The organism is Gammaproteobacteria bacterium (assembly GCA_029881255.1).
Lineage (GTDB): Bacteria > Pseudomonadota > Gammaproteobacteria > S012-40 > S012-40 > JAOUMY01.
Genome location: JAOUMY010000004.1, coordinates 288358 through 346028, shown reverse-complemented (window position 1 = coordinate 346028; position 57671 = coordinate 288358). Strand labels below are relative to the sequence as shown.

The 57671-nt window shown below is 46.5% G+C and carries 43 protein-coding genes (2 of these 43 only partly in view); 22 read left to right on the top strand and 21 right to left on the bottom strand.

What is annotated here, in order from left to right:
- The 4 genes in view from OEZ43_10980 to OEZ43_10965 are tightly spaced (at most 31 nt apart) and all read left to right on the top strand, a layout consistent with a single transcriptional unit that may run on beyond the window.
- On the top strand, positions 1–153 hold the final stretch of the coding sequence (locus tag OEZ43_10980; protein MDH5546110.1) for an FtsX-like permease family protein. The gene continues 1092 nt to the left of window position 1, outside the view; only the last 153 of its 1245 coding nucleotides appear in the window; its start codon lies off the left edge, out of view; its stop codon occupies positions 151–153.
- Positions 153–821 (top strand): ABC transporter ATP-binding protein, encoded by a 669-nt coding sequence (locus OEZ43_10975; GenBank protein ID MDH5546109.1) that lies wholly within the window; start codon positions 153–155, stop codon positions 819–821. Before OEZ43_10980 ends, OEZ43_10975 begins: the two co-directional genes overlap by 1 nt.
- Before the next feature lie 31 nt (positions 822–852).
- Positions 853–1758 (top strand): 30S ribosomal protein S6--L-glutamate ligase, encoded by a 906-nt coding sequence (rimK, locus tag OEZ43_10970; protein ID MDH5546108.1) that lies wholly within the window; start codon positions 853–855, stop codon positions 1756–1758.
- Positions 1759–1763: 5 nt separating this feature from the next.
- A complete protein-coding gene (locus tag OEZ43_10965) occupies positions 1764–2816 on the top strand; it encodes a succinylglutamate desuccinylase/aspartoacylase family protein (GenBank protein ID MDH5546107.1) in 1053 nt (350 codons plus the stop codon).
- A gap of 14 nt (positions 2817–2830) precedes the next feature.
- On the opposite strand, the gene OEZ43_10960 is transcribed toward OEZ43_10965, so the two are convergent.
- Together OEZ43_10960 and OEZ43_10955 are read right to left on the bottom strand one after the other, a co-directional pair.
- Positions 2831–4531 carry a bifunctional protein-serine/threonine kinase/phosphatase gene (locus tag OEZ43_10960; GenBank protein ID MDH5546106.1) on the bottom strand — a complete coding sequence of 567 codons (1701 nt, stop codon included), beginning with the start codon at positions 4529–4531 and terminating at the stop codon, positions 2831–2833.
- Between the two features lie 73 nt (positions 4532–4604).
- A complete protein-coding gene (locus OEZ43_10955) occupies positions 4605–6077 on the bottom strand; it encodes an MFS transporter (GenBank protein ID MDH5546105.1) in 1473 nt (490 codons plus the stop codon).
- Positions 6078–6519: 442 nt separating this feature from the next.
- On the opposite strand from OEZ43_10955, the gene nirB reads away from it, so the two are divergent.
- The 6 genes from nirB to OEZ43_10925 all read left to right on the top strand — a co-directional run bounded on the left by nirB (position 6520) and on the right by OEZ43_10925 (position 17155).
- Positions 6520–8958, top strand: coding sequence for a nitrite reductase large subunit NirB (gene nirB, locus OEZ43_10950; protein MDH5546104.1), 2439 nt, complete (start codon positions 6520–6522; stop codon positions 8956–8958).
- A gap of 9 nt (positions 8959–8967) precedes the next feature.
- A complete protein-coding gene (gene nirD, locus OEZ43_10945; GenBank protein ID MDH5546103.1) occupies positions 8968–9285 on the top strand; it encodes a nitrite reductase small subunit NirD in 318 nt (105 codons plus the stop codon).
- 3 nt (positions 9286–9288) lie between these two features.
- Positions 9289–11967, top strand: coding sequence for a molybdopterin-dependent oxidoreductase (locus tag OEZ43_10940; GenBank protein ID MDH5546102.1), 2679 nt, complete (start codon positions 9289–9291; stop codon positions 11965–11967).
- A gap of 226 nt (positions 11968–12193) precedes the next feature.
- Complete coding sequence (locus OEZ43_10935; protein ID MDH5546101.1) at positions 12194–12547, top strand: DMT family protein; 354 nt, start codon at positions 12194–12196, stop codon at positions 12545–12547.
- A gap of 100 nt (positions 12548–12647) precedes the next feature.
- Positions 12648–13172, top strand: a complete 525-nt coding sequence (locus tag OEZ43_10930; protein ID MDH5546100.1) for an arsenate reductase ArsC — start codon at positions 12648–12650, stop codon at positions 13170–13172.
- A 209-nt stretch (positions 13173–13381) separates the two neighbouring features.
- Entirely contained in the window at positions 13382–17155 is a 3774-nt protein-coding gene (locus tag OEZ43_10925; GenBank protein MDH5546099.1) for a response regulator, read from the top strand.
- Positions 17156–17188: 33 nt separating this feature from the next.
- Here the strand turns inward: OEZ43_10925 and OEZ43_10920 are convergent, their stop codons facing one another.
- Positions 17189–17764: a hypothetical protein gene (locus tag OEZ43_10920; protein MDH5546098.1), complete on the bottom strand. Its 576-nt coding sequence runs from the start codon at positions 17762–17764 to the stop codon at positions 17189–17191.
- Positions 17765–18182: 418 nt separating this feature from the next.
- Here OEZ43_10920 and OEZ43_10915 point away from each other — a divergent pair, with 418 nt between their 5' ends.
- Both OEZ43_10915 and OEZ43_10910 read left to right on the top strand, forming a co-directional pair.
- Entirely contained in the window at positions 18183–18950 is a 768-nt protein-coding gene (locus OEZ43_10915; protein ID MDH5546097.1) for a phosphate/phosphite/phosphonate ABC transporter substrate-binding protein, read from the top strand.
- Between the two features lie 3 nt (positions 18951–18953).
- On the top strand, positions 18954–20780 hold the full coding sequence (locus OEZ43_10910; GenBank protein ID MDH5546096.1) for an ATP-binding protein: 1827 nt from the start codon (positions 18954–18956) through the stop codon (positions 20778–20780).
- A 2-nt stretch (positions 20781–20782) separates the two neighbouring features.
- Here the strand turns inward: OEZ43_10910 and OEZ43_10905 are convergent, their stop codons facing one another.
- Positions 20783–22750: an Ig-like domain-containing protein gene (locus OEZ43_10905; GenBank protein MDH5546095.1), complete on the bottom strand. Its 1968-nt coding sequence runs from the start codon at positions 22748–22750 to the stop codon at positions 20783–20785.
- 216 nt (positions 22751–22966) lie between these two features.
- Here OEZ43_10905 and OEZ43_10900 point away from each other — a divergent pair, with 216 nt between their 5' ends.
- From OEZ43_10900 to OEZ43_10890, 3 genes are all read left to right on the top strand, one after another.
- On the top strand, positions 22967–23722 hold the full coding sequence (locus OEZ43_10900) for a hypothetical protein (protein MDH5546094.1): 756 nt from the start codon (positions 22967–22969) through the stop codon (positions 23720–23722).
- Between the two features lie 260 nt (positions 23723–23982).
- Positions 23983–25308, top strand: coding sequence for an ATP-binding protein (locus tag OEZ43_10895; protein MDH5546093.1), 1326 nt, complete (start codon positions 23983–23985; stop codon positions 25306–25308).
- Between the two features lie 381 nt (positions 25309–25689).
- Positions 25690–27621, top strand: coding sequence for an FG-GAP-like repeat-containing protein (locus OEZ43_10890; GenBank protein MDH5546092.1), 1932 nt, complete (start codon positions 25690–25692; stop codon positions 27619–27621).
- A 109-nt stretch (positions 27622–27730) separates the two neighbouring features.
- Here OEZ43_10890 and OEZ43_10885 read toward each other — a convergent pair whose 3' ends face one another.
- Positions 27731–27925 (bottom strand): hypothetical protein, encoded by a 195-nt coding sequence (locus OEZ43_10885; GenBank protein ID MDH5546091.1) that lies wholly within the window; start codon positions 27923–27925, stop codon positions 27731–27733.
- A 685-nt stretch (positions 27926–28610) separates the two neighbouring features.
- On the opposite strand from OEZ43_10885, the gene OEZ43_10880 reads away from it, so the two are divergent.
- Positions 28611–28895: a DUF4389 domain-containing protein gene (locus OEZ43_10880; protein ID MDH5546090.1), complete on the top strand. Its 285-nt coding sequence runs from the start codon at positions 28611–28613 to the stop codon at positions 28893–28895.
- Positions 28896–28981: 86 nt separating this feature from the next.
- On the opposite strand, the gene OEZ43_10875 is transcribed toward OEZ43_10880, so the two are convergent.
- From OEZ43_10875 to OEZ43_10845, 7 genes are all read right to left on the bottom strand, one after another.
- Positions 28982–30538: a hypothetical protein gene (locus OEZ43_10875; GenBank protein MDH5546089.1), complete on the bottom strand. Its 1557-nt coding sequence runs from the start codon at positions 30536–30538 to the stop codon at positions 28982–28984.
- A gap of 251 nt (positions 30539–30789) precedes the next feature.
- Entirely contained in the window at positions 30790–31128 is a 339-nt protein-coding gene (locus tag OEZ43_10870; GenBank protein MDH5546088.1) for a zinc ribbon domain-containing protein YjdM, read from the bottom strand.
- Between the two features lie 52 nt (positions 31129–31180).
- A complete protein-coding gene (locus tag OEZ43_10865; GenBank protein MDH5546087.1) occupies positions 31181–31582 on the bottom strand; it encodes a VOC family protein in 402 nt (133 codons plus the stop codon).
- 86 nt (positions 31583–31668) lie between these two features.
- Positions 31669–32148 (bottom strand): DsrE family protein, encoded by a 480-nt coding sequence (locus OEZ43_10860; GenBank protein ID MDH5546086.1) that lies wholly within the window; start codon positions 32146–32148, stop codon positions 31669–31671.
- Positions 32149–32447: 299 nt separating this feature from the next.
- Complete coding sequence (locus tag OEZ43_10855; GenBank protein ID MDH5546085.1) at positions 32448–32918, bottom strand: cupin domain-containing protein; 471 nt, start codon at positions 32916–32918, stop codon at positions 32448–32450.
- A 372-nt stretch (positions 32919–33290) separates the two neighbouring features.
- Positions 33291–33779, bottom strand: coding sequence for an MgtC/SapB family protein (locus OEZ43_10850; GenBank protein MDH5546084.1), 489 nt, complete (start codon positions 33777–33779; stop codon positions 33291–33293).
- 328 nt (positions 33780–34107) lie between these two features.
- Positions 34108–34968, bottom strand: a complete 861-nt coding sequence (locus tag OEZ43_10845; GenBank protein MDH5546083.1) for a GGDEF domain-containing protein — start codon at positions 34966–34968, stop codon at positions 34108–34110.
- A gap of 627 nt (positions 34969–35595) precedes the next feature.
- On the opposite strand from OEZ43_10845, the gene OEZ43_10840 reads away from it, so the two are divergent.
- Positions 35596–37992 (top strand): bifunctional metallophosphatase/5'-nucleotidase, encoded by a 2397-nt coding sequence (locus tag OEZ43_10840; GenBank protein ID MDH5546082.1) that lies wholly within the window; start codon positions 35596–35598, stop codon positions 37990–37992.
- Positions 37993–38046: 54 nt separating this feature from the next.
- On the opposite strand, the gene OEZ43_10835 is transcribed toward OEZ43_10840, so the two are convergent.
- From OEZ43_10835 to OEZ43_10815, 5 genes are all read right to left on the bottom strand, one after another.
- The gene (locus tag OEZ43_10835; protein ID MDH5546081.1) at positions 38047–38865 is read right to left on the bottom strand and encodes a metal ABC transporter permease; all 819 of its coding nucleotides are present in this window, start codon (positions 38863–38865) and stop codon (positions 38047–38049) included.
- Positions 38865–39770 (bottom strand): metal ABC transporter substrate-binding protein, encoded by a 906-nt coding sequence (locus tag OEZ43_10830; GenBank protein MDH5546080.1) that lies wholly within the window; start codon positions 39768–39770, stop codon positions 38865–38867. The genes OEZ43_10835 and OEZ43_10830 overlap by 1 nt, the downstream gene beginning before the upstream one ends.
- A 9-nt stretch (positions 39771–39779) precedes the next feature.
- Complete coding sequence (locus OEZ43_10825; GenBank protein MDH5546079.1) at positions 39780–41015, bottom strand: hypothetical protein; 1236 nt, start codon at positions 41013–41015, stop codon at positions 39780–39782.
- 106 nt (positions 41016–41121) lie between these two features.
- A complete protein-coding gene (locus OEZ43_10820) occupies positions 41122–41409 on the bottom strand; it encodes a hypothetical protein (protein MDH5546078.1) in 288 nt (95 codons plus the stop codon).
- Between the two features lie 213 nt (positions 41410–41622).
- Positions 41623–41985 (bottom strand): hypothetical protein, encoded by a 363-nt coding sequence (locus OEZ43_10815; GenBank protein ID MDH5546077.1) that lies wholly within the window; start codon positions 41983–41985, stop codon positions 41623–41625.
- A 511-nt stretch (positions 41986–42496) separates the two neighbouring features.
- Between OEZ43_10815 and OEZ43_10810 the strand changes: the two genes are divergently transcribed.
- A complete protein-coding gene (locus OEZ43_10810) occupies positions 42497–45640 on the top strand; it encodes a PQQ-binding-like beta-propeller repeat protein (protein MDH5546076.1) in 3144 nt (1047 codons plus the stop codon).
- Positions 45641–45868: 228 nt separating this feature from the next.
- Here OEZ43_10810 and cysG read toward each other — a convergent pair whose 3' ends face one another.
- The gene (gene cysG, locus OEZ43_10805) at positions 45869–47281 is read right to left on the bottom strand and encodes a siroheme synthase CysG (GenBank protein ID MDH5546075.1); all 1413 of its coding nucleotides are present in this window, start codon (positions 47279–47281) and stop codon (positions 45869–45871) included.
- 702 nt (positions 47282–47983) lie between these two features.
- Here cysG and OEZ43_10800 point away from each other — a divergent pair.
- From OEZ43_10800 to OEZ43_10790, 3 genes are all read left to right on the top strand, one after another.
- Positions 47984–50650 (top strand): MFS transporter, encoded by a 2667-nt coding sequence (locus OEZ43_10800; protein ID MDH5546074.1) that lies wholly within the window; start codon positions 47984–47986, stop codon positions 50648–50650.
- Positions 50643–51083, top strand: a complete 441-nt coding sequence (locus tag OEZ43_10795; GenBank protein ID MDH5546073.1) for a cyclic nucleotide-binding domain-containing protein — start codon at positions 50643–50645, stop codon at positions 51081–51083. The genes OEZ43_10800 and OEZ43_10795 overlap by 8 nt, the downstream gene beginning before the upstream one ends.
- 90 nt (positions 51084–51173) lie before the next feature.
- Positions 51174–51371 carry a hypothetical protein gene (locus tag OEZ43_10790; protein MDH5546072.1) on the top strand — a complete coding sequence of 66 codons (198 nt, stop codon included), beginning with the start codon at positions 51174–51176 and terminating at the stop codon, positions 51369–51371.
- Positions 51372–51415: 44 nt separating this feature from the next.
- Here OEZ43_10790 and clpA read toward each other — a convergent pair whose 3' ends face one another.
- Both clpA and clpS read right to left on the bottom strand, forming a co-directional pair.
- Positions 51416–53692, bottom strand: a complete 2277-nt coding sequence (clpA, locus tag OEZ43_10785; GenBank protein ID MDH5546071.1) for an ATP-dependent Clp protease ATP-binding subunit ClpA — start codon at positions 53690–53692, stop codon at positions 51416–51418.
- Between the two features lie 31 nt (positions 53693–53723).
- Entirely contained in the window at positions 53724–54044 is a 321-nt protein-coding gene (clpS, locus tag OEZ43_10780) for an ATP-dependent Clp protease adapter ClpS (protein ID MDH5546070.1), read from the bottom strand.
- Between the two features lie 451 nt (positions 54045–54495).
- On the opposite strand from clpS, the gene OEZ43_10775 reads away from it, so the two are divergent.
- Positions 54496–54750, top strand: coding sequence for a cold-shock protein (locus OEZ43_10775; protein ID MDH5546069.1), 255 nt, complete (start codon positions 54496–54498; stop codon positions 54748–54750).
- 84 nt (positions 54751–54834) lie between these two features.
- Here the strand turns inward: OEZ43_10775 and OEZ43_10770 are convergent, their stop codons facing one another.
- On the bottom strand, positions 54835–57671 hold the 3' portion of the coding sequence (locus OEZ43_10770) for an EAL domain-containing protein (protein MDH5546068.1). 34 nt of this gene lie beyond the right edge of the window; 2837 of the gene's 2871 nt are visible here — the last part of the coding sequence; its start codon lies off the right edge, out of view; its stop codon occupies positions 54835–54837.

Below are 57671 nucleotides of genomic sequence, written 5' to 3'. Positions count from 1 at the left end.
CCTATGGGAGGGCATCTCATCATCTCATATGCGCCGTCTATCTATCTCAGTGGTTTTTTACTTGCTTTCGTTTCGGCTGTGCTTGCCAGCATATTGCCGGCACATGCTGCCAGCCGTTTAACACCGCTTGAAATTATCAGGTCGGAAGTCTAATGACGATCGTTTGCGAAAATGTCATTAAGGAATTCGGCAGCCCGCCCACGCGTATCCTGCACGATATTTCTCTCAGCGTGGCAGATGGTGAATTTGTTTCGATCTCGGGCAAGTCGGGTTCCGGTAAAAGCACCTTGCTCTATATTTTAAGCACCCTGGATTTGCCGAGTCGCGGCAGGTTGTTAATCGACGGCGTTGACATGGCCAGTATTGGCGTCGAGCAATTGCATGAATTCAGAAATCAGCAGGTGGGTTTTGTATTTCAGTTTCACTATTTGCTGCCAGAACTCACGGCTATTGAAAATGTGTTATTACCGGCGAGAAAGACCAAACAACATGAGAAAAAACGCGATTACGCACTCAGCTTGTTCGAGCGTTTTGATATCGCAGGTAAGACCGACAAACTTCCTTCCCAATTGTCTGGCGGTGAACAGCAACGGGTTGCTATTATTCGCGCCCTGATTATGCGGCCACGATATTTATTTGCCGATGAGCCTACGGGCAATCTCGATTCCAAAAACGGCGAGATTGTGATGGGTATGCTGAAACAGGCGAATGAGGAAAATCACACTACCTTGATTCTGGTAACACATGAACCGGAATACGCTTCCATGGCTAATCGGGAAGTATTTTTGCACGATGGACGCTTGGAAAAAGCGTCCATCTAGGGCGCGTTAGCTTAATACAAGGAAAATTTTGATGAAAATCGCCATATTGTCTCGCAACAAGAAGCTGTACTCTACCCGTCGTTTGGTAGAAGCATGCCAACAACGAGGCCATGAAGTTATGGTGCTGGATGCCCTGCGTTGTTATATGGATGTCGTGTCGAGTAAGCCGGAAATTCATTTCAAAGGGCAGGTTTTACCAACGTTTGACGCCGTCATTCCACGTATTGGCGCGTCTATAACTTTTTACGCGACCGCCGTGTTGCGCCAGTTTGAGGTGATGGGTGCGTTTCCGCTGAATGAATCCGTAGCCGTTACCCGATCACGGGATAAACTTCGTTCGTTGCAGTTGCTGGCTCGAAAAGGGGTTGGTCTGCCCAACACAGGTTTTGCCCATGATCCCGATGATATCCAGGACCTGATTAAAATGTGCGGCGGCACGCCGCTGGTAATTAAGTTATTAGAGGGCACACAGGGGATAGGCGTGGTATTGGCGGAAACGCGAAAGGCAGCGGAGAGTGTTATCGAAGCCTTTATGGGTTTAAAGGTGAATATCATGGTGCAGGAATACATCAAAGAAGCCGGAGGAGCCGACATCCGTTGCCTGGTGGTAGGTGATAAAGTCGTCGCTGCCATGAAGCGGCAGGCACAACCCGGCGAATTTCGATCCAATCTGCATCGTGGTGGGTCAGCGTCGTTGGTAAAGATTACGCCTGCGGAACGTGCAACAGCCGTCCACGCTGCGAAGATCATGGGACTTAATGTTGCCGGTGTAGACGTATTGCGATCCGAACGTGGACCACTGGTGATGGAGGTCAATTCATCGCCTGGTTTGGAGGGAATCGAAACAGCGACAGGAAAAGATGTCGCCGGGATGATAGTCGATTTTATCGTCAAGAATGCCAAACCCCATAAAACCCGAACCCGCGGCAAAGGTTAATTCCTGTGAAAAACGGTGCAATTTCGATTCATGGCGTGGACATTCCAGCGGGAACGTCCACCACCGTTGATCTTCCTGCAGGCCGCCTATATACACACGCGCCGATGACGATTCCTGTACACGTCATCAATGGCAAACTAAGTGGGCCGCGACTATTTGTCACGGCTGCCATACACGGGGATGAAATCAATGGCGTTGAGATCATTCGTCGCCTGTTGAAACTACCTTCTTTGAAGAAGCTCAAGGGCACGCTGATCGCTGCGCCTATTGTTAATGTTCATGGGCTGATCAATCACTCTCGCTATTTGCCCGATCGACGCGATCTCAACCGCTGTTTTCCTGGGTCAGAAAAAGGCTCGCTCGCGCACCGACTGGCCTATCTGGTTATGCAGGAAATTGTTGCCAAAAGCACCCACGGAATTGATATACACACCGCCGCGATACACCGCGTCAATCTGCCACAGGTGCGCGCAGATTTAGAATTTGGCGAAATTGAAAGACTTGCTAAGGCGTTTGGCGTTCCGGTCATTATTAATTCTTCTTTGCGCGACGGTTCCCTGCGTATGGCTGCCACGGAATATGGTATCCCGATGTTGCTTTATGAAGCAGGAGAGGCCTTACGCTTTGACGAAGTTTCCATACGTGCTGGTGTAAAAGGCGTGGTCAACGTCATGCGAGTACTGGATATGTTGCCGCCGTCTAAGAGCAAGACAAGAACGATAATAGAACCGGTAGTGGCAAACTCTAGCTCATGGGTTCGCGCGCCGGATAGTGGAATTTTGCGCGCGATGATTCCCTTGGGTGCAAGAGTTAAGAAAGACACGTTGCTTGGCGTCGTCGCTGACCCCTTTGGGGAACGTGAAACGCAGATTACCGCCCCATTCGGTGGAATCGTTATTGGTCGCAGCAATCTGCCACTGGTCAACGAAGGCGACGCACTTTATCACATTGCTCGCTTTGAAGACGTCCGTGAAGCCGAAGCCACGGTCGATGAATTCAATGAAATTCTTTCTCCTGATCCGATGCCATTTCCTACGCCAGAAAGCCCGATTATTTAATGCGCTGGCTTAGTCTATTTTGCCATTAGAAAAATAATGACACACAAACAGATAAAGGTTGCTGTTTTCCAGAACAACAAGGGATTGCGCTCTAACAAGGGAAGGAGAGTTGCGTCAGTAAAGTTCGGGTTGGGCGTAGTGATATCCTGATAGAACTCTGACAGTGTGTGGTATCGATTCTGGGGTTTGATTGCGGTGACTTTTTGTAATGCCGCATCCAGCCAAAACGGAATATCATCGCGTAATTGAGTTGAGGGTATATAGCGTTGTTGATGCATATTCTTTGGCGTAAAAGCCTTCTGATAAGGCAGTGCCCCACATATCATTTCATAGGCAATGACGCCAACCGAAAAGATATCGCTGGCGTGAGTTCCTATTTCCTCTTTGATCAGCTCAGGCGCGGAGTAGTTAATCGTGCCCAATACCGGTTTACCGTGTATAGGTTTATGAATCTCCTCTATGCCTGCAACACGCGTCGAGCCGAAATCGACAATCTTTAGTGTGCCATGATTATCGATCATGATATTTTCCGGTTTGAGATCCTGGTGAACCATCTCCATCCGTTGTAGCGCTCGTACGCCTTTGATTAATTGCGCAAGTAAAGTGCGAACTTCCTGTAGTGTAGGTCTAGGATGATCGTTCATCCACTGACGCAGGGTCTGGCCCTCTATGTATTCGGTAACATAATATAGAAAATGACGAGGACGGGTGCTGTTGTGAATCTTCAAAATATGTGGACTATGGATGCGTCTGCCTGTCCATTCCTCATTGAGAAAGCTGTCGATATAGAGCGGATTGTCCTCATAGTTCACAGACGGTGTCTTGAGGATTAACTGCTCCCCAGTCTGTGTGTCTTCTGCTAAATAGACTTGAGTACGTTGACTCGCATGAATTTCGCGAATAATTTTAAAGCCATCCAATACCATTCCCGATTCGAGATCCGGTGGAAAAGGTAGTTCGGTCAGTTTATTGTAGAAAGAATGTTGATCTTCATTGGGCAACGTCGCGATACGACAGACCTGACATGTGACGTTATCGTCACTGCCGTTTTCTAGGGCAGCCTTGACTATCTCTCGACTGGCGCGCTCGGGGTTATCGAAATGTTGCTGTAACAGATCAACCATGGTTTGCGTGCGTAAAAATTGGTGCACGCCATCGGTGGTAAGTAAGAAGACGTCATCCTTTTCTATATCAATGCTACGACAGTCGATTTCGATATTGATATCTGCGCCCATCGCACGACTGAGAAAACTCTTTTCCTGGCTGCCCCAGCGTACATGATCTCGGGTTAGACGTTCAAACTGCCCGGCGCGTAATCGATAGATACGCGAGTCACCGACATGAAACAGATGTGCCGTACAGGACTTAATGATTATCGTGCTCAAGGTCGTCAACATGCCCTGTCCATAAAACTGGACTTTCTGGCTTTGACCGTAAAGCCAGCGATTGATAGCACCCAGAACCTTTTGCGCTGAGGTACGCACCGTCCAGGAATCGGGAGTACTGTAGTAGTCCACAACCAAACCTTTGACGCAGGCCTCACTGGCTTCTCGGCCTGCCGAACTACTACTGACGCCATCGGCAATCGCAACCACAATTCCTTTGTTGGTCAGTTGCGGTTCTTCAGGGACGCGAATAGCACAACTATCTTCGTTGAACTCCTTTATGCCCTTGTCACTATATTGTCCGGCTATGATCGATAAGTGTGGTTTCAAGTCAGCGTTTCCTATACGTAAAGAAACCGGTCGCGCATTTATTCGACCGGTTTCTCTATCTGGCGAATCTCGTCTATTTTACGTCTATCATTTGTATCGTTCCGTCAGGCAGAGTTTCAACCATCTGTCCTTTCGGCTCCTCAAGGAATAATACAATTAGCGTCAACACGATCGCAGCGATCAAGCCAATAAACAGAAAGAATTGATCATAGTCGACGAGTGAATTCATCGTCAAAAACAATACCGCGCCTACATTTCCAAAAGCGCCTGCCATGCCTGCAATCTGTCCAGTCATGCGACGTTGCACCAGAGGAACCATGGCATATACGGCCCCTGACCCAGCCTTGGAGAATATACCGCCAATAATAGTGATTCCAACTACCAGCCACACAGGCCATTCCTTGGTTACCATGCCGAGTGAAAGAAAACTGCCTGTGATGCCCACAAACACAATAATCAATGTTATCCGTCTTCCAATGAGATCGCTAATCCAACCACCTCCAGGGCGAGCGACCAGGTTTATGAACGGATAGATACCGGCCAGCAATGCTGCGGTTACTTTTGGCACATCGAACCAACTGACGTAAAACATCGCGAGCATAGAGACAACTGCCAACTCAGTACCGAACGTCACCAGGTAGGCCCAGTCGAGAATAGCCACTTGTTTGAACTTGTAGCGATGCATTTCAGGTACGGGTACTTTCAACACATGACTATTTACGCTCCAGATCTTCCACACCTGAGTCAGATAGATTGCGGTAAGTACTGCGTATACGACATAGCAAGTCGTTTCAGAGATCAGCCCCATTTGCGCAGGCGAAAGCTTCCAACTGAGAATACCTAGTGCAATATAGAGTGGAATGTTCATCAGAATATACAGGACGAGATCGCCACCACTGGTCACTTCCATGGCGCCTGTCTTTTTGGGCTTGAAATACGTCGAACCTTTGGGCGTGTTGCTAACTCTGGTGTAATACAACAGACCATATGCAATCGCTGCGATGCTGGCAAAGGTGAGTGCATAGCGCCAGCCCTCACTATCACCCAAACTTGTCGCAATAAATGGAAGCGTCATGGCCGCGCCAGCCGAGCCAAAATTTCCCCAGCCTCCATAAATGCCTTGGGCCAGGCCAGTTTGTCTGGCTGGAAACCATTCGGCGATCATGCGTATACCAACAACAAACCCGGCCCCAATGAAACCAGATAGAAATCGCATGATGGCGAGTTCGGTATAACTATCCGCCCAAGCAAATGCAATACTGATAAGCCCACCGAGCACCAGTATCGTTGTGTACATAATTTTCGGCCCGTATTTGTCGACTAACATACCAATTATGATACGAGCCGGTATCGTCATAGCGACATTGAGTATGAGCAACACTTTCGCCTGTTGATCTGTTAATGCCAGGGCCTCTTTTATAAATGGCATCATCGGCCCAAGCCCCAGCCAAACAACAAAAGTCATAAAGAATGCAAACCATGTGTAGTGCAAAATGCGTATGTTTGGTTCACTCAGTTTCAGGATATTCAGTTTTGTATTTGCCATTTCATTCACTCTTCTCGTTATGCAACACCGAGCGTTGAATGGCAAGCGTAATGCCAATTGGATAAGCGGCTGTTTGCATTTGTAAAAAGTGACATTACGAAATTCGTATTACATTTTATCGCTCCAGCTCGGTGCAAAAATAGTTGTAGTTAACAGAGAGAGCACAGCTTAGGCGCAAATTGCTGGGCTGAATTTCTATTTCGCTAATGTCATTCAAAAAACTGCTTGGTGAGATCGCGACCGTGGCGTTTTGAAAAATGGCTCAATATGGTGCAGGGCAGAAATCAACAAGTTCATGTCGGTGCATACGCGGCTTGTCAGGGGGGATTTTAGGACATCATAGTGCAGAATTATTCAATAAATACAAGGGTTAGAGAGGATGCTAAATAATTGGTCCACTAGTTGCTCTTAAGTAAAAAAATGGTGAGTGGAGTTCAACCCTATGAGAGAGAAACTGGTTTTAATTGGTAATGGCATGGCCGGGATGCGAACAGTAGAAGAGCTACTTAAGATCGCACCAGATATGTATGACATTACCGTTTTTGGTGCCGAACCTTACGGAAATTACAATCGCATTTTATTGTCGCCGGTGTTGGCAGGTGAAAAAACCATCGATGACATTATGCTCAATAGCGAACAGTGGTACACAGACAATGCAGTAAAGCTACACAAAGGAAAACAGGTTTCCAAAATTGATCGTCGTAACAAATATGTCTACACAGAAGACGGTATACAAGAAAAGTACGACAGACTTTTGCTCGCGACCGGTTCGAATCCGTTTATCATTCCAGTTCCAGGCGGTAACCTGTCAGGTGTGATTTCTTTTCGCGATATACATGACGTCAACGTCATGCTCGATGCGTCTAAGACGTTCAAACACGCAGTTGTCATTGGTGGCGGTCTGCTCGGTCTTGAAGCCGCGAATGGATTGATGTTGCAAGGTATGAGTGTGACCGTGGTACACCTTACCGATACGTTGATGGAGCGTCAGCTGGATCAAGTGTCGGGAAAGATGTTGCAGAAATCGCTTGAAGAAAGAGGCCTGCATTTTCTCATGGCACATCAGACAGAAGCTATTATCGGTGAAGATAAAGTAAAAGCAGTGCGTTTCAGCAACGGTCTTGAGATTGCCGCGGATCTGGTCGTGATGGCGGTTGGTATAAGGCCTAACGATACCTTGGCGAAGAGCGCCGGGATCTATTGTGAACGCGGTATTGTAGTCAATGACACCATGCAAACCTACGATCCCAGCATCTACGCTGTGGGTGAATGCGTGCAGCATCGCGGCGTCGCCTACGGGCTAGTTGCGCCCTTGTTTGAACAGGCCAAGGTAGCCGCAAACCATATCGCAAAATATGGTATTGGGCGTTACGAAGGTTCGGTAACTTCCACCAAACTGAAAGTCACCGGAATCGACTTGTTCTCCGCTGGCGATTTTCATGGTGACGACACCACTGAAGACATCGTCATGAAAGACGTGGCACGCGGTGTTTACAAAAAACTCGTGCTCAAGGAAAACAAGATACACGGTGCAGTGATGTACGGCGATACCGTCGATGGCGCCTGGTATTTTCAGTTACTGCGTGACCAGACTGATGTTTCTGATTTTCGTGAGTCATTGATGTTTGGTCAGGCCCATCTGGGTGATTCAGGTCACGGTGGACACAACGCTGCCGAGGCCATGAGCGACACGATGGAAGTGTGTGGCTGTAATGGTGTGTGTAAGGGAGATATCAAAAAGGCCATAACCACCAAGGGACTGTTTACGCTTGAGGACGTTCGCGCCCATACCAAGGCATCTGCATCGTGCGGATCGTGTACCGGTTTGGTTGAACAGATTATCGCCTCTACTTTGGGTGGAGACTATTCGGCATCGAGCAAAAAGAAATCCCTTTGCAAGTGTACCGAACACACCCACGATGACGTGATTCGCACTGTTCGTTCAGCCGGGCTCAGGTCAATTCGCGCAGTTATGGATTTCATGGAATGGAAAACGCCTGACGGTTGTCACGTCTGCCGTCCAGCCTTGAATTACTATGTCTTGTCTTCATGGCCAGAGGCGAAAAGCGATGATCCGCAGTCACGTTTTATCAACGAACGCGTGCACGCCAATATCCAGAAAGATGGAACCTATTCCGTCGTCCCTCGTATGTGGGGTGGTATCACCACGCCTGACGAATTGCGGGCGATTGCAGATGTTGCAGAGAAGTATAAAGTGCCAACGGTAAAGGTTACCGGCGGTCAACGGATCGATTTGCTCGGCGTGAAGAAAGAAGATTTGCCCAAGATGTGGGCTGATTTGAACGATGCCGGAATGGTTTCCGGTCATGCCTATGGCAAATCCTTGCGCACGGTAAAAACCTGCGTTGGCAATACGCACTGCCGCTTTGGCACACAGAACGCCATCCAGATGGGTATTGATCTGGAAAAAGACACCTGGGGTTCGTGGATGCCACACAAGTTCAAGATGGCGGTTTCCGGTTGCCCACGGAATTGCGCAGAAGCGACGATCAAGGACTTTGGCGTTGTCGCTGTAGACTCTGGTTGGGAACTCCATGTCGGAGGCAATGGCGGCATCAAGGTTCGTGCAACGGATTTGTTGTGTAAAGTCTCGAGCGAAGAAGAGGTAAAGGAATACTGCTACGCCTTCATACAGCTTTATCGTGAAGAGGCGCACTATCTCGAACGTACTGCGCCCTGGATTGAGCGCGTAGGTCTGACTTACGTCAAGCAACGTATCGTCGAAGATGGAGATAACCGCCGTCAATTAATGAGCCGCTTTGTCGACTCGCAACAATACATGCAAGACGATCCGTGGAAAGAACGCGCATCTGGCGGTGTACAAAAACTTGAATTTGTTCCAATGAAAATGATTGTGTAGCGGGGTTTTATGTCTGAGTTGATAGAAGTTGGAAGTATTGAGGAAATTCCTGTGCTCGGGTCTCGTATAGTTGTAACTACGCAAGGGAATATCGCTGTATTCAAAACCTCGGAAGGAGAAGTTTTTGCCCTGCGCGATGAATGTCCGCATAAGAAGGGGCCTTTGTCTCAAGGCATCGTACATGGAAAAAGCGTTACCTGTCCTTTGCACAATTGGGTTATCGCACTTGATACCGGTATGGCTGCCGCGCCAGATGAAGGTTGCGCGGCCCGTTTTCCCATCGAACTTAGAGATGGAACGGTATTTCTTGGACTCAAACCCGAGTAGCCAATGACGCGTAAACACACAAAGACTACTTGTCCGTATTGCGGTGTCGGCTGCGGGATTGAAGTCATCGATCAAGATGGGGCGATTACTGTCCGCGGGGACAAGAGCCATCCGGCCAACTACGGTCGTCTGTGTTCCAAAGGCGCGTCTTTGCATGAGACGCTCGATCTGGATGGGCGTTTGCTTGAGCCCAGGTTACACGGTGAACCCGTCGATTGGGGTGAGGCACTTGATTTTGTCGCAGACGGCTTTCGCCGAATTGTAGACGAGTATGGTCCAGATGCGGTGGCATTCTATGTTTCGGGACAGTTATTGACAGAAGACTACTACGTCGCAAACAAATTGATGAAAGGTTTCATCGGTTCGGCCAACATCGATACCAACTCGCGTTTGTGTATGTCTTCTTCTGTCGCTGGGCACAAACGCGCATTTGGTTCTGACACCGTTCCCTGTAGCTATGAAGATCTGGAACTGGCGGATTTGATTGTTTTAACCGGCTCGAATACCGCCTGGTGCCATCCTGTGCTTTTTCAGCGCATACGTCAGGCGAAAAAAGACAATCCTGATTTGTACATTGTCGTTATCGATCCACGCCGCACCGATACCTGTGATATTGCCGATCTGCACCTCGCAATTCGACCTGGTAGTGATGCGGTATTGTTTAACGGTCTATTGCGCTTTCTTTCTGTTCAGAAATGCGTAGACCAAAAATTTATTTCTGCGCACACATCAGGATTGGATGAGGCGTTACAGGCTGCTAGCAGCAGCACGCCCGATGTTGAAAGTGTTGCAAGAGAATGCGGTTTATCGTTAGTAGACTTGCAACAATTTTACGCGCGTTTCGCGCAAACCGAAAAAAGTATCACCGTCTATTCACAGGGCATTAATCAATCTTCTTCCGGCACGGATAAGGTAAACGCCATCATTAACTGTCACCTGTTTACCGGCCGCATTGGAAAACCAGGAATGGGACCGTTCAGTTTTACTGGACAGCCCAACGCCATGGGTGGGCGTGAAGTGGGAGGACTGTCCAACCAACTAGCGGTTCATCTGGATATCGAAAATTCCGAACACCAGCAGTTGGCTCAAACATTCTGGCAATCGCCCCGAATCGCCAGACAGTCTGGCTTGAAGGCTGTCGACATGTTTAACGTTGTTGAAAGAGGTCAGATCAAGGCGATATGGATAATGAGCACGAATCCCGTCGTTAGTATGCCTGATGCCGACCAGGTTAAGCGTGCACTGGAGAAATGTGAACTTGTCGTCGTCTCTGATTGCATGACGTCTACCGACACGACTGAATGTGCCGATGTGTTGTTGCCTGCGCTGGCATGGGGTGAAAAAGACGGAACCGTGACCAACTCAGAACGACGCATTTCGCGCCAACGTCAGTTTCTTTTCGCACCAGGGAAGGCAAAACCCGATTGGTGGGCCGTGCAGGAAGTCGCCAGGCGTTTGGGCTTCGTCGATGCTTTCAATTTTGCAAGCAGCCTTGAGATCTTTCGCGAATACGCGCGTATGACGGGGTATGAGAATCGTGGTCAACGAGATCTCGACATCTCTTTGTTCGAAGACCTGGGTCAAGAGGCATACGATGGATTACAGCCTGTGCAATGGCCAGTCAATCGCGCCTTTCCCGGTGGAAAACAGAGAATGTTCCATGATGGCCAATTCTACACGGTGGACAGGCGCGCAAAGTTTATCCCAATCATTCCGCGTTCACCTGTCAATCACGTCGGTGAAGCGTTTCCTTTGGTGCTTAACACCGGTCGCATTCGCGATCAGTGGCACACAATGACAAGGAGCGAAAAGGCGCCGCGCCTTAACGAACACACGCCGGAGCCATTTGTAATGTTGCATCCGGCAGATGCGATTCGTTTTGGTTTAGGCAAGAATGGCCTGGCAAGAATTTCCAGTAGCTGGGGGCAGGCCGTGATGCGCGTGCGTGTCGACGCGAACCAAGGTGAGGGCAGCGTGTTTATGCCGATGCACTGGAGCGGGCAATTTGCGTCGCAGGCACGCATAGGCGCCGTGGTGAATCCCGCAGTCGACCCTGTTTCCGGGCAACCGGAACTTAAACATACACCGGTCAAGGTGGAGGCTTATCAACCGCTGTGGTTTGGTTTTGTACTCAGTCGCCGCAAACTCGATATTAAGGATGTCGCTTATTGGGTCCGAGCGCGAGGTAAGGACTATTATCGTTACGAACTTGCCGGTGAACAATTACAGCAGGATTGGTCAGTATGGGCGCGCGAGATACTGTGTACCGCCGACGATGGCATAAACTGGGTGGAGTTTGCAGACAACCGAGCGAAACGTTATCGCGCGGTACGCATGGAAGACGGGAAATTGGAAAGTGTGTTATTTATTGGCCCTGATGCGCAACTCCCCGACAGAGACTGGCTGGCGAGTCTGTTCCAGTTTGGCGAACTAAATTCCGCACAGCGAGCCGTATTGCTAACAGGCCGACCACCACAAGGAGTCCAGGATACGGGACGTAAAATCTGTGCCTGTTTTGGTGTTGGAAAGATTCAGATTGTTTCGGCGATCAAAGCTGGCGCGGTGACCGTCGAGCAGTTGGGCAAACAACTACAGGCAGGTACCAATTGCGGGTCTTGCGTCCCTGAATTAAAGCAACTCATCAAGACTCAGTTAGATCAGTCGAATATTCAAACTGTCTAAGCAGTGTTGCATGACTGACTCTGTGACTACCCAGATCGAGCAGCGTGGATTCTTATGAGGTTGTAGAGACCTGCCGAAATATGTGTCCGGTCATTTGCTCCGAGGCTTGCAAATACGGGCTGAGTTGTCTCGCCGCTCTTAAATGTATTTGCCAATCCTGAAAATTGGTGTAGATTTCTACTACGGCTAATAATGCTAAAGTGTTTTCTATTATTCTTTTGGAACGATACATATAAACACCTCAATCTATCTTCCCGTTGTACTGTTGCTATTAAGCAATGTCTTCATGACTTTTGCCTGGTATGGACATTTGAAATTTCCCAACGCATCGCTTCACTGGGTCGTCCTCGCATCCTGGGGTATTGCTTTTATTGAGTATTGTCTGGCGGTGCCTGCCAATCGCATAGGCTATGGCAGTTTCAGCGCCGCGGAGTTGAAGACTATACAAGAAGTGATTACCCTGATAGTCTTCGTCGTTTTTTCGTTTTTCTATCTCGGCGAGAAAATCACACTACACCATATCGGTGGTTTTGCGTTAATCGCACTAGGGGCGTATTTTATCTTTCATGCTCCCAAATAAGCACTGCCTTCGTGGCGTCCGTTCGGCTCATCAATTTGACCTACACGCGATATTGACGCGTATGTTGCCGATAAAGATAATGCAGCCTTATATGACAGTAATGCTGGCTTTAATAAATCGGAGGTTATCATTGCGCGAAAACCCTGACTCACCACTTAGTATTCTCTTCATATGCACACATAATCGTTGTCGTAGTATTTTGAGTGAGGCGATAAGCAATCAACTTGGCGAGGGGAGGCTGGTCGCGTATAGCGCAGGCAGCCAACCTGCTGGACAGGTACATCCTCTGACCATTAAATATCTAGAGGAAAAAGGCTATTCGACTAAGGGTTTGCGTAGTCAATCCTGGGATGAATTTGAGTCTGTCAAACCGGATATTATTGTTACTGTGTGTGATAACGCGGCCAACGAGGTCTGTCCCGTCTGGTTTGATAAAGGCATCAAACTACACTGGGGTTTACCGGATCCGTCTAAATTAGAAGGCGATGAAGAGACTCAAAGATCCGCCTTTTTCTCAGTCATTAATACCATAGAAAAGCGTTGTCGACAGCTGTTGTCCCTAGAAATTAATCGATTCGACAAAGTAGAGTTAAGCAGAAAATTGGCGCAATTAGTCTCGGAATAAATATTTTCCGGTATTTCACTAGCCTACCGTTCTTTGCAAGCACGATTATAACCACTATGTATTTATCGTCATTATAGTTCTTTACAATTAGAAACATAATGCCGGTCAATCGATCTGTCTTTCCTGCCGTTAACGTATCGATATATCACCATACCTATATAGTAAGAGTAATTGAATATCCATGAATTAGTAGTGGTAATAACTTTTTAATGAAATTAGCGCACAATCTTTCACGACTGTCTCCCGTTCATCTCTATCGAGTTTTGATAGAGATAATTCATAACAAACTTGTTTATGGACTCGTCTTTTGGTTTCTTGTACTTTCATTGTCTCCTTTACTTGCCATTTCCTGGATAGGCTACCACCAAACGAAGAATAGCCTGGTGGAAAGAGCTTTGTACAGTTTGGAACAAAGTGCGAAGTATAACCTCCGATTTATCGATAACTGGTTCTTGTATCGGTTTTCAGATGTGCGTTTTATGGCTGCGCAAAACGAAACGACCGAGTTGCTGGCCAAACTAAAAGATGTGCTCCTTGAAAATAAGGGTAGCGTAGAGAATTACCTTTCCAGCGCCAAACGACACAATATAGTCAAAACATACAGAGATGAGTTAGATGGGTTCATAAAGCATTACGATTACGTCCACAATATTTATCTAGTCGATCAAAATGGGACCATATTGTTTTCCGCTGATGAGGGAGAAATTATAGGTAAAAACATTTCTGATACCCCGTTGTCTTCTTCGCGATTTTCGCACACGATTCAAAAAACGCTAGATTCTGGAGATGCGTTGTTTTCTGATATCGAGCACCGAAAAATAGGCGATGATTTAATTACCGGATTCTTAACCAGTGCTGTAAAAGAGTCCCATGCCGATATCTCAGGTGTATTAGTTATTGAGATTTTACTTGAAAATATCAACAGCGTTGTTGGTGAGATATACGGCGCTGATCAGGCCTATAACGGCTATCTTGTTGGAGAGGACGGATTCTTGCGAAGCAGTCTAAACGCGGGAAACCAGAACGTCATATTGCGGAGTAAAATTGATACAGATCAATTCAGATTCTGGTATAACGATCATATTGCCAACGACCACAGGCACGACAATAGACAGGAAAAGTCATCATTCTACCTCGGACCGCAGGGCACAGCAGTCATCGGCATCAGTCAAACAGTACATATTCCCGGCGTCTCATGGGTTCTAATAAGTGAAATTGATGAAGAGCAGGCTCTGTCGAAAGTAATTGCGATAGAATTTCTCGTGATAGTATCGGTACTCATTACGTCTGCAATTGTATTTTTTGTGGCCGCATATCTAGCAAGAAAAATCACGAGACCAGTCACCGAAATGGTTTCCGCCAGCATCGCCATTGCAGAAGGTAACCGAGACAGGAAAGTCAATACGAGTGCCATCAACGAATTTGGTGATCTAAGCGCTGCGTTTAATTACATGGTAGATACACGCAATAAATACGAAGAACAGATAGAGATAAAAGTCCAGGAATTGCAAAGAATGAGCGCTGAGCTAGCGAGTATGCAGTTTGCCCTGGATCATCATGCCATCGTGGCTATTACGGATGTCACCGGCACTATCACTTCCGTGAATACAAAGTTCACAGAAATTAGCGGCTATTCAAATAATGAGTTGATTGGAAAGAATCATAGACTACTCAATTCTGGACACCACGAAGCAAACTTCTTCCGTGAAATGTACCGTACGATTGCCCGAGGTGAGGTTTGGAATGCTGAGATATGCAATCGTGCAAAAAATGGCAAGTTGTACTGGGTAGACACGACGATTGTACCTCTGATGAATGAGAAACATAAGCCACGGGCGTATGTCGCTATACGCACAGACATCACAAAGCGAAAAACTGCAGAAGATTCTCTGTTAGAAGCGAAAGAAGTTGCCGAAAAGGCAAACCAGCATAAATCCGAGTTTCTGGCCAATATGAGCCACGAAATCAGAACGCCCATGAATGGCATTATTGGCATGACCGGTTTGTTATTGGATACCGCGCTTACGGCAAGACAACGAAATTTTGCAACAGCCACCATGAATTCTGCAGAGGCATTGCTTGGTATTATTAATGACATACTCGATTTTTCAAAAATTGAAGCCGGTAAAATGGAATTGGAAAATGTTCCATTTGATTTGCAGTTGCTGTCAGAAAAAGTTGTCGAAATACTTTCACTAAAATGTCGCGAAAAAGGAATTGAACTTTTATTGCGGTACAAACCTGGAAGCAAACGTCTCGCTATAGGAGACCCAGGCCGCGTGCGGCAAATTCTTCTAAATCTGTTAAGCAATGCGGTGAAGTTTACCGAACAGGGATTCGTCATGCTAACCGTGGAAACTGTTGACACAGAAGACAAAACAATAGTCTATGCGACAGTAACAGACACCGGAATCGGTATATCTAGTGATCGCATCGAACATATATTCAATAAATTTGATCAGGAGGATACCTCCACCACAAGAAAGTTTGGTGGCACAGGGCTAGGGCTTGCGATATGCGAACAACTTTGTAGCCTGATGGACGGTGACATATCCGTCAAAAGCACAAAAGGCGTAGGTTCCGTATTTAGCCTCAATCTCGCATTGCAACGAACGGATAGATCACAAGCGAAAATGCATGGTGAAGTCGATGCGGCCGTATTAACAGGATTGCGAGCCCTAATAGTTGATGATCTTGAAGAATCGAGAATTATACTCTCCGAACAAATCGAATATTTGTCAATTGCTACTCATACAGCATCTAATGGAAAACAGGCATTGGTAGATTTGGAAAAGGCAGAAAAATCCGGAAATCCATTTCACTTCGTGATCATAGATCTTAATATGCCTGACATGAGTGGGGTGGAACTCGTAGAAAAAATACACCGAAGTGGAACACTAAGCGAAGGCATTGCAGTTTTTGTAAGCTGTATTCCAAAACATGAAGAGTCCCACCAGCTGAAGTCTTTGGGTTTTGGTGCAGGACTCAGTAAACCCACCTATCCATCAGAACTCGCACAGATTCTGGCTCTGGCATGGAGTTCTAAAGTAAATGGACAAGATATTCCTTTAGTAACCCGCTACACATTACATGAGGCGATAAATGACGGCCGACAAAAGCCACAGTTTTCAAGCCCAACCGTATTAGTGGTGGAAGACAATCCGGTAAATCTAATGGTCGTAACGGAAATGTTGGAAGGCTATGGTTGTTTGGCTACGCCCGCCGGTAACGGCATTGAGGCAGTGGCGGCAGTCACGGCTGCACAATTTGATTTAATACTTATGGACTGCCAGATGCCAGAAATGGACGGCTTTGAGGCGACCGAGAAAATTAGAAAGTTTCAAAGAATCGACAGCGGTAATAGAAAGGAGACGCCAATAGTTGCCTTGACTGCAAACGCCATGAATCGTGACAAGGAACAGTGTTTGGCCGTAGGTATGAATGACTATTTATCAAAACCCATTTCCCAGGAAGCATTCGAACAGGTACTAATTAAGTGGCTGCCGGATCACCGTATTATTGGAGATGAGGTGAGCAAGTCGAGTACCGGAGGAACCGTCGCTCTCCGCGAAGACCTCGTTGTCCCACAGGACGTTCAGCTCGATAATGGCCAACTACAGCTTTTGCAGAAATTGATGGGAAACAAGTATGAAGCAACTCTACAGCAGTTTCTTACTACCAGCCGACACAATATTCAGGATATGTTTGATGGCATAGACAGTAATAAAGCCAAAGCGGTAGAGCTTGCGGCACATACGCTAAAGAGTGCTAGTGGTCAGATAGGCGCCAATATCGTCAGCAAACTATCTAAAGAATTGGAATTGGCCGCGAGGGAGGAAGATTTGGATGCCTGCCAGCGACTGTTGTCTGAGCTACGCGTCGAGTTTGACGAGCTGTCTCGTACACTGCAATCGCAACACGGTATTAATATGTCAGGCGATGGGGATGATGAGTCGATGAAACATCGCGCCTCTGGTACTTAATACACCTTGTTGTTTCTCGAGTACAATGCAACGTTAAATAAACATTTCCCAGTAATGTAGCGGTGCGTTTCCTTCATTCCCAATGTTTCTGCATGTATAGCTATATTGGCCAAGTTGCAGCGTTTTTCCTTCATGGTGAAATTTTCCATTAGAGTCCCAGCAATAATAAGGCATCGCGACAGAAGGCATCTGATTGGAATCCAGGTCACGGATGGTAGCTGCTACATATTCAAAGTCGAATTCCCATTTCTCTTCGAAAAACATATAGCTCGAATAGACAATTACCATCGTAAGGTCTTGCAATGATTCATTACGAGCGCGTTCCACATTGCTTTGCTCTGCGTATGTAATCGCTATCCTTTCTTCATCACTTATATTGTTGTATTTATCGTGCGCTTCCATCAGTACCGGCGCCTGTGTTTTTATTGTCGCTTGCGGATATGATGCAATCGCCGGTGCTGCGGACAAAATAGGCGATACAGCTACTTCATGCGTTGTCGTCAAAAGCTGAATAGCTTGTTGATTGTCGATTGGGTTTTCGTTTCCAGAAAATGTTAAATACGTTACTGTAAACATGCTTATTGTTATAGACGCAATTTTCTTATACATACCTATACCCACCTTTCTTTTGTGTTGTTTTTCGGACGGTGAGTTGTCTGCTTTACAAGCAGTTGTGTGAACTACTTGCGACTTTCGTCGAAATAGTTGTCCAGGTATTTATTCGTTCTAATGCTTTATGCCGTTTGGCTAATGAAGATAAATCATCGTGTTTTCGACAAATACGGATACAAACCGGAACGGGGTAATTCGTAGATAAATACTGGGTTTTTATTCAGACTGGGACCAATTCAAGCCCATTAAAATAAAGGCGATTCGAGTAAAGAGTCGATACGCCGGGCCGATAGTGTACGTTGTCAAGCAATTATTTCGGGATTCTGCGGATATGAAACGGTACTACCGCATGGCTTTCTCAGTCTTGTTGTTAGTTTTATTAAATTCAACAAGTTACGCGAATGAAAAAATCAGAATGGGGATAATCTCGCTGTCACCACCAGCGAAGGTCTACCGTGAGTGGCAACCGTTTGTCGAATATTTGTCTGAAAGATCTGGCCTGAATATAGAGATTGTGGTGCCTAAAGGATTCAACAAAATAAAAGAGGCCATAGACCAAGGCTCGATCGATATCTTTTATGTCAACTCGCATATTTATTACTTGTTGGCTTCTTCAAAAAAGGCGCAACCGATTGCACAAATGGTGAATATCAATAATTCGACGCTGAGTTATGCCGTAATTTTCGTAAACAAGAATTCTGAAGTTAAAACCATTGATCAGCTAAAAGGTGAGACGGTATCTTTCGTAGCGCCAATGGCAGCAGGTGGATATCTAGCTCCCCGCGCCAAGTTTTACAGCAGCGGGCTGCCTACTAAGACAAGTCTCAAAGAAGAATTTACCGGCAATCTGACGTCATCTATTCATAAAGTCATTTTGGGAGATTCCAAGGCCGGAGTAATGTGTGGTGCTAGCTACAAATTGATGACCGAACGTTTACGTACAGGCGATCTTTTGATTATCGGTGAAAGCGAACCCTATCCGGAAAATGTCATAGGTGCGCGTACGACGCTTGATAAAAACATAGTCAAAAACCTTAGTCAAATCATCACGCATATGGACCTCGAATTGAAAGGCGCACAGGTTCTCCAGGACATGTATAGCATGAAGATACAAAAATTCCAGGAGTACGATCCGAAAATGGAGTTAATAACCAAGGAGTTGATGAATAAAGCGTCAATGTAATCCATGCTAAGTATAAAAACACGTCTCCTAGTCAGTCTCGCGATTCTTTTTGTTATCGGTATTTTTATCGTTGGCAAAATTCTCATATCCGATGCGAACACCCGAATCGAAAAAGTGCGAGAAACCGATGCGACTCACCAGGTCTATACGCTGGCTGAGGGAAGCCTGGATGCGCTAATTTCCGAAGACTATGAGTTAATAGAGCGCTGGGTTCGATCTTCTATCCCTTCAGAAGACTACGCCTATGCCGCAATCGCTAGACCTGATGGGCAAATCATCTCTCATACCAATGGATATTATATTGGAAAATATCTGGGAGAGATAAATACCTATGATGAGACACATGCGGAAGTATTCTTTGAAAATCGCCCGGTAAATGTCGTCTCTCATCCGATAAACATAGGGAGTAAATATTTTGCTTCAGCTTATGTTGCCTACTATACCGACGTTAATCACGAGATATTAGGTTCAACCCAACAGCGTATTTCTTTGGTAATGGGCATAATGTTCATCATATTGTTCGCCGGCACCTTTATGATTGCAAATCGATTTACCAAGCCGATAGAAAGTCTGACCGAAGCGACCAATGTCGTATCTTTGGGAAAGCCGATTAACCTCGCCATGTCCTTGCTCAATCGACGAGATGAAATTGGCGCCTTGTCCGCGTCATTTCGCCGCATGTCGGAACGACTGGTACAGGCACACACAAAGCTGTTAAACAGTCTGGAAGAGAAAGAAGCCATCGTCGAATCCTCTCATGACGGTATTATGGTTGTTGACACTATGGGCAATATCGTGAGTGCCAATACCGCTTGTGAAGATATTTTCGGCTATACCGCAATGGAGCTACAGGGTAAGCATATCAACATACTGACGCCAAGCTATCATCATGGCGCACATCATCAGCTATTAATCGATTTGTCAAAAGAGGATAAGGTGCCTTATTCTCGCCTAAAGCGCCGCGTCTCTGGTGTTAAGAAAAATGGCGAGGAAATACATGTAGAGATTGCGATAAAAGAAATTTCAATCTCTAATGAAAAACGTTACTCGGTAACATTGCATGACGCCGATCTGCAGGCAGCGTACGAAAATGAACTACTGCATGCCCGTGAGGCGGCAGAACGTAATGATAGACTGAAGAGCGAAATATTACGGAATGTCAGTCATGAGTTTCGAACACCTCTAAATGGCATTATGGGCATTCTCTCATTACTCGACGCCGATGATTTAACCGAAGAACAACGTGAATACTTATTGGCCGGTATGAACTCCGCGAAGCAATTAAATGAAATCGTTGACCGCATGGTTTCGTATACAGAAACATCTGACGAAATAAAAATAGGAAGCCTGGAAGTTTTCAATCCAAGAGATGTCGTCAAGGAGATGGTAAGCGAGTTTCAACCCAAATGCATAAAGGCCGGAATTTCTCTCGTACAAAAAACGGAAGATAACGTACCTTTGAGAGTATCAGGTAACCGTTCCACTTTGCGTTTAATTCTTCGCGAGTTAATGGATAACGCAGTCAAATATACTGCCCAAGGCAGCGTTGAACTGGATTTGGGCGTAAAACAGGCGGAGCAGGGTGAAGTCTTCCTACTATTTACGATCAAAGATACCGGTGTTGGTTTCGATAGCAATAAAAAGGAAGAAATTTTCGAGGAGTTCGTTCAACTCGACGGATCATCAACCCGCACCGTTGGTGGAACGGGAATCGGCCTCGCTTCCTGTAAAAAATTTGCCGCCGCGTTACACGGCGAAATCTATGTGGACTCTTCGGAAAGAAGAGGCAGCACCTTCACGCTATCGATTCCATTTCACTTTGTTAGCTAAGCCTACTGCTTCACCCCGTTAAAATTAAACTTCAGCAGAAAGGCATCAGCGCCACCCTTAGTTGTTAGTCCGCCCAACTCACCATGAACATAGCCTGCAGCATAGATGTTGCCGCTATTATCAATTGTCATTGTAGTAGGATCGATATGTTCAGTACCACTTATACGGCCAGCGCTATCTCCCCAGGTTTGGTTGCGCAGGTCTGCATCGAATTGATATATCTTCATAGATAGCGCAGGAATGGCTTCGTTTTCGGCTTCCTGCCAAACGGAAAGAAAGACGTAGTCTCCTGGTCCAACGGCGATAGAGCCCACTTTTCCTATACCATTGAGATCAATCTTGAATTCATCCTTAGTCACGCCATTATCATCAATATGACTAATGAGGATAGAATTACTTTCAGTGGAATTGACTTCGCTATCGATAACTGTTGCGCCAACATACACATTATTACCGCTTGCAACTATGGTGTTGACATAATGCGCCTCAACGGTTTCGCTATGCTCAAAGGGAAATATCTTAAGAGTGACTTCTTCTTTCTCAATTTGCGCGAGAAACGGACTGGGATCACTCACGGTAGAAAACGGATTGGCAATATCACCGTCCGAATCACCCAACACATAGACGAAGTCATCACCGACCGCAATACCTCTGGGCATTTCGGTGTGGGTACTGCCCACGGGAACACTCCATTCGATCGTCATATCTTTTGTGTATTTCAATACCACAAGATCGATTTCGCCGAACAGCGACTCTTCGGCGAGAGGTTCATCGGTCGCAGCCAATACATAGATATCATCTAGCGCGTCAATGGCAACGCCTTGCGCAAAGGTATTTCCCGTACCGCGTTCATCTATCCATACACGGGTAAATTTGTCTCCATCAAAGATGAACTTGGCAAGGAACATACGTTGCTTTGTCGGCGGCTCGGCCTCGGCAAAGCTGCCCTGCGTTTTTCCTGAGATGTATATGTTTCCTTCGCTGTCCAGCGCAATGCCTGTTGCAATATCGCTTTCCGGCGTTCCAAATTGATGTACAGCCAGTTTTTCTCCAGTCGCCACGTCGACAGCAATGATAAAGACGTCATTGTCACCTTCCGATTCTGCGAAACTGTCATCAGTGGTGCCGGTGATAAAATGCCATCCTTCTACAAAATTGCTGACCATTCCTGCGGTTCTGTCTTCGCCAGTCGTTCCAAAAATCTGGTCATATTCCGCACCACCGCCGGTTGAGAATTGGATGATCTGAGGCACGGGGAGTAGCGGCATACCGGTTTCTTCACCGAGAATTTCGCTGGACAGGATGTATTCGTAGTTACTATTCGGCAGCAACGGCTCATCTGGCGTAAAAGTCACCGTGTAGGAGCTTGCATCGTATTCCACCGTTCCACCGAGTAGAAGAAACTTATTGGCGATATTCGTGAGTTTAAACGTTGTGTCATTAAGCGAGTTTTCGTCTATTGGGGCATAAAAACTTACCCGTAAAACTGTATCGACGCCGACTTCAGTATCGCCGGAAGCAGGTGAAAATTCGATTCGACCAATAGCCAGAACCGTTTTGATTTCCCATGACTTGGGTTCAGCAAGGGCGCTGCCACGGGTACTTTTGATATCTTCGGTTAGAGTGATCTTGTAATGCCCCGCGTATTCTAATCCTTGGGGTATTAACGTAGCGGTGAGAGTTTCTTCATCGTATTCAACAGTGGCCGGAACCGCCTCTTCGTTCATCGCATTTTCGATCTTGAACGAATACTGATCTAATGTTTCGGGATCGACTGCGCTACTAAAGGTAGCTGTAATAACCCCATCAACCGGAAACTCAAACGCTTCACGCGAACCTTCTTCCGGGTTGACTGACTTGATTTCAAACTTGCTTTTTGTCCCATCGCTTGAAGGCGCGCCTTCGCCGCAGGCAGAGACTAGCAATGAAAAAAGTACTAGACTGGCGACCGCCAGAAAGGACCTTCCCATATCTCCCTCACCGTTCTGTTTTAATTTTGAAAATGCATTATTCTGGAGGCACATTATAGGGTAATTGACACAGTTTTCTATACCGGGGATACAAATGGTATAGGCACCGATCTGTCTGGATTAGACCATGCCGTTAACAGGTGTATTCGCCAGCGGACAAATGTCTGTTTAGGGAATACAATGTAGGCAGTTTGGAAATCAATCAAATATCGCCATATGTTCACCGCACTTTTTAAAACAAAACCGCTACTTGAAGAAGAATATATCAACTGGATGTTGGACACCTTTGCCTGGGCATTGCGTAACTTCGACGCGAAGACGTTTCGAGAAGAGACAATACTGGTTGTGCCGTCAAATGATATGTTTCCAGGCCGCGCAAGCAGCGCACATGAAATGGCGGGGATGGTATTTGAGCGCGTTGTGAACTATTCGGGCTTAAATCACTGGCCTTTGCAGCTCATAGATGAAAACGATGCCACGGGACTTTTAACACCCACGCTAACACTGCCAGATGCCGCCAGAGGCAAAAACTCCATGCAGACAACGGCCCCAGGCCAGGCAGCTATTCCCATAACCTACAGCCCCTATGCCGTAAACAACCCAGAGGTGCTTATTGCCCATTTCGCCCATGTACTGGCGCATTATCTGGGCTCTCTGGCTAAGGAACCGCCGCCTGGCGGCCAGGAAAACTGGCCACATATTACGGAACTGCTAGCGGTGTTTTTGGGGTTTGGCGTCATCATGGCGAATACGGCCTTCACGAATAAAGTCCGTTCTTGCGGTAGCTGTGCCGGTCCCATCGTAGAACGTACGAATTTTCTGTCGCAATGGGATATGACTTACGCGCTGGCGATTTTCTGTACCTATAAAGGCATAGACAAGCAGAAGGTAAAGCCCTTTCTAAAGGCCTCTCTATGGCCATTTTTCAAAAAAGCATTGAAAGACATTGGACCACGTATAAATTCAAAATAACTACGCTAAATTAACTGCTCGTTGGTCATTAATTAATCTTGCCCGCGTTCCGATAAATCATATGGGATTGTCTATTCCACGGGATGTCGTGTGCCTTGACTAATAAAAACTTGAGTTTTCCGTTACTTAAGTACTTTTCCGTGCTGTCGCTGGTGTGTATCGTTGCGGCAACGGTCACGCTGTCTTATTTTTACAGATCTCAATCAATTCAAACACTTGTATCGCATGGGGAGGGGAGTGTAGTTACACTGACGCAGGTGATGCAAAACACCATTTGGCCACATTTTCATCCCTTCGCCAAAGAGGCGTCGACGCTGGAAAGCAGTGTCCTGGCCGAACATGCCTATACCCGTATGATATCCGCCATGGTGGAGGAGGCCGTACGCGATACACCAGTGTTAAAGGTCAATATCTTTGATATGGGTGGACGTGTAATTTTCTCTACTCAAAAACCGCAAATCGGCACGGTAAAAGACCCTGGGTATCCCGGTAGCGTATCCGCGCGAACCGGGCGCGTCATAAGTGAACTGTCTCATCGCGACAGTTTTAATGCCATATCAGGGGTGGTTCACGATATCGATGTCGTCTCAAGTTATTTGCCTATACATGATACATCGCTACATGAAAAACCCGTCGTTGGCGTATTCGTAGTTTACTACGATGTCACCGAACGATTTCGCAGTATCTGGCAGCAGCAGGCGACTTTTTTTAGCATTATGATTGGGACGATTTTTGTCCTGTATTGGGTACTTTATTTTATTGTAAAACGCGCAGACCGGGTAATGTCTCATCAGGACAGCAGCCTGAAAGAATCGCTGCAGCGCATTTCGGAACAGGCCAAAGAGCTCGAGAGTACCCGCGACAAGGCATTGGACGCCAGCCGCGCCAAAAGTTTTTTTCTGGCGAATATGAGTCATGAATTACGTACGCCACTGAATGCGATTATCGGATATAGCGAAATGTTGGCCGAATCAGAAGAACAATTTGATAGCGACACGTTATCGGACATCAACCGGATAAACACGTCTGGAAAACATTTGCTCTCCTTGATTAACAACGTCCTTGATCTATCAAAAATTGAGGCGGGCGAGGTGAGTGTCGAACTCGAAGAGGTGTCACCGGTGCGAACAGCGCAAGAGGTGATTGCCAGTCTTGAAAACCTGGCCCAGGAAAAACACAATACGATCAAACTAGAAACAAAAAATATTACCAACAACGACTACATTCACACCGACTCAACCAAGTTGCATCAGATATTGTATAACCTAATAGGAAATGCCAATAAGTTTACGGACAATGGACAATTAACAGTCGCGATAAGCTTGGAAGGTTCGGTAACAAGCGGCAAACTGATACTGACGGTTTCTGACACCGGCATCGGTATGAATCAGGAACAAATCGAAAATCTTTTCGAAGCCTTTAAACAGGCAGACAATTCGACTACGCGTAAATATGGTGGTACGGGCCTGGGATTGGCCATTACGCGCCATCTGTGCAATCTTCTCGGCGGGACAATCAAAGCACAAAGCCAGCCCGGCGTGGGCTCGAATTTTGTCGTCGAGCTTCCGTTAAAGCCAAGCGTATAAAAGCTATTTTTCACTACCAATAACGGCTCGTCTATAAGCAAACGGCCGACAAACCTGGATAAGGACCATCCATACACTAAACAGTAAGATTCGGTCGTACAGACAAGTAGAAGCCGGAGAGTCGTAGGATCCTCCGGCTTTTCTTTTAGGTTCTTTGATTTAACATAATATATATTATGCGCAGTATAATCTGCGGAGAAGCAGTGCAAGGTTAGCTATTACCCAAATCACTTTCGATGAAAAACAAGGTGATGAATATCACACAGGCGCCCTTGTGTCTTTCCACACATACACACCAACAAGTTTCCCCTACTGTAGAAAGCATCTGTAATGCACTCGGCAATCCGTACGAGATTTCTTTTATAGAACAAGGAGACATTCATGAAAAATCGCATATTTGGTAGTCTTGGAGGCGCTTTAATGCTCCTGGCCTGCTCCTGGTCAGGGATGAGTTACGCGGTTCCTGGTGGAGATGATATGACCGGCGTATTGGATAAAACCGGCATAGTTCGACTGAATACTCTTGATAACTCCGGGTCAGGTGGCGGTCGATGTACCGGGACTATTTTGTACTCCTCTGCTTCAGAGAATCAAACCTGGATTGTCACAGCTGCCCACTGTTTTAGTAATCATGACGATTTGTATTATGTACACAGCCATTTTACCGACCCAAGAGCATGGGTAAATTACAATGGAACTACAACACAAACCCTGGACTCCAGAGTTTTTGTCCATCCAGATTGGCTCAGTAATGGCGGGCATACCTCGTGGTTTGGACCGGCGGACATCGCCTTTGTCCGAATTCAGGATTACCTCCCGGTAAATGATGCAAGCGGAAACCCGATTGCGCAATATGAACGGGCGATTTATGTCGGCGATCCGTTGGAAGTTGCGGACAATACGGCATCTTCTCCAGACAGAACCAACTCACTATGCGGTTATGGCGTAACAAGCAGACTGACCTGCGGTTTCACGGACTGGATGAAGTACTACAACAATTTTCGTGAAGAGTTTTTTCACATACCACGTTCGACCTTTGATGGTGTTTGGGGATTTGAAGGCGGAGACAGTGGCGGTCCGTTTCTAAAGTTTGCACCGGGAATGACAAATTCGTCTTTTGGAATTTCCTCAAGAACACAGGCACTGGCGCGCCACGGTGTGGTTATGGCGGTATTGCAGGGGCCGCTCGTTTATACGGCGAGTTGGCAAATCGATCTTTGGGGTCAAACTGACCCAGGCGATGCCATCGGTGCCCGTCTTGGCAACGCACGTACATGGCTGACAACCATTCCTGGTGCAAACGTCATCCCAAGGCTCACAAGTTGGACGACAGAGAACCTGACTGAAAATTGTGACGGCTGTGTAAACAAGTCTACACGCTTGTTTGAAGGCACAGACTGGCGAATAGAATCAGGTTGGTGTAGCCATAGTGGCGCTAGCCTCTTTCGCGGCGACTTTAACGGCGACGGAAAAACCGACCTACTGTGTCACGATACGAATGGAACCAAGTGGATAGACTTTGCCGACGCATTGGGTCAATTCAATGGCACAGATTGGTCTCGGGCAGCTAACTGGTGTGGAGGCACAACTGCGAAGCTCATTATCGGCGACTACAATGGTGATGGACGGGATGACATGTTGTGTCACTCAAGTGCCGGTAATAAGTACATCGACTATGCAAACAACAGTGGTCAATTTTTAGGTACAGATTGGTCACGGACCACAAACTGGTGTTCACACGGTAGCGCTGAATTGCTCGTTGGCGACGTCAATGGTGATCACCGTGCCGATTTGATTTGTCATGACACTGCAAGTGGCTATAAGTGGATTGATTATGCGGATACTTATGGACGTTTTTACGGTACAAATTGGGAACGCGATGCACACTGGTGCAGCCACACGGGCGCGCAGATACGCATGGGCGATTTCAACGGCGATGGCCGAACCGATATGCTTTGTCACGACACCGCTGGAAATAAGTGGGTTGACCTTGCCGATAATTACGGACGCTTCAATGGTAGCAACTGGAGTGCAAACACAGGTTTTTGCGCGGGGAGTGGTAACACATTGTTGGTGGGCGATTTCAATAATGACTATCGCGACGACCTACTCTGCCACGAAAGTTCTGGCAATAAATCGGTAGACTTTGGCGACAGTGCTGGTCGATTGAGCGGCGCTGATTGGGCTCGTGTAACCAATTGGTGCAGTCACTCAGGCGCAAAAGTCCACACCGGCGATTTCAATGGTGACGGCAAAGACGATATGTTGTGTCATGATTCGATTGGACGGCAGTGGGTGGATTACGCGCGTTAGATCAACTTTATTGCAATTGCACTAAAGTAATTCAGTACATTGTGTAAACAAAAAATGCCAGCCTGTATAGGCTGGCATTTTTTTATTCGGTCTATTGGAGGAATACTGGTTAAGATGCGGTGCAACTCATGTCTTCGCCACAACACATAGGCGATTTGATCTTTCCGTGCCCATTTGGGCATTCAGAAATTTGTACATTAGAATTATCGTCGAGTTTTAAGTTGCCATTTACGAGAGGCGCATCACACTTCCCACATGTCGCATTAACCGACATTCCACATTTCTTGCATTCATATGTCGCCATAACATCCTCCTTTGATAATTCCATTAAAAATACTAGAGCTCTGTAACACCGGAATCCTTGATGGCTGCCCCAGTTCGTGAAGATCAATAGTGCTACAGGAGAATGTAATATTCAAGCTCTTGCCGGTCAGCATACGTCCTTGGCATGTTTGAGAATCAATGGATACACGTGGTTAAGTCGATGCGACCTTAATCCTCCTGGACAATCTTCACTAAATCTCCACATATTCGCCAAATCTGATTTCGGTGTCCATAGCCCGCTCCTTGAGATATTGCAAAATTGAAGTAGCGGGTATTACGATTCTTGCCGCTTTTAGTCGTACCGACTAAAGTACTGTTTAAGTACTAAATTGGGTTTTTGACTGCAACATAGGAGACCTTCAATGCTCAAGGAACATATGGCGCCACCCGCTGTACGGTTTTTTCTACTAGTTACATCAGGCGTTTTATGGCTTGGAATTGGTTTAACCGGATTTTCGGTCGCGCACTGGGTGCTCTATATCCCTTCCAGTTTTCTTTTGATGGCCGCAATTACAGGGATTTGCCCAGGTTTGATATTTTCAAAAATGCTATTTCGAACAAAAAACTGAAATTAGGTATCAGATTTCCCCGTCAGGGGTGTTGAAAGGTCAACTATACCCCCAATATAGTCTTGGGGTTCGGTACCCACCCATAGGGAGACAGACATGAATGACGAAATCAAAGAACACCTGGAAAATTCCACCACCTGGTCACGCGGATTTCATATGTTGCTATTTGGCTTTATCTACTGGATTGCTAAGTTTGTCATATTCGGCGTAGTGGTTATTAATTTCGGCTTTGCAGTCGTGACAGGTGCGCCTAATGTTTCATTAACGGCGTTCGGCCAGCAATTGTCCCTTTATGTCTATCAGATACTTCGTTTTCTCACCTTTAACTCTGAATATAAACCCTTCCCATTCGACAATTGGGATAGCGAACCAGAAGTGTAAAAAACACTACGATTTATCCATCCCATAAACTAAAAAAGCCCCCAAGGAGTTCATTGGGGGCTTAGTGTTAACTGAAAACTTCAATTTTATAGTGCAGCGCACTCTTCCGCTGTTGGAAACGAATCGTCAATTGGGATGATGAGACACTCACCCTGGTTCACCGTCACACTTCCTGCGTCCGGACCGGTTACCGTCAGTTTAAATGGCCCACCTTCATCCACTCGCATCCACTCCTCCTGAGAATCCGCCAATACCGTTCCAGCCGGTGCGGTTACGGAAAAAGATGCACTCAAATTTGGATCTCTCGGATTATCGGCATTTGAGAAAATTTCATATGCGAATTCACCATTGACGTTCTTCACCGTTACCTTCGCCGACAATGCTTTGTCTAAAGTGATCGAAAATTTATCTTCGCTTTCACCCGCAGTAATATCTATAGTATCGGCCTCTATCGTTACGGCGCGTTGACCATTTATGTCAAACGTTACTGGCTGGCCCCTTAAACCGACGTTGGTCGCTACCAGAGTATCGCCGTCGATCTTTCCGCTAAACGTTCCGGTGACGCCTGCCATTGCGAATTTTACAGACTCTGTTTTATTTTCATTAGTCTCTGCATATGAAAATTCCGTCCGGTGAAGATCAATCACTAAATCTGAGTCTGTATCTTCAATATCTACAGTTAAGGACACTACTTCAGCCGTTGCGACAAAAAATGTGATTTTTTCACTGCTACTGCCACTGCTATCAGAAAAGATAACATCTATATCATTCGTAATACCAAAAGCCATGCGGACCTTGTTTTCGGCTGGTAACGCAAGCGTTACACGGAAACTGCCTGATAGCTTCTCAGGCAATTCAAGGGCATCTATTTCGTCTTGTGATAAATCAAAGTCTTCTTGAATTTGTTCCGCCAAAGCCTTAATCACCGAGAGATTCACCTCGTAATACCATTCGTCCTGGCTATAGCCGAATGCCATGGGTGCGTAATCATCGTATCTAAGCTTGATTACGCCAGAGGTGTCAGAATTTAGGACGATGTCCACAAACACATGCTTTTGCAATTCTTCACAGGCAGCAAGGTCATCCTCATCGGAAATGTCGTCGCATACACTGTCCTGTAGTGAATAGGTAACAGTATTTCCGTCCTTCACACCTGCATCAAGTATCTCATCAAATAACATGTCGATTGCGTCCGCAAGTTCATCCTCCTCGTGCATTGTACGTCCGACCAAACTGCGTCCGTTTAGAAAGGTTTTCGACATTTTCTGACCGAATCGACCATTTAGAAAACGCGACATCTGTGGGGAACTAAGCGCCTTGTAAGCCGGTTTATTACGGAGGGTCTGGGCCTTCAGCGCAAAAGAGAGACTATTCTCAGCGTCCATGCTTTCAACGGAATCTCTCAGCGCGTAGACACCATCATTGAGGGCTTTTTTCATGCTGGCCCTGGCCGCATCTTTCGCATCAGTTTCTGAAAGTGCAACCGGTGTACTACTCTCTTCGAATTTTTCTGAATTGACTACGGCTACCTTACTGCCGTCGACTTTATCTTCTTCTTTTACCTCGAACAGCGATTCATGGAAACACGCTGCCATCAGTGTGGTAAATAAAAGAAATATTATAAATTTACTTAGACTTTTCATGTTGTGTCCTTATGTCCTGGTTTTAATAGTTTCAACTCGCACTTTTATAATCCGCGGCGACTCCTTCGTCCGCGCAAGCTCTCCGGAAACACCTTATGGATTACCGAGAAAGCATATGGCTACTATATTTCAACGCACTCACGTTTTGCTCACGAAGCGAACACTAACCCTTCCGGCCTTGTGTTATGAGAATTATCGGATAGCGCTTTATAGGAAACCCCGTACTTAGCGAAAAACCAGGCGGCATGCCGCTACACTTTTTTAACAAACTCCGATTTGAGTTTCATTGGTCCAATGCCGTCTATCTTGCAATCGATGTTATGATCGCCCTCCACCAGCCTGATATTTTTGACCTTGGTGCCGACCTTAACGACTAAGGAACTACCCTTCACCTTCAAGTCCTTAATTACGCTAACCGTGTCACCATCACTCAATAGATTGCCATTGGAGTCCTTAATGGCAAGTCCTTCGACTTGCTGAGCCTCATCGCCGATCTTCCACTCATGACCACACTCCGGGCAGACCAACATATTTCCGTCTTCGTAGGTATAAACAGAACTACAACTTGGACAACTGGGTAACTCACTCATAGTAATTCTCTATATAATTAAAAGTGTTTGCATAATTCTCGCGTAATACCTGCTAGTTACCAGGCCAAATAAATTCCACACGAATGCCACTCGGGTCATAACACATCATATGCTTGGCAGGCCCGGCCCCTAATAACTCCGGAGAGAACTCAATCTCAACATGATGTTCTTTTAATCGCTCGTATGTTTTGTTGAGCCCAGTCTCGTCGGCGACCGCGAGCGCAACATGATGCAATCCAACATTTCTGTTCTTATCGAACGCTATAAAAGGCTCTTCTTTCGTTGCCCACAGCGTGAGCATAATATGCCCGTCACTAACAAATATCGCAGGATAATCTTCGCGCCTACGTACTTCCTTCCAAGCAAGTATAGTGGTGAAAAACCGTGCACTTTCTTCCAGTTTTGAGACTGTTAGACCGATATGATGAACACCGCGAGTGACTGGCATATCCATATGTACTTCCTGTGCAATTGACGATGACTTTAGGCCATCAATAGAATGACGAAAGTTTATTCAAGTAAAGAATGCGAAACCATACTCTATTGCATATAGGCATAACCTTCCTTTTGCAGTTTTACAATTTCTGCATCCGCCATCGGCACCATCTTTACGAACCCATGGATATCACGCGGCTCGTAACCCCTGACCTTCGCGGCTGCCTGACACATGCGAAATTCAATCGTCGAGCCTAACGTAAAATTATAGGCTCTTTTCATCAATTCATAATTCTGCGTGTTGGCTATACTGAAGAAAGGTATGCTGTCCCCATGAATGATTACAACGATCGAACTTTCAAATGGATCTGAATCATACAATTTATACAATAGTCCCACTCTATCCATAATATTTTTGAGATGTTCTGCATCGCCGGTGGTGAGATCGTATAACACCTTTTGTGGTGCGTAACGATAATCCACACCTTTTGCCGTTCCCCAAGACGCAGAATCGCTGGCAAGCGTGGGGTTCAATAAGGCATTAAATGTCACAATACATATCGCCAATAATACAGTAATGTGCAAGGTCACCTCTTTTACGTCTGCAGCGTTTAAAAACCAGGAAGCGATAGACCGACACCGATACTCGAACTAAATATCATTGATCGCCCAGCGGCAAACCCACCAAAGACTAAATATTCGCCAATTATCATTTCATCAAAACTCCGTTAAATGATAATCGCGCTGTCGCACAGACTTGATAAAAACATAAATTAAGCGGGATAACCATATTTTTCCTACTTGCAACGATTCCCACTACTCCGCTCCTACCTGACTTCATCATTGTACGGTGGGAACACAGCGGAAAACTGAATATTGATGAATCAATACTTATCACCGTTCTTATGCGTAAATACCCAGCCAGACTCGGTATCAAATGCTTTTAAGTCATCGTCGGGATATTCAACGATATCCCCTGCCGTACGATCACCAACTTCCAGATATACAACAGCCTCATTGGATCCATTTTTCAATTGGGCTCCGCATTTTTCGCCTGCTCGAACGCCAAAGCAGTCCCCAGGCGACATTGAAAATTCTTTGTCGTCCAATAAAAGGGTTGGACATCCAGAAACAATATAAATGAATTCGTCTTGCGTTAAATGATAATGCTTCAACGCGGAAATACCCCCAGGCGCCAATTCTGTTAGATTTACACCAAAGTTTTGGAGACCAAAAAATTCTCCCAATTTTCTTTTGAAGCGACCTTTCATCATTGAAGCGAAAGGTTCTGGATAAACAGACCGGTCTGAGCCTGATACTTCTCTCGCGCTAATTGGTTTTTTAGTAATCATCATTGTCCTTTAGGTGTCGCAGATTATGCATGGGATAGCAACCAAGAAACGCCCTTTTGCTAAGTTGTCACGGACGGAAATACTGCCCTTTCCAAAACAAGCTCTATGCCTTCAGCTCCTTCGGGAGAACATTTTAAACTTCAATCTCCGCGACTAATGTCATATAACACCCTTGTTTCCGGGTAATTTGAAGTGCAACGCAAAACCTGTCTGTCAATTCAGAATTATACTGATTTAATAGCAATTTCATCAGACGCACAAGGGAAAATGCACCGTATGGCCGCCATACAAATACGCGTGGGTTCGTTTAAGTGGAATGAGCGATGTTAGAGCGTGAGAAATTGTCGAAACGCGAGGCGAATAATTTGCGACATTTTACTCTTGCCGCGGTTGTATTCCGCGCCCTCGCCAGTCGCGTATTTTAGCGTGTACGCCACGGGTGAATGCGGCGGAATAGTCTTCGAGTAAGTCGACGCCGAGTAAGATAAAAATGACTACGAAGGAGAGTTTTATTGCGGTGAGATGATAGCCCAGGCCAATAGTCACACCGATGGACGCAAGCGCCCAGATGGCGGATGCAGAGGTAACACCAACGACGATTCCTTCTCGTGCTAGCATCACACCTGCACCGAGGAATCCAATGCCGGTAATGACCTGGCCGATAACCCTGCCTGCGTCAACATTACCCACCAAGGTGGACGCAGATTTCACAAAGACATAGGTTCCCAGTACGATTAGTGCTGATGTGCGTATCCCAACCGGTTTGCCGCGCAGTTGTCGTTCCAACCCAATAATGGTGCCGCAGAGTAAAGCCGTTACAATGGCCGGCCAGTTGAAGGGGTCTATGTCAAATAATGCCTGCATACCGTCGTAAGCCTTCCAAAAAATCTGGTTTGATCTGAAATGCAAATTCCCAGCCCGGGAATAGTCGATACGTATGAAATTTAGCGTTTCAGTATTTCGGCTTACGGTGTAGCTATAGTCAGCGAGCTCACGCCAACGCCAGCACCTATCCGCCACCCAGGACCACAGATCCCTCTTAATATAAGCATATTCTTACTTTATGATTACATCATAACCGATTGTCTATTCAATGTTAATAATTGGCGGGCACGGAGATAATATGGCTTTCATAGAGCTAACCAGCTAGCAAACGACGATATTCACCAGGAGTAGCCACGTAATTTCCCATCTATGCAACATCGCTTATGGCATCTATTCGCCCATGCGATTTGCGTTTGGCCTGGTACAAGGCACGATCACATTGCGCCATCAGGGTTTGAACAGTATGTTGAGCCCCTTTTGTTGAGGCTACGCCAAGACTGATTTTTGGGGTAATGCGGTGCTCGTCGTAAGCCATGACCGAGTGATTGATATTGTGCAATAGTCGTTCAGCAACCTCCCCAGCCTGAACATATCCGGTGTGCGGCATCAAAATGGCGAATTCGTCGCCACCAATACGCGCGAGTATATCGCTGTTACGTAGACTGTCTCTCGCGGTTTTGACTATGTGTATCAACAAAGCATCACCCACCGGATGACCATAGGTATCGTTTATCCGCTTGAACAAATCCACATCAAAAATCACGACTGACAAAGGTAAGTCATAACGGTCCGCCTTTTTAAACTCCTCATCAAAGCGCGAAAAAAATGCCCAGCGATTCAAACTACCCGTCAGGGAATCTCGCGTCGCGTAGAAGCGAAGCTTTTCGATTTCATCGACATATTTATCGACGCAATTGAGTACCAGGAGATAGGCACTATTGGTCATGTCCCCTATCCGCTTCCAGCTTACTTCGACAGAGTGAGAAATATCAGAACTTGTGAGGCACAAATTAAGTGGCGCAGACGATTCTGAAGGTGATTCTTGAATTCCGGCGATGAGTTGTTCGTATGACTGAAGATCCAGAAAATCTACAAGTGGCCGAACTTGAGAACTATCCTGATCGAACGTGTGAACAAAAAGAAGATTCGAACCGACAATCTCTAACTTGCTGTTTAGTTGCAAAGCAGGCAACGGAATCAATTCAAGATCCAATTGTGTAAGTGACATTCGAATTCCCTTTGTCCCATTCAAATAACTCGCATTACATATTGATTCGCTGCGAGTATTTTTGTTCCCAAATATTCCAGGTTTTTCTAACTAAAATTAAAGTTGTCGGTCGCGTGTCAACCTGGACCTGACTTCGGGGAAAATCGTTATGTGGAGGAGCATCGTAAGCCCAAGGAAAAAGCGAGAGCAATCGCCTAAAAAGGTGACAGATGATATTAATATAATAGAATAAATAAAAAATCTCCGACTTATGACGTCCACATTTACTGTCTTCCTTAAGTCACCCCTATCTTACACGAAGGCGTCACAGGATACGCCCGAGTCTTTCAAGGGTATTTATACCTGTTTTCAACCCGGATTAACTCTTCATATTTAATACTTTTTTGTTGCATTCTGGACTACCCATCCAAAAATAAGATCGTTGTAACAAAAAGAATTCATCGGAAAAGCGGGTGGAACTTGCGGACAAAATCAGAATTTTGATCTAGCATTTCCCGGAACTGCCAAAAGGCAGTTTAGAACGTATCCGACAAGAAAAGCATAACAAGTAACGGTTGCCACCCAAGTGTGTATTGCTTTTCTTTTAGACATATCCGACTGACTAGGGAAACATCAGGAGTATTACGTATGAGTTTTATACGAAAACCGATTGTTGTCGCGATGGCAATGGTGCTTGGTAGTATTCTGCCATCTGCATACGTCGCCGCCAGTGATGACGACCATGAGAGCAGCTATAGCACTTATAGCAAGGAAATCACCTTGATCCATATGGGCGACCTTCATGGACATACCACACCACGCCCTAACCTGCGTAGCGATGGTGATGGCCGTATGGAAGGTGGTCTGGCACGTATGTATACCAAGATCAAACGTATTCGTGAAAATAATTCACGCACACTGTTGATCAATACTGGCGACACCACACAAGGTTCTGGTGAAGCACTTTACACCCGCGGTAAGGCACTCGTCGACGTGGTCGACATGTTTAACGTACAAGCCTTTGCTGCTGGAAACTGGGAATTTGTATACGGACCAGATCGTTTCAAAGAATTCTTTGGCAACGGAACCGGTAAAGACGGCAAGGGCAATCGCTGGGGTGCTTTGGCGAGTAACCTTTACAATACCATTACCGACGTCGATAGCAATGGCAACATCATAGGCGCAACCAGCGCAAACTTCACCTCTGGTCTGATTCCAGCCACACTGCCTCGCGTACACACCGTTGCCCAATATGATGATTGGTCAAACTGGTATTTGAATAACGGTACACGCATTTTACCTGCATACTCTGTTAAAGACGTAGACGGTGTAAAAGTCGGTATCATCGGCTGTACTACACGCCGTGGTCCTCAAGTGGTTGGTAGCTGGGTAGTCGACGGTATTGAATTCACTGACTGTCAAAAAGAAGTGGAATACTATACACCGATCCTACGCGATCCAAACGGCCACAATGTTGATTTGCTGGTATTGATCACCGAGATCGAAGTCGGCGTAAACATCCAGATGGTGCGCACTTCTGCGGCACTTGATGGCGCTAACCACATCGACGTTATCCTGAACTCAGATATGCACGAAGAAACTCGTGAGCCTATCCGTATCAAGAACAAGAGCGGCACTGCTGAAACCTTGTTGATTGAAGAAGGTCAGGACGGCACCATGTTGGGCGAGCTGAAGCTGACGATTCGTAACAAGAAAGTCGTTGACTCTTCTTTCCGTGGTCACCGCATTCATGACGGTATCGAGGAAAACGAAGACGTTGCTCGCAAAGTTAAGAACGTGCGCTACATCTTCACCAAGGGCTTCGACAGCACCATTCCTTGTAACGAAAGCAGCCCATACTACAACACATTCAGCGGTACTTGCTTGACCGGTTCACTCGACGAAGTTGTAGGTTCAACTGAAGTCGGTCTACACCGTAGCAACTATTCCGATGAAAACATGCCTGCCGTACTTGAAGGTACATCGCATGACTTCATCGCTGATGCGATTCGCTGGTGGGCGCAGTCTGACCTGGCAACCGTACGTGGTTTCCGTTATGGAACACATGTAAAACCAGGTCCGATTACTCGTAACGACTTGTATCACTTCATTCCCATCGGTGCACGCATCGGTAAGGCCAGCCGTATTCACGTTGGTCAGTTGCGTAACCAGGTAGACAACTCTTCACAAGCCGTCTTTAGCTCGGACCCAGGTAGCACACTGGTTGAAGCCGCGCCTAAGAACAACAACGGTTGGGCCGGTGGTTGGTTGTTTGCTTACAGTGCTGACAACTTCAGCGTGAAGTTCGACCCATACCACTACCGTACTGCTAACGTTGATTCACGTGCGCGTGAACTGACTGTAGCCGTTCCTTGTGACCGTCTACCAGCCGCTGAACAAGCTGGCTGTACGGATAAAGCGGTAACGCAAATCACCAATGGAACAAATGGCGCGTGGATGGCAAACTGGGGTGCAAATCTTCCAGCACCTTTGACAACATACGCACTGCAAACAGATCCAGTTCCAGCCGGTAAATTACCTTGGAACTTTAAGTCTGGTACTGCTAGCAAACAAAACCAGTTACCTGCACTTTCTGTTGCTGGTTACTGGTATGAGCGCAGCCCGTTGAAATTGAATAACTGTCCAAACTGTAATCCAGCTGGTTTGTCGAACGACGACAATAGCGCTGAAGCACCTTACATTTTGCCAGTTAACGTAAACGACGACGGCACACCTGCTCTGGATGCCAGTGGCAAGCCAGTTCTGCTTTACGATGCGGATGGCAACATCTTACGTGAAGCCGACAACCGTCCAAAGGTTGCAGGTAAAGCAATCGAGTTGGTTACTGTAATCGAGAAGTATTTGGCGGCAAATGGTCCGGCCAATCCAGTTCAAAACCGCATTACCTTGGTTGATGGTGCAAGCCTGCCAGGTCGTGACGTGTTTGGATTCCCTGTAATGCAGCCACTGTGTGGTACCATTCCAGCGCTGAATCCTACTACTGGCGTAGTCGAAGCAGCACCAACAGTTTGTCCTAATCAATAATTCCGAGAGAGCCTCTGGAATGAAGCCGACCATCGAAATGGTGGTCGGCTTTTTTTATTGCCGGTGTACGTTGTTTCCCCGTATAAAGATACGCAGCACAAGTGCCAGCAATGGCAACAATCCCAATAGGGAAACCACGGTTGCACCTACGGGCAAATCCAAGACAAACGCAACATAGAGTCCCATAAGCGCGCCTGCGAGTCCCATTAGAAAAGCTATCCATAAGCGAGTTCGGTAGTTTGGCTTAACCAATGACGCGCTGAACGCCGGAATAATCAGGAAAGCAAACACCAGCAACACACCAGCGATACGCACCGCAACAGTGATTACGACGGCGAATGAAAGAAAGAAGAAAAACTCCCACAGATAATTAGGCTTCCGCGATGCGTCACCGAAGGACAGTTGAGAAAAAGCGCGTCGATAAACGATATGTATTATGCTGACCAGCGCATATGTCGCCGCAACTACACCGATATCGTCCCAACTCACCCACAATATATTGCCATTGAAGATAGATTTGAGTTCCTCCATTCCCTGCGAGGAACGACTAAGTATCACCACAGAGAGTGCTGTCGAAACAACGTAGGCGACACCTATTGCTACTTCTCGTGTCGTGTTGTCTTCAATACGACGAAGCTGAGAAAAGAGCGCCGCGGCGACAAAAGTAGCGGCAAACGCATAAAACCCAGCCGAGCTTCCGTGAGCGTCCTCGCCCATTAAAAAAGCGATACTGGCTCCCAGGGCCGCGATTTGCGCCAGGGCAAGATCGGCAAAAATAATGCCCCGAGCGAGTATGTGTATGCCCAGATAGGAATGTGTGAGCGCCATAAGCGCCATCATGGTAAACGCGGGTAATAGCAGCCAATATTCCATTACTTGACTCCGCGTAAAGCAAACACAATTTCGTCGAAGAGTTCAATATAGTTAGTGACTTTACTGGTCGATCCTACTGATTGCGGTATGACGTACACCTGTATACCGGTATTTCGTTGTAGAAATTCTGCGGAACGTCTTTCGTAATATGGTTCCATGAGTAATAAATCGATATCCTGGCTTTTAATTGTCGACACCAACTTGGCCAAATGAGCGGCACTTGGCGATATGCCCGGTTTTGGTTCGATCTCGGCGACGATCTCAAAGCCAAAGGTTTTGGCCAGATACAAAAGAGAATTGTGATACACAATAATCTTCTTGCCTTTTAGAATCGAAAGCGCGTCATGCCACTGTTTTATTTTTGTCTGTAAAGTCTTTTCGAAACTGGCAAAATTTGCTTCGTAATCTACGCGATGAGTTTTATCCATTTCAATGAGTTTGTCGGCAATCGTTCGGGCCATGACCAAACCATTTTGCGGGTCCAGCCAGTAATGGGGATTGCCCTGTACATGTACATCTCCCAGACTTCGATCAACTGGGCCAGAGGCCTTGCCTAACAACGCCACATGCTCAGACAAATCAAGAAAGCCTTCGCCACCTGTTTGTACCTTTGCATTGCGCGCAGAACGTAAAACTGCTGGCAGCCATCCAATTTCCAGGTCAGCGCCGACAACAACTAACACATCAGCCCCATGTACGACGCGTATCATACTCGGCCTTGCCTCGGCAAAGTGTGGGTCTCGCGTACCCATAGTCAACGCCTCTGCGTGGATGTGTGAACCACCCACCGCTTGCGCCAGAGCCGCCAGGTCTTGCGTTGTTGTCACCACATTGAGCTGCGCACTCACAATGCCCGATGTTAGCAGCGACAAAGTCGTAATCACTATTTGAATAAAGCGCATCATAGCCAACTCCTAAAACTGATGCGCCATGTGCGCACCTATGGTGTATTCAATCTGCAACCAAAAACTATGTGCGACACCGCCAAGGTGATCGGCATGATCTTGATTGTATTGCAGTCGAACCTTGCTAAACTCGCTCGGGAAATACGTGAGATTCGTCGACATTCGCTGGCGCTTGTCACGCATAGGATCAATTTCTTCCTCAGCCAACGCATCATGGGCATGGGCCTCATTACCTTGTGCCCATTCATAACGCAGACCCATTACCCATCCCTGCCGAAACCCCCAGGTCAACTGACTGAACATGCCCACGTCGATCAGTTTTGCATGTGCCGTATTGCCCTCATCTCCTGCAAGATAATCCCGTCGCATAATTTCTGTGTGCCATGCGACAAAAGGAAAACCACGATGGCTTTGTTGCGCCTGCCATTTAACGAATACATCTGCGCCAAGGATTTGCGTGTCCGTTTCATAGCCGGTGTTATTCGGTCCATACAATGCGGACAAACCAAGATTGGCACCGAGTGTCTCACCCACATCGAAGCCGTTCAGCCAACGCACGGAATACAACAGATCCCCCGCATTCTTTACCGGTCTATCGACCAGAGCAAACTCTGCGAAACTAGCTTCCGCCTGTATTTCCCCTCCGTGGTTGTGCTGTTCACCGCTGCTCATAAAACTATGTGTTGTTTCACCGTTGGCATTTTGCAACGCGACGAAAAATTCTGACATCCAGGGCAAAGGGGCTAACCAGGACAGTCGTCCACCCTGACTGCGTAAACCATCCCCGCCTAACAGGCGACTGGCGATGATAGGTTGATCCACAAAAGACCAAACATGAGGATGTTGCGGATTGTGACGACCGAACTCGGTATAGAACTGTCCGCCTTTGAGTTGTAATCCCAGCGGAAGCGCCCGCGAAACAAAATAGGCTTCTTCCAGTTCGAAAACGCTTTCCCCATCGGGAGAAATCTGCGACACAATATTCGACTGTGCATCCCAATACGGGTCGACGGCGGCAGACAAAGAGAGTTCGATGTTCTGCACGGTAAAACCGTTGCGTTTTGGATCATGACCACCGGCCTGTAATTTAGCGATTGTGCCATCGCCTACCGTACCCATACCGACGGCAGAAGTGCCCGAAAGGCCTATTTGCAGACCTTCACCAGACGCCTGGGCGCCAAACGAAAGACTGACAGATAACAACAGAACAAGCCCTGAATTAAAGGATTTTCTATCTGACAACATATGCTTACCTACGAATCTAAATACCGACTAGAACGGGTCTTAACATGTAGCCTGCGGTATCTGTACCGATGCCGACGAGCAAAAACACTAAGACTATAAGGACTGATTACGCGCCTATCGTAGGTGGTGCGCGGGAGGAAAACTGAAAGCCTCTGAAACTTAAAGATATTTGATGGGAAACTGCTGGTATATCACACGCTTGAAACTCGCCTGTTACCAGCGGATCGGACGAGGAAGTCAGCGCTGTAGGGCCATGTCCGGTGAGACAAAACTCGCAATTGGTGCTCTCATCAACAGTGCCAGGGTCAATTTGGTGTTGGGTCTGATGCAACAGATAGCCAGCAAAACATAGCGTTAGCAACAGAATCGGCAGAATGCGAGAGGCATATTTCATTCGGGCATCATAGCCGAAGTTTTGTTCGCCGAAAACTAAAAACTCCTACCTGTGAGCTGTGGATATATCGCTGATTATCAGGACTTTTATGGATCTTCGCGAGTGGATTGCCGGATGGTAAGACAGCGCCTCCCGTGTCCGACTCGGATCAGGAAAGGCGCAATTCTTAGTCTTTATATATAAGGCTAAACGAGATACTTTCGACCATTAACACTACATTCCAGTGCATACCATCTGACTTTCAATTGCTGCAGTTGTTAGAGACTCAGCATCCGTCTGACTCAAACTCGGTTTTAGACTTTCCACCATGCTTGCGACCTTAGTTTTATAATCTTCCAGCTTCTGCCATGCGTCTTCCGGTTTGTCTAACAACATCTTCAACCTTGCATCGTCAATTTTGCCTAACAAAGTAGCGCGATCACGATCGGCCTGTCGCCCAGTTATCTCAACAGCGTTAGTATAGTTTTTTGTCATCGACAAAGCGGTGTCACAAACTTCTGTCATTGCTGCATGCGCAGTTGACATAGCAGTCAGGAATACAAGAGCTGAACAAGCAGTAATAATTTTTCTCATCATTTTCTCCAATTCAAACTTACTTTTTTTCGAAGGCCTGAATCCAATATGCAGGCAGCAATGCATACACATGTTTTGTGCCAATTACTTTTCTCAATAGACATTCTGTAAGAAAACAAGCGGATGGTGTTTAGGTCTTTCGTTCAGACGTTTTGACAAGCGTTGGATTGGGTGTTTTGCCCCACTATTGGGTGTTTCGTTGTTTAAATTTACGGTGATGGTTTTATGGCGCTATTTGAACCTACTTTGCGAAGTGTCTTAGCGTCTTGGTTTGGCGACACTTCAAGCGGGAACGGATCTGTTTAATTCATACTAGCCGCACTAATAGGAGCATATATTAATGTTGTCTATGAGAAGTTGTTGACCAAATTCTGGGCGGGAGTTATGGTTAGCTGCTCTTGCATTGGGGGGGGGTTGGTTTCGTAGAATCCTGTTGTATTCCCACGTTGTTGACATTCCATTTGGCATGTCAATTATATAATTCTAAAAAAGCCTAGTTATAGAGGAGTGGGTTGTGAAGAATACTTTCGCATCATTAATTTTAACCAGTCTAATTTCCGTGCTGCTATTAGCTTGTGGTAAAGCCACAACAGTTGATGTATCGGATACGACAAGTCCTGGAACAAGCTCAACCGTCGGTGGTGGCAGTGGCGGGAATAGTAGTAGTGGTAGTAGTGGCTTTTCCGGATCTGGATCAGTCAGACGCTTAACTACTTCTCCGGCGGTCATAACCTTCCCCTACAATAATGCCATAGTCGCCACCAATGTCTTACGCGTCTCAGGCATAAGTGAGAAAAGTAGCCAGATTACTGCCATTAAGGTCAATGCGTCTGAAGCACAAAGCGACAACAGTTTCCAAAACTGGGTGGCAGAAGTACCGCTGACCCTCGGAGAAAACACCCTAAAGGTGGAAATAACCAACGCAAATGGTACCAAAGGTATTACGAGCGAAACAGTTACGGTTATAAATAAAGGCGTTTTACTCAAAAACGTATTGGATATTTCGTACTTACCAGGTAGTTCCCGAGCGCTGGTGGCGGATTCTTCACTGCGTGGCATGTACTCTATCGATCCAACAACCGGTTTTGGGGAAAAGATTTATTCCTATAGCAACAACGAAAGTATTTATGTGGGTCGCATAGGTGCAATGGTGCGTGAGGAAGCCACAGGCCGAATAATATTTGTTGATACTAACGAAGGCGACTTAAAAAGCATCGACCTGGGAACCGGCGATGGCGAAATTGTGTCATCTGAATCTCAGGCCGGACCGAATATCAGCAATTATGCAAAACGTATCGCTTACGACCCAGAATCTCAAAAGGCATATATAGCCGATGACAACGGAAATGGCATTGCGGAAGTTAATGTTCGCACAGGGGAACGTAGAATTTTGTCCTCCCCGTCTGTTGGTGCAGGAACACATTTTGGTTCGATCTATGACATGGTTGTCGATTCTTCAAATACTCGATTGCTGGTTGCCGGCTATTACTCAGGACATATCATCGCAGTCGACCTAACGAGTGGAGATCGGACTGTTCTCTCTAGTGGCTCAGTAGGAACTGGTCCAACAATTTCGCCACGTGCACTCGCTCATGACGCCGACAGCAATAGACTGTTCGTTCTGAGTGGAAGTGGATCGAGTGCAACAATTGTAGAGGTTCTGTTATCTGCTACAGAAACTACTGTGATCGGGGACCGTGTTGAGCTGACCGGTGGTTTTAGTAACCCAGCTGATATGGTGATGTCTGGGGATGCGAGTTCGCTTTTAGTGTCTGATTCAAATAAATTGGTAGGCGTTGCAATAAGCGATGGCGAAAAAACAATACTCTCGAGTTCAGCAGATGGTATTGGCACAGGAAGTAATTGGTCAAGCGGATATGGTATGACAGCCAGTTCGGATGGAAGTAAAGTCTGGTTCGGTAACTGGTATCGCAGCGTCATAGAGGTCGATCTGGAAACTGGCAATCGTACAAGTAAAACGCCGCCAACGAGTACATATATTTCTGATCTGGTATATGACGATGTGAATGACCGATTATTGACAATAGATTGGATAAACGATGAATTAAGATCGTATTTTCTTGCAGATAACACTTCCAAGATTATTGCAAACAATCAGGTTGGCCGATTGGTTCTTTACTCAGTTAAGGAACTGGCTATACTCGGAGAAGATATCATCTATCTTGATGCCGCGAATAACGCAGTCGCCGCCATTAATCGTTCCACCGGTGAACGACGCTTTGTATCGAATGCAGCATACGGAACTGGCGGTGCGTTTTCTGCGCCCTCAGGACTAACAGTCAACGGTGAAGTTATCTACGTCTATGACTCATCATCACAGCGACTGGTAGCTGTTGATATCGAAACGGGAAACCGTACAACGGTTTCGGAGTTTGATGAAATTGGTAGTGGTGAATCATTCGGCGCGAATTCAAGCTTGCTCGAGAATGATTCCATCAATGGCCGCGTCTTTTTAATGGAACCGAATGAAAATCGCATTCTGGCAATTGATATTAGTAACGGAAATCGCAGTGTGATCAGTAGTGACAGCCGAGGGACTGGCGATTCACTTTTAAACATGACGCAAATTCATTTTGACCAAGCGACAAATCAAATAATCGCCATTCTGTCGTATGGAAGCAAAATAGTTAGTATCAATCCCGTAAACGGTAATCGAACGACTGTTTACGCCACCGTTCTTGGTACCGGTCCGGCGTTCAGTGCCGACGAATTGGAACTGGACAAGGTACACAATAGGCTGGTTGGTCTGGATAAAAGTCAAGCCGTAATGTTCCAGGTTAGCCTTTCAGCTGGCGAAAGAACAATACTATCCGGTAACGGTGTCGGTGATGGTCCTGAGTTTGATGACCTCAATGATTTTGTCGTCGATGTAGACGCCAATATGGCGTATGTAACGGATGAGGACTATGAGGCAATCTTCAAGGTCGATCTGGATACCGGCAATCGTTCCATATTTTCGGGATATGATTACGATACTGGGGAATATGTCGGGGAAGGATCGAGTTTTGACCGACCGCAGGATATCGTGTTGGATAAAACGCACAATCGTCTTTTAGTTTCTGATTCAGGCGACGATGTCATTTTTGCAATCGATCTCACAAATGGAAATCGCACCTACGTATATGGATATATAGATGATGAAGATAGCGTTCCAAACGATTATTACTGGTTGTCCAATCCTACTGCACTCGCTCTTGATGAAGAAAAGGGCTTGCTGTACGTGCTGGACGATTCTGAGAAAGTCCTGGAAATAGATCTCAATGCTGAGACGCCAAACGCGGAGATTGTTTCCGGTTACTATTATGACGAGATTACCGATCAGGACTATACAATCGGCTGGGGCGTGAATTTCGATGACATTCAAGATTTGCGCTTCGATAAATCCACTCGAATGTTATACACAGTAGACAATGATTTAAACGCCGTGATGTCGGTTGAACCTTCGACAGGAGATAGAGACGGTGTTGTGTATGCTCGACGTAACAGTATCCCAGCATTCAACCGCCCTTACTCGATGGCGATTGATGCTGAAGACGGAATTGTCTACATAGGAGACGAGTACGGCGTTCATATCGCCGATCGTTATTCAGGGGAAAGCACGTCGTTCTCTGTAGGATACCCGGCACATTTCGATTAGTTTAGAGAATTCCATTAGATCCGTGGATACTAGAGGGGCAGCAATGCCCCTCATTTTTTTATGTAACGCTAATTCTCTATAGTGACGAACGTGGTCAGGGACACCTGCCGCTTTCACGGTACGTAATGCCGTCAGAAAGAAGCGTTGTTCTTATGGGGAATTGCGCCGACGCGACGCGGGCTTGTAGGCGTCACGTCGACGAATAAGTAAAACAATAGACTTTATTCACTAGAGATCGTCAGCAAAGCTGACTTCTGCTGGATCAAACCAGGAAAGCTTCTCATGAAGGTTGACCACATGACCAACAATAATCAAGGTAGGTGGCCTGATATCCTTGCCCGCCGCGAGTTCGGGCATGGTGGCCAGCGTGCCAATATGGACTTTCTGATCGTGGCGCGTGCCGCGTTCCACCAGGGCAATCGGTGTCGAGTCAGGCATACCGTGCTGAGTAAGCTGTTCACAAATAACCGTCAACCCGGTTAACCCCATATAGAAAACTATTGTCTGCTGTTTTTGAACTAGCGCATTCCAGTCCAGATCAATTGTGTTGTCTTTCAAATGCCCTGTTGCAAACACAACCGACTGCGCATAGTCACGATGGGTAAGCGGAATACCGGCATAGGCAGCACAACCAGCAGCAGCGGTAATGCCAGGAACAACCTGAAAGCGTATGCCGTGGTCCATTAAGGTGTCGATTTCCTCACCACCGCGTCCGAAGATAAACGGATCGCCACCTTTCAGGCGAACAACGCGTTTACCCTCTTTCGCCAGTCTGACCAGTAACAGATTGATCTCATCTTGTGGCAAGGCATGATCGGCTTTGCGTTTACCTACGTAAATGCGATCGGCATCTTTGCGCGCCAGTTCGAGTATCGGTTTTGAAACCAGTCTGTCATACACAATAACGTCGGCCTGTTGTAACAGGCGTAAAGCGCGAAAGGTTAGCAGGTCAGGATCACCAGGTCCGGCACCTATCAGGTAGACTTCTCCATCGGCACCAATGGCACCCTCACCTTTTTCAATCGCCTCTTCCAGCAATTTACGGGCACTGTTTTCCTGGCCAGAAAACATTAATTCGGTTAGTGGGCCCTGTAGAATCTTTTCCCAGAACTGGCGACGTTGATTTCCGGTATTGAAACGTTCTTTGACCTTTTCTCGATAGGATTTCAACAAGATCGCCAAACGCCCATAGGAAGCCGGTATCAGTGTTTCAAGCCTGGCCCTTAATAACCTTGCCAAAACCGGAGAACTCCCGCCAGAGGATACCGCCAACATAACGGGCGATCGGTCAATAATCGAAGGCACAATAAAACTACAGAGTTCAGGGGCATCGACGACATTGACCGGAATATTGGCCGCCTTAGCTTCCTCTGAGACCTTGCGGTTAACGGTCATGTCGTCGGTGGCGGCGATAACAATGTCCACATCGCAACAATCACCTTCCTGGTAGTCCCGAGCAATAAGACTGACTTCTCCCGAATTGATTCTGGCCTGTAAGTCATTGCAAATCTCAGGAGAAATTATCTTGACGCTTGCACCAGCATCACACAGCAGTTTTACTTTACGCGAAGCCACCTCGCCGCCGCCTACCACCAGGCAGGGACGACCTCTAATATTGAAAAAAGCGGGGAAAAATTCCATCTCGATCAACCAATAGCAACAATTAAACCGGTCGATATTCTAGAGGAAAATGCCTGTGGGCTGAATGCCTGTAATCAAAATATTAGGGAATTTTAATATTGTTTACTAAGCAAGCCCGCACTTAATAACAAAACATTGGCAATTTCCATATGTTAGAAGGCCTTGTCGAAGGCTATTAAGCAGCTTCCTGACTTTCGTCGCACTCACCATAGGTGGGTATTTCCTGTTTACACAGACAAATGCGGCCGATCTCCCATAATCACGCCCTTCATCCCTGTAGCCTCTTGATCTAACCAGGGAAATCGTCCTTGCCCTGGTGAATGACACCCCACGAGGCGTGGACAGATGAAACCATACGCATTCGAGCGTAGTTTCTATGAATAATTCCTGGTCTTCGTCTGCAATTCGTCCCCATCGAGAGGTAAAACCCGGCAAGCCAAAATCTTCGGAGACATATCAGTGTTCCTGCTTTCATAGCCACCAGCTCAGTATTGCGTCGAGCCTACTCCACGAAACTTTTTACCTAGGACTTCCCCTGCACTTTTCAACGCGGGATGGTATGTAGATGACACGCGTCCTGTTGCTCTACTATCGAATTCTAAAACTTCCATCTCATCCCCTAAATTGTTACCCAACTGGTACAGATTTAGTATGGACGCAAAAGCTGTGGGATTTTGCGTAGTTACGTATAGAATAGGAATCATGCAATCCGGGACAAACAAGTTATATGAGGGACTACTGATACGCCCAAACGAGCGGCGTGCGGTGCAGTATTTTGCCTTCGTATTTTTTCTTGTTGGTTGTGGCCTTTCTTTGGGCAGAGGCTCGGTCGATGTCTTATTTCTCAAACGTTACGGAATAGAATTTCTCCCCATTCTATTCTCTATCAACGGACTGGTGCTGATACTGGTGTTCCTAATTTACACCGCCGTCGTAGATCAGATTTCCTCGAATAAACTATTGACCCGTTTTCTCTATCTGACCAGCACAACGCTATTGGTTTGCTGGCTAGTGATGGCAAGACACGTGACCGATACGATTTACCCGGTCTATTACGTCGTCTATGAAATCGTTTCAGAAGTCCTCCTGCTCCACCTCTCGATGTACGTGACACAGAACTTTTCCACGCAACAAGTCAAACGCCTATTGCCTCTTGTGTTTGCCGGATCACAAGCGGGTTTTATAGTGGGTGGAGTGTTGCTAGCACTTCTCAGCCCTGTACTGGATATTCATCATACCTTGCTCATTTGGTTTGGCTGTTTCGTACTGGCAGCCTCACTGGTTAACCGTTATCACCAAAAGAACGGTGCCTCACCCTACTTCCGTCCGGGTCGAAAAAGCCAAAACTTATTGGGCGAAGCAGTTTCTCATTTGCGTGAAGGAATAGCTTACGCAACAAGGTCAGCTTTGTTGACCACCATGGGCTTCGCGTTTTTCTTTATGGTTATTTCTTTTTACGTCCTTACCTATACCGGAAACAAAATATTCACTGAAGCCTTCGCATTGGAATCTGAGCTTGCTGCGTTTCTTGGCCTGTTGCTAGCGGTAAATGCTGCGCTGGCGCTGGTCTTACAATTAGTTGCCAGCAATCGCGTGATGCGTCGCTTCGGCGTACAAAAGGTCAACCTGATTTTTCCATTTGCGCTGTGCATCAGCTATCTCGGTCTGCTGGGTTGGTTTGTATTGCCTATGGCAGCATTTGCCTATTTTGCTCGTGACGTCATCATGCCGGTGTTTCGCAATCCGGTGCAGAGTATTTTCTATACGGCCTTTCCAAGGCAAGTTCAGGGACGCATAAGAGCAGTTTCGGTAGGGTTAATTCTACCCTTCGCCCTAATCGCCTCCGGGCTGGTTTTATATGGCCTGCAGTCTCTGCAATGGGACATCGGGCTTGTTATCGCTGGTCTCGTGTTTTCACTTGGTTTTCTAATTAGTAATTACAAAATGAACCGGGCCTATGCGCCAACGCTAATTGCTAATCTTAGACAGAAAGTCTACGTCCCCGACCGCAGCATCTTCACTGCCAGTGACAAACACTCAGAAACCCTGGAAATGCTTAAAAAAGGGGTCATGCTGGACGACGAAGAGATCCGTTTTGCAGCCTGTAAGACTCTCGTGCGGGTGTTAGGTAGAGAATCATTATCGCTGGTCTTGCCCGTAGTACGCAGCTTTTCTCCGCCGTATCAAGACAGGTTAATGGTGCTTCTTTTCGACTACATCGACACCAACCACCAACGATTACTGGAAGAGCTACATTTACAGGGCGATGTCCATTTACAGGCTACCATCGTTCGCCACCAGTTCAGACGCTATGGCGCTTCGATGCTCGATGAGATCAACGCTGCCATGAATAGTACAAATCCACGCATGGTCGCAACCGGAGTTTATGGTGCATTGATAAACGATTTACATAGTCTCCGAGACCAGGCGAAACATGCGTGGTTTGAATTGTTATATGCGGACAATCCTGGTGAGATCCTTTCTGGGCTGGAACTCGTGATAAGACTAAACGGCGTAGAACACCTTGAACGACTCTTTGAGTTGACGTTACACCCAGATCGACGCGTACAACGACAGGCTGCACGGGCGATCAGTCAAATGCCCTTGGAAAACGATAAAAAGATCGCTGCAATTGTAAAGAGGCTACTCTCTAGCGATGATGCACGTGCCAGACAAATTGCGGCGCGCATTGCCACACAGCTCGATTGGGAGCAGCGATATCAGTTGTTACTCGGCAAGCTTTGTGACCCACATCCCGATGTGCGTCGCGAAAGTGCGGTAAGCCTTTTTCATAGAGGCTTTAGTGCGGCATCATTGGTTGCGTGGCTTAAATCGACGCCGCTTCCGCCACGCGCCTTAGAAAGTATTGTTGACGTGATTATGCAAAAAGAACCAAAAACCGATGAATACAAACAACTCTACCGATGGGCGGTCTCCAAGACCAAAGCCTATGCCGAGATGCATGAAGCTATCATACAGCAGTTGAAGACACATGATGATTATCGCAGTCTCTTACCTGTGCTATTGAATGAACGGTGTGAAGACATGTTACTACTTTCTTTACGCATAGCGGGATTCGTTGAAGACGTGAATCTAGTGGAATCAGTCATTGCAGGCATTAATTCAAAAAGCCGAGATGTTATTGAGAGTGCGATGGAAACCTTATTGGAATTTCGAGACAAACCGTCTGCCAATTCACTGATAGACTCCGTCGGCAGAATCTACGACATCAGTGAGAAAATACACAGCCGGGATACATGGACTTTGGATAAAATGAAACAACAATGCAGTCCCTTATCCGATCCTTGGATGTGGGGATGTCTAAACAGCTTCAATCCAGGTCAAGATAGTGGAGAACGCTATGCTTGATATTTTTGACCGGGTATTAGTACTCAAAAACTCGCAAATATTTTCCAGTGTCAGAACGGAAGATCTCGCCGTGGTCGCCCGAGTATTGGATGAAGAGCTGTTCAACACGGATGATGTAATATTTTCTCAGGGAGATTACGGTGAACAGATGTACCTCATTCAAAAAGGCCAAATAGGTATCTCTTTCGATGGCAGCAGTAGTGAGCAGGGCTTTTATTGTTTACTTGGACCGGGAGAATGTTTTGGCGAAATGGTATTGCTGGACGAACAACCCCGTTCCGGCACTGCTCACGCACTGGAGGAGACTTCCGTACTCTCCTTAAACAAGGAAAAACTACGCACGCTGATCATTCAATACCCGGAATTGGCGCTTGGAATGTTAAAGAGTCTGAGTCTGCGCCTGCGTCGCGCAAATAAAGTGGAAAAACAATAATGTCGCGCAAAACCGCCAATAGTTTCCTCAGCGACTCTGCATTGGACACCTGTACCGGATGCAAAATGGTATCAGGTTTACATACGTGATGTGTGGGACGGCGAAAAAGTCATATACACCAGCCAACTTCTTGCACAACCATCGCTCACCCTGCCTCCAGGTCTGTTGACACCCGGTGGATATTACAATTGGCGGATACATGCACGTGACCGCAATGAGGATGTGTATTATGGCGATTTCAATCATGGTTCATTAAGTGAACCTTTTGAATTCACCGTTGCAGAATAAAAAAAGGCGCCATAGAGGCGCCTTCCTATATTGCATTTTATCGATCAAGCTTTTTCCGAAGCAGCCTTCTTTCTTGGCTCGTATTCCAACTCGATCTTTTCGTCAGTAGCAGTGACTTTTACCAATCCACCATCTGCCAGAATTCCAAACAACAACTCATTGGCAAGTGGCTTTTTGATGTTTTCCTTAATCAGGCGAGCCATTGGTCGGGCGCCCATCATCTTGTCGTAACCATGCTCTGCCAACCAAACTCTTGCTTCATCGTCGACTTCAATTGTGACATTGCGAGATTCCAACTGAACTTCCAGTTCCACCAGCAGCTTGCTGACGACGCTGGCGATGGTATCCGGCATAAGCGGTTTGAAGGCGATGATACCGTCGAGACGATTGCGGAATTCTGGTGTAAACGTGCGTTTAATTGCTTCGGTACCGTCAGTAGAGTGATCCTGCTCAGAGAATCCAATCGAAGAACGACTGATCAACTCAGCACCCACGTTACTTGTCATCACGATAATCACATTACGAAAATCCGTCTTACGCCCGTTGGTATCCGTCAGGGTTCCATGATCCATTACCTGAAGAAGCAGATTAAAGACATCCGGATGCGCCTTTTCGATTTCGTCGAGTAACAGTACCGCATGCGGACTCTTGTTAATCGCTTCCGTCAACAAACCGCCCTGATCAAACCCTACGTAACCGGGAGGCGCGCCGATGAGTCGAGATACCGTATGGCGTTCCATGTATTCCGACATATCGAAACGAATAAGTTCGATACCCAGTGCAGAAGCCAGTTGGCGCGTGACTTCAGTCTTACCTACCCCTGTTGGACCTGAGAAAAGGAAAGAACCTATTGGTTTTTGTTCTGCACCTAAGCCGGAACGGGCCAGTTTGATCGCTGTTGCCAACTGATCTATTGCCTCATCCTGTCCGAACACCACCATTTTCAGATTGCGCTCAAGATGACGCAACAGCTCAGTATCAGAACGGGAAACACTCTTGGGCGGAATCCGTGCAATCTTGGAAACTATGTGCTCAATATCACCAACACCGATGACCTTCTTGCGCTTGGATACAGGCATTAAACGCTGTATTGCACCCGCCTCATCGATTACATCAATTGCCTTGTCCGGCAGTTGGCGGTCAGTGATATAACGGTCTGCCAGTTCCGCAGCCGTCTGCAATGCCTGCTTGGTGTAACGAACACCATGATGTTCTTCGAAACGCGACTTCAAACCATTAAGAATCTGCACGGTTTCATCTACCGTCGGTTCAACCACATCAATTTTCTGAAAGCGGCGTGCCAGTGCACGGTCTTTTTCAAAAATACCGCGGTACTCCTGATATGTTGTACTACCGATACACTTCAATTGACCTGAAGCAAGCATAGGCTTAATCAGGTTAGATGCATCCATTACGCCCCCGGAAGCAGAACCGGCACCGATAATGGTATGGATCTCATCGATGAACAAGACCGCGCCTTTTTCTTTCTTGAGCTGACTCAATAAAGCCTTTAAGCGCTTCTCGAAGTCACCACGATACTTTGTGCCAGCAAGTAAGGCTCCAAGGTCGAGCGAGTAGACCGTGGCGTCCTGAAGCACCTCAGGCACTTCCTTGTCGACGATCTTCTTTGCCAAGCCTTCTGCAATGGCTGTCTTGCCGACACCGGCCTCACCCACATACAGTGGATTGTTCTTGCGACGACGACACAACACCTGTACCGTGCGCTCAACTTCCTCTTTTCTACCGATCAGAGGATCGATCTCACCTTTCTTGGCGAGCTCATTCAAATTCGTTGCATAACTCTCAAGCGGTGATTTCGCAGTGCTGCCCTCACCGCCACTATCTTCTTCAGACGCAGGGGAAACGCTCTGGTCCTCTTCATCACCATGGACCTTTGAGATCCCGTGGGAGATATAGTTGACTACATCAAGTCTTGTGACGTTTTGCTTATTCAGAAAGTAAACTGCCTGAGATTCCTGCTCACTGAAAATAGCGACAAGCACATTTGCGCCGGTCACTTCTTTCTTGCCGGAAGACTGAACCTGAAACACCGCGCGTTGTAATACGCGTTGAAAGCCAAGCGTAGGCTGTGTCTCACGTTCATCATCGTGTACCAGATGTGGTGTTGTCTCATCCACGAACACGGTCAAATCCTGCTTAAGCTGAGACATATCTGCGCCACAGGCTCTTAATACAGAGGCTGCGGCTGGATTGTCCAACAAAGCCAATAAGAGATGCTCAACCGTCACGAATTCGTGACGCTTTTCGCGTGCCTCTTTAAACGCCAGGTTTAAGGAAAATTCAAGCTCTTTACTGATCATTTTGGCTTCCAGTCGTCATAAGTAGTTGCGATCAGGCTCTCTCCATTACACAAAGAAGCGGATGGTGATTACGATTCGAGAAATCGCTAACCTGTGCTACCTTGGTCTCTGCGATTTCCCTGGTAAAAACACCACATACCCCTTTTCCTTGCGTGTGCACCTGCAGCATTACCTGCGTTGCCTTTTCGCGGTTCATAGCGAAAAACTTTTCCAAAACCTGAACCACAAATTCCATTGGAGTAAAGTCATCGTTCAGTAGTACGACCTTGTACATTGAAGGTCTTTTTAGAGCCGGTTTGGCTTCTTGGACCTGCAAGTCTCCGTCGTGTTCGTTATATTGATCGTCACTCATAGCCATGAAGTTTAGTTAAAATCAAAAAAATTACATTTCATTTAATAACAATTTTATTATCTGCCAATACAGCGCGTTAGGGCGATATTACCACCTATTGGTTGACCATAATCACAAATATTCCATCAGTTTAAGCCCTTGTGTCTGCAATTAGACCAATAATATTTCAACGACATTCTAGCCTAGATCCGAAATCCAGACCTTAATTCCGTTTAACTTAATATTTATAACACTATTATCAAAATGGTAAATGCGCCAATGAAGCCTATTTATGTGCAAGCTACCGAAAAAACAAGAAAAAACTTGACTTAGACGCTCATCATTATAAAGTTTTATGTGAGGCCTTATTTAAGAAGTTCAATAAGAAAAGTGGGGCGTTAAATTGCATCTCTCTTTGAGGGATAGGTTGGCGCTGGGAAGAATTAAGAAGGATTAAGGAGGGCGAATTGCCATGGCAACAGGCACAGTTAAGTGGTTTAACAATGCTAAAGGTTACGGCTTTATTTCACCAGAAGGAGGGGGCTCAGACGTTTTTGCGCATTTCTCTGCAATAATAATGGAAGGTTACAAAACACTAAAGCAGGGGCAAAAGGTAGAGTTTGATCTTATCGATGGACCGCGTGGTCTACAGGCGACGAAAATTCAAATGGCAAGCGGCGAGGCAATCAGCAATACAACCGAAGCTGCTGACGCGACCATACAGTAATCCAAGCTAACTTAGGATAGCCGACATCACAAACCCCCCTGCTTTTGATTAAACAGGGGTTGAGGCTTCTTTTTCTACATTTTGCTAGTTTAGATAGACAATGTTGTCCTTGTGATTGTCTCTAATGGTCTTGCGAGGTTCACCTATGTAATAGCCTTGGCAATAATCCACTCCGATTGAAGCGAGAAATTCCACGGTTTCTCTATCTTCCACGAACTCTGCCACAGTTTCTTTACCCAGGGCGTGTGCTACATCATTCATTGAGGCAACAATCGCCCTTTTAACCTTATCATTCGTTACATTCTGTACAAATGACTTGTCAATTTTGACGATATCAACGGCGAGATCTTTTAAATATGAAAACGATGAATATCCGACACCAAAATCGTCAAGTGCGGTTTTAAATCCTAATTCCTGAAGTTTTGCTAAAAATTCCGCAGCGGCGTTGATGTTCTGAATCGCGCTACTTTCGGTGACCTCAAAAACGACGTTATTCGGATTGACCGCATTCCTATCCAATTCCGTCTGTATGAGTTCCAATATCTCCGGATCACCGATAGATTTTGCTGACAAATTGATTGCGTAGCGTCGACCTGAATAACCTTCATTGCGCATTAAATGACGCATACTATGACGAATGACCCAACGATCAATTTCCTGAATTAGCCCAAAACGTTCAGCAGAGGGTAAAAATCCTGATGGCATAATCAGATCACCGTTTTCGCCCTTCATACGCAGCAATACCTCGTGTGAGGTAATCTGTCGTGACTTTAACGACATAATGGGCTGGCAATCCATGACAAACAAATTGTTCTCAATGCTGTTCTTTATCCTACGGGCCCATCCCATATCCAGTGACATGGCGTCGGCGCTCTGTTTGTCTTTTTCCTCAAAAAAGTAAACTCGATTTCTACCCAGTCGCTTGGCAATATGGCAGGCCAGATCTGCGCGTAACAATATTTCTTCTTTGTTTTTGATGCTCCCATCAAGTAAGGCGATGCCAATAGAACAACCAATGTCCAGTATCTGCCCCTCATAGTTAAATATAAATTCGCTAAGATGCCGTCTGTATGCTTCAGCTGCCACCAATGCCTCTTTCGCGCTGGAGTTATACAGCAATATGGCAAATTCGTCTCCGCCGAGTCGCACTACCAAATCGGTTCCTCGTGCACGATTAATCAGAACGTCGGAAACATCGGTCAACACCTTATCCCCAGCCACATGTCCCAAGGTATCGTTCACGTATTTAAAATTATCCAGGTCGAGATATAGCAGCGCAATGTCGAGTTTTTCATTGCGCAAATTGCGCTCAATCGCACGATCAAGTTCGTCGATAAAAAAATGTCTGTTGTAAAGTCCTGTCAGAGAATCGCGTTCAGCAAGCTGTTTGAGTCGATCAACCATGGCTTTGCGTTCGCTAATATCTGATACCAGCGCGACGTAAAGTATTTCGCCTTCCAACAATACGCGCCCCAAGCGTATTGACATGGGAAAGCTTTCCATCTTGCTGTTAACGCCTTCTATTTCCTGTTCCGGGTGCAAGGTGGTTCGATTTTTCAATACCGACATCATGCCCGCATCTTTGTGATTGCGTATGGATTCAAACGCAGGAATAACGGTGGTTACGCCCTTGCCAACAATCTCGGCTTCGTCCATGCCAAACACGATTTCCGCAGCCTTATTCAGGCTTTCGATCCGACCAAGCTTATCGATAATTAAAATGCCTTCACCGGCATTGTCGAGTATAGACTGGAGGCGTAACTGACGCGCGTGGACCTGGGAACGCATACGCGCAAGTGCATCGATAAGAAATTGTGTTTCTAATATGCGATGGCTAAGAGCAGGCTGAAACTTTTTACCTTCTCCTTCAGCAACCAGGGCTAAACCGATCTGCGTAAGCGGTCTGCGTATTAGTAACTCAAACCCAATATAGGCGATAAAAGTCACGAGTAATACTAATGCCAGCACCAGCCACATCGTCTCAGAAAAAGTAGCTGTACTCTCTTCGATGAGACTTATCCCCTCAACCACGTTTCCGGAAAGCATGGCGCGCATATCGTTGACAATACCAATCGCGGTATTGAGCATGGGGTCGATCCCGTCGCGCATCAAAGAATGATCGGCACGCCAGGTTTCGGAATAATAGATTTCCTGTACTTGTTTGAACTTTACATTATAAACATCGAATGCCTTACGCATACGTTCGACGGCATTTTCCTGCACTATCCCCAAACGCCCCTGCTTCTTCAGCGTTTCAAGCTTTACTAATGCCAGTGCAACCGATTCCGCATAAACTTTTCGATTGTTCTCAGAGGCCTCCATTGAAAGCTCTGGTGGCCCAAATGCACCGAGACGATTAGCTACGAAAACACGTACTGAACTGATTAATTGTGACCATTCATAGCGAATGTCGCGAAATAATTCCGAAGCTTCATCATTACCTCGCTCTACCCGCAAATCATTGAGTCCATCGACAACGGCCGTCATAAAATCCACATTTGCCGGCCGAAGGTCGTTTAACATGATAGGCATGGCCAAAAAGCGTTTTTCGACATCTTTCTGAACCGTTAAAAGCGTCCCAACCTGATCAAAAATAACGTCCAGTGTAGCTCTGAGGGTCTGAATTCTTTCCTGGAGGGCGACATTGCTCGGGTCTTCCAGTTCTGCGGCAAGTTCTCTAACGCGCAATATGCGCGAATGGATCTCTTTTTGATCAATGTGGTCACTAATAAACGACTTTTGGTAAATAGAAACACCTAGTTGCAGTAGGTTCTCAGAAAGGAGACTCAGTACGTCGCTCAAATGGTTTTGCCGATGGGCAATTTCGTATTGCTTTTTGATAGAGTCTTTCGACTGGTGAGAGGTATATAAGGTGGCAACCAGCAGTATTCCGACGAACAAGGACATAATAACCAAAAACC

Excerpts from the sequence above, each read along its gene's own strand:
- OEZ43_10835 (MDH5546081.1), bottom strand. The coding sequence starts at position 38,865 with ATGGAATATTGGCTGCTATTACCCGCGTTTACCATGATGGCGCTTATG.
- OEZ43_10890 (MDH5546092.1), top strand. The coding sequence starts at position 25,690 with ATGAAAAATCGCATATTTGGTAGTCTTGGAGGCGCTTTAATGCTCCTG.
- OEZ43_10920 (MDH5546098.1), bottom strand. The coding sequence starts at position 17,764 with ATGTATAAGAAAATTGCGTCTATAACAATAAGCATGTTTACAGTAACG.
- OEZ43_10815 (MDH5546077.1), bottom strand. The coding sequence starts at position 41,985 with ATGATGAGAAAAATTATTACTGCTTGTTCAGCTCTTGTATTCCTGACT.
- OEZ43_10905 (MDH5546095.1), bottom strand. The coding sequence starts at position 22,750 with ATGGGAAGGTCCTTTCTGGCGGTCGCCAGTCTAGTACTTTTTTCATTG.
- OEZ43_10910 (MDH5546096.1), top strand. The coding sequence starts at position 18,954 with ATGCTAAGTATAAAAACACGTCTCCTAGTCAGTCTCGCGATTCTTTTT.
- OEZ43_10850 (MDH5546084.1), bottom strand. The coding sequence starts at position 33,779 with ATGCAGGCATTATTTGACATAGACCCCTTCAACTGGCCGGCCATTGTA.
- OEZ43_10925 (MDH5546099.1), top strand. The coding sequence starts at position 13,382 with ATGAAATTAGCGCACAATCTTTCACGACTGTCTCCCGTTCATCTCTAT.
- OEZ43_10895 (MDH5546093.1), top strand. The coding sequence starts at position 23,983 with ATGCAAAACACCATTTGGCCACATTTTCATCCCTTCGCCAAAGAGGCG.
- OEZ43_10775 (MDH5546069.1), top strand. The coding sequence starts at position 54,496 with ATGGCAACAGGCACAGTTAAGTGGTTTAACAATGCTAAAGGTTACGGC.
- OEZ43_10795 (MDH5546073.1), top strand. The coding sequence starts at position 50,643 with ATGCTTGATATTTTTGACCGGGTATTAGTACTCAAAAACTCGCAAATA.
- clpS (MDH5546070.1), bottom strand. The coding sequence starts at position 54,044 with ATGAGTGACGATCAATATAACGAACACGACGGAGACTTGCAGGTCCAA.
- cysG (MDH5546075.1), bottom strand. The coding sequence starts at position 47,281 with ATGGAATTTTTCCCCGCTTTTTTCAATATTAGAGGTCGTCCCTGCCTG.
- nirB (MDH5546104.1), top strand. The coding sequence starts at position 6,520 with ATGAGAGAGAAACTGGTTTTAATTGGTAATGGCATGGCCGGGATGCGA.
- OEZ43_10955 (MDH5546105.1), bottom strand. The coding sequence starts at position 6,077 with ATGGCAAATACAAAACTGAATATCCTGAAACTGAGTGAACCAAACATA.
- OEZ43_10930 (MDH5546100.1), top strand. The coding sequence starts at position 12,648 with ATGCTGGCTTTAATAAATCGGAGGTTATCATTGCGCGAAAACCCTGAC.
- nirD (MDH5546103.1), top strand. The coding sequence starts at position 8,968 with ATGTCTGAGTTGATAGAAGTTGGAAGTATTGAGGAAATTCCTGTGCTC.
- OEZ43_10820 (MDH5546078.1), bottom strand. The coding sequence starts at position 41,409 with ATGAAATATGCCTCTCGCATTCTGCCGATTCTGTTGCTAACGCTATGT.
- OEZ43_10975 (MDH5546109.1), top strand. The coding sequence starts at position 153 with ATGACGATCGTTTGCGAAAATGTCATTAAGGAATTCGGCAGCCCGCCC.
- rimK (MDH5546108.1), top strand. The coding sequence starts at position 853 with ATGAAAATCGCCATATTGTCTCGCAACAAGAAGCTGTACTCTACCCGT.
- OEZ43_10865 (MDH5546087.1), bottom strand. The coding sequence starts at position 31,582 with ATGGATATGCCAGTCACTCGCGGTGTTCATCATATCGGTCTAACAGTC.
- OEZ43_10845 (MDH5546083.1), bottom strand. The coding sequence starts at position 34,968 with ATGTCACTTACACAATTGGATCTTGAATTGATTCCGTTGCCTGCTTTG.
- OEZ43_10800 (MDH5546074.1), top strand. The coding sequence starts at position 47,984 with ATGCAATCCGGGACAAACAAGTTATATGAGGGACTACTGATACGCCCA.
- OEZ43_10900 (MDH5546094.1), top strand. The coding sequence starts at position 22,967 with ATGTTCACCGCACTTTTTAAAACAAAACCGCTACTTGAAGAAGAATAT.
- OEZ43_10880 (MDH5546090.1), top strand. The coding sequence starts at position 28,611 with ATGAATGACGAAATCAAAGAACACCTGGAAAATTCCACCACCTGGTCA.
- OEZ43_10825 (MDH5546079.1), bottom strand. The coding sequence starts at position 41,015 with ATGTTGTCAGATAGAAAATCCTTTAATTCAGGGCTTGTTCTGTTGTTA.
- OEZ43_10915 (MDH5546097.1), top strand. The coding sequence starts at position 18,183 with ATGGGGATAATCTCGCTGTCACCACCAGCGAAGGTCTACCGTGAGTGG.
- OEZ43_10870 (MDH5546088.1), bottom strand. The coding sequence starts at position 31,128 with ATGAGTGAGTTACCCAGTTGTCCAAGTTGTAGTTCTGTTTATACCTAC.
- OEZ43_10885 (MDH5546091.1), bottom strand. The coding sequence starts at position 27,925 with ATGGCGACATATGAATGCAAGAAATGTGGAATGTCGGTTAATGCGACA.
- OEZ43_10855 (MDH5546085.1), bottom strand. The coding sequence starts at position 32,918 with ATGATGATTACTAAAAAACCAATTAGCGCGAGAGAAGTATCAGGCTCA.
- OEZ43_10840 (MDH5546082.1), top strand. The coding sequence starts at position 35,596 with ATGAGTTTTATACGAAAACCGATTGTTGTCGCGATGGCAATGGTGCTT.
- OEZ43_10940 (MDH5546102.1), top strand. The coding sequence starts at position 9,289 with ATGACGCGTAAACACACAAAGACTACTTGTCCGTATTGCGGTGTCGGC.
- clpA (MDH5546071.1), bottom strand. The coding sequence starts at position 53,692 with ATGATCAGTAAAGAGCTTGAATTTTCCTTAAACCTGGCGTTTAAAGAG.
- OEZ43_10875 (MDH5546089.1), bottom strand. The coding sequence starts at position 30,538 with ATGAAAAGTCTAAGTAAATTTATAATATTTCTTTTATTTACCACACTG.
- OEZ43_10830 (MDH5546080.1), bottom strand. The coding sequence starts at position 39,770 with ATGATGCGCTTTATTCAAATAGTGATTACGACTTTGTCGCTGCTAACA.